The following is a 53,071-nucleotide window of genomic DNA, read 5'->3' as shown; positions in this document are numbered from 1 at the left end:
AGGGCCGCGGCGACATCAGGTTACGGCGCGACAGCACTCCGAGGGCGAGCACGGGCAGGCCCAGCAGCAGCCAGAGCGGCCGCCCCGCCCACCACGCCCAGGACTCGACCTCACCGACCCGCTCCACGCTGTAGCCCTCGTTGCCCAGCACGTACGCGTCGACGAGCCGACTCTGCGAGCGCGGCTCCAGCTCCTGGTAGAACAGGGTGAGCCGGCCGCGTTCGTCGCGCCCGGCGGCCCGCCAGGTCGCACCCTCGCAGTAGAAGTCGGCCCGTGGCCCGCGCCGCCAGATGGTCCCGTGGCGGCAGTCGGCGTCCATGACGGACACCTGGACGCGCTCGCCGTACCGGCCGATGTAGTCCGCGGGCGCGAACTGTCGCATCGCCACCCCGGACAGGCCCCAGCTCAGGCCGGTCGCACCGGCCGCGATGAGCACCGCGAGGGTGATCGCGGCGATTCGGCGCGGCCGCGCCGAGCCGCGGGGGGCGGCGCCGAGCAGCGCGTATCCGAACGCGATCGCCGGCACCGCGACGTTGACCATGGTCAGCCCGACTCCGGCCAGCGAGTTGGTGCACAGCACGAGCACCAGCCCGGCCGCGCCCAGCGCCCCGACCAGCAGGCCGAGCCCCGCGACCGAGCTGGCCGCGACGTCGAGCGCCGTGTTGTCCCCGGCTGCGTCCGTGGCCGACCGGCTGCTGTGCTGCACCATCGCGTTCCCTTCGACCGCAACACTTTAGAGCCGGCGCGGGCGCGGGTACAGGGCTCGCCGGCCGGCGGGCGCCGCTGTGCCGCCGCCCGGGTGTCACAGCCAGTCGACGCCCTGGCCGTGCGGCATGGTGAAGGCGACGGGGCGGCCGTCGACGGCGAGGACGAACCGGCCCGGTGGGGCCTCGCGGGGCAGCCGGGCGGCGACCTGCGGGACGACACGGGGCGCTTCGTTGCTCAGCCATATGGTGCCCGGCCTGCGTCGGGTCAGCTCGGCCACCTGTGCCGCGAACCGGTCCACGCCTGCCGCGTCGAGGTAGGCGAGCACCGCGGTGTGGAACACGACCAGCGTCGCCTCGGCGGGGGCCTGCTCGGCCAGCTCCGGCAGGCGCTCGTTGAGGTCGCCGCGTACCAGCAGCGGCGGGTCGGCGGCGGCGATCGCCGCGGCGGCGGTCAGGCGCTCGCGCCGGTCGTGGTGTTCGGGCCAGATCAGGCTCTCCAGCCAGCGCACGTCGGCGGGGTCGGTGACGTCGAGCGGGTTCAGGTCGATGCCCGCCCGCCAGACGACCTTCGGCAGCAGGTCCGGCACCGGTGCGGCACCGTCGACGGCGCAATCTAGCAGTGGCGCGTCCGCGGGGCCGATCGGGGCGCGGTTGCCGTAGCGGTACCGGTAGCGGTCCGGGTACAGGCACAGTCCCGCCGACGCGCCGACCTCCAGCAGCGCGAGGGGTTGGGGCAGCGCTGCGAGCACGGGCAGCAGCAGGGCGCACCGCGCGGCCTCGTTGGTCTGCGTGCTGCGGGCCAGCATCTGCTCGCTTACCGCGGGCCAGTGCGTGAGCACCCAGTCCCGGAAGGCCGGGTAGTCGCCGGCGGGGCCGCCGAGCAGCCGGACCGCGCCCAGCAGCAGGTTGGGCTGGCGTTTGGCCAGCGGCAGCGTGCCGAGCAGGGTGAGCAGTTCGGTGTCGGCGGCCACCGCCAGGCACAGCCGCTCGTACGCCGGGGAGCGGCCGGCGGCCTCGTTGACCGCGAAGTCGTGGTAGGTCCGGGCCAGGGCCTCGTCGCTGCGGGGGATGCCGTGCATGGCCGTACCGTAGGCCGCCGCCGGGCGGCGCGCACCGTGATCAGGACGACATGCGGTGGTACGCGAGCAGTTTCGTCAGCAGCGCGGCCAGTTGTGCGCGCTCCGCGCCGTCCAGCGGCGTGAGCAGCCGCTGCTGTACGGCGGCGAGCTGCTCGTCGAGCACGGCCAGTTGCCGGCGTCCGGCGTCGGTGACGGTGACGACGTTGCGGCGGCGGTCGTCGGGGTCGGGGGAGCGTCGCACGTACCCCCGCTCGGCCAGCTCGTTGATGGCGGCGACCAGATCGGACAGGTGGATGCCGCTGCGCCGGCCGAGGTCGGCCTGGCTGGCGGGTCCGTACTCGTCGAGGGTGGCCAGCACCCGGTAGTGGTAGCCGCGCGCCTCGACACCGGCCAGCCCTTCGGTGACAAGCCGTCCCGCGTGGGCGGCGGTCTGGGTCAGCAGCCAGCTGGGCAGCCCGGTCAGCCGGCTGGGTGCGGTGTCGTCCATGTGATCACCCTAACAAATCGTTGGTGCCCCTAACGAAAAACCGTTAGGTCACCTAACGTTAGAGGCACAAACGATTTGAGGAGCCATCCATGATCGATCCGTTCCGCATCGACATCCCCCAGGCCGACCTCGACGACCTGGCCGACCGGCTCGCCCGCACCCGCTGGCCCAACGAGGTCGCCGACGCCGGCTGGGACTACGGCTTCCCGCTGGCCCGGCTCAAGCAACTGGCCGAACACTGGCGCACCGGCCACGACTGGCGCGCGCACGAGGCCGAACTCAACAAGCTGCCGCACTTCACCACCGAGATCGACGGCCAGCGCATCCACTTCGTACACGTACGCTCAGCCAACCCGGACGCGCTCGCCCTGATCCTCACCCACGGCTGGCCCGGCTCGTTCCTGGAGTTCCTGGACGTGATCGAGCCGCTGTCACGCGACTTCCACCTGGTGATCCCGTCCATCCCCGGCTACGGCTTCTCCGGCCCGACCCACGAGCGCGGCTGGGACGTCCCGCGGATCGCACGGGCCTGGGCCGAACTCATGCACCGCCTCGGGTACGAGCGCTACGGGGCCCAGGGCGGCGACTTCGGCGCGGGCATCTCCCTGGCACTGGGCGCGGTGGCGCCCGAGCAAGTCGTCGGCGTGCACGTCAACTACCTGCCGACCCGCCCCGACCCGGACGCCGGACTCGACCTTTCCGACATGGACGAGGCCAGGCTGGACAAAGTCCGGCACCTGCTGGCGAACCGTCCGCCATACCAGGCCCTGCAGGCCCTCACCCCGCAGACCATCGGCTACGCCCTGACCGACTCGCCCGTCGGCCAGCTGGTCTGGATCGCCGAGCGCTTCGCGTCGTGGACAGATCCCCGCTCGCCGATCAGCGACGAGCGGATCCTCACCGACGTCTCGCTGTACTGGCTGACCGCCACCGCGGCGTCGGCGGCGCGGCTGCACCACGACGCCGCCCGCGGGCAGGCCTTACCCTGCCGCGCGCCGGTCGGTGTGGCGGTGTTCGCCCGCGACATCACCCAGTCCGTACGGCCCCTGGCCGAGCGGCTGTACGACATCAGGCACTGGTCGGAGTTCGACCGCGGCGGCCACTTCGCCGCGATGGAACAGCCGGAACTGCTCGCCGGTGACGTCCGCGACTTCTTCGGCGCGCTCCGGCAGTGACCGTCAGCCGGAGACCGCGGCGGTCGACGACGAGGCGATGCCACCGGTGATGGCGGCCATGACCGCCATGTTCATCGCGTAGATGACCTTGCCGACGGCCGGCGCCGCCCATTCGCCTTCGGCCAGCTCCATGACGCGGTGGCGCATGTCGTCGTGGTTGACCTCGGGGAAGTAGTGCCGGTCCAGCATCATGGTGTGACTCAGCGCGAGCAGGCTGACCGAGTCGCGATCGGGTTCGGCGATGCGGTTGACCACATTGCCGACCCGGTCCACCAGCTCCTTCTTGACCGCCTGGTCGGCCAGCGGATACCGGGGCCGGTGGAACACGCCCATCACCCGGTGGTCCTCGCGCCGCAGCACGCCCTTGTCCACAAGGTTGTCCAGCAGCCGCTGCCGGTGGTGCGGGGACGCCAAGTGGTAGATCCACCAGTCGGGCGCGTGACCCTTGACGTCCTCGCCGATCTCCACCAGCGCCGCGTCCTGCGACGCGTCGCCGGTGGGCGTGTGGTCGGCGACCTGCACGTGCCCGTGGTGGATCGCGATCCGGCCCGCGTTGGCCAGGCTGAGCAGCACTGCGCCCTCGATGCCGCAGTCGAGGTGGTTGATGGGCACCAGCGGCCTGCCGGTCGCGTCGTCATAACTGAGCAGGACCAGCTGTTCGGCCAGCGAGAGCTCCATACGCCGAGTTTAGGCGCTTTGACCTCATATGAGGGCCGCTACCGGGCGGCAGCTCATCCGAGCAGGCTGCCCTCGCGCAGCCGACGCAGCCACCGCCGGACCTGGGCCCGGCCGCGCAGCCGCACCACGGCGACGTGCTCGCCGCGCTGCTCCAGCACCGCCGCCACGCGCACGCCCGGCTTGCGGTGGGTGCGCCACGCCCACCGGATCACGTGCTCGGGGTCGGTGAACACCGTGCGCAGCGGTCCTTCGGTGTTGCCGTTCCACAGCTGCTCGCGCCGCCACCTGCGACGCACCGTACGCCGAATGACCTGCCACATGACCAGCCGGCGCGGGTGGTCCAGCCATACCACCGTGTCGACACTGCCGGACAGCAGGTCGCCGAGCTTCTCGCTGTACTGCCACTCGGTCACCCAGCGCGGCTGAGCCGTGAAGGCGGCCACCTCGTCGGCGAAAGTGGGCCGCGGCTCCCAGCCGGGCCCGTGATGCAGCGCGTCGAGCTCGACCCGAGGCAGCTCCAGCACCTCGGCGAGCGCCGCCGTCAGCGTGGTCTTGCCGGACCCGGACGTGCCCGCGACCAGCACCCGCCGCGGCACCCACGGCAGCGAATCAGCGACGCTCAGCAATGGCATCGCGAGAGTCTAACCCGCAAGATCTCCTGCCGTGGCCCCGCCACGATCCCGACGATCTTGCGCGAGACACGCCCGGAACGAGCGTGTCGTCCCCACCGTTCGCGCAAGATCGTCGGGGGAGTGGGTCAGCGGACCTCGAGGAGGTCGACGACGAAGACCAGGGTGTCGCCGGGCTTGATGACGCCGCCGGCGCCGCGGTTGCCGTAGGCGAGCTTGGCCGGGATGATCAGCTGGCGGCGGCCGCCGACCTTCATGCCGGCCACGCCCAGGTCCCAGCCCTGGATGACGCGGCCGCCGCCGAGCGGGAAGGTGAACGGGGAGCCGCGGTTCCAGGAGGCGTCGAACTCCTCGCCGCCGTCGAAGGTCACGCCCACATAGTGCACGACGACCTGGCGGCCGGGCACGGCCTCGTCGCCGGTGCCGACGATCAGGTCGGTGATCACCAGGTCGGTCGGGGCCTCGCCCCCGGGGAACTCCACAGTCGGTTTGCTCAAGGTCATGAGAGCCATCCTAGGCGGGGTACGGAGAACGTTGTCAGCGCAGCGCCGCTGTCGAGCCGCGGACCACCAGTTCCGGGCGGAACATGTACTCGCTGTGCGGGGCGGCGTACCCGCCGATCTCGTCGAGCAGGGCGCGCACCGCGGCCTGGGCCATCGCCCGCACCGGCTGGCGCAGCGTGGTCAGCGGCGGATCGGTGTACGCCATCAGCAGCGAGTCGTCGAATCCGACCACCGACACGTCGCCAGGCACCGACAGCCCGTTGGCCCGCGCCGCCCGGATCGCTCCGAGCGCCATCAGGTCCGACCCGCACAGCATCGCCGTCACGCCCCGCTCCAGCAGCCGCAGCGCGGCCCCGTGCCCGCCCTCGACCCCGAACGGCGCGATCTCGATCAGCTCCTCCAGGTCGCCGTCGTACAGCCCCGCCATCGCGGCCTGGTAGCCGGCGACCTTGCGCCGCGTCGGCGTGTACCGCCGCGGCCCGCACACCAGCCCGATGCGCCGGTGCCCGAGCGAGGCCAGGTGCGCCACCGCCAGCTCGGCCGCGCCGTGCTCGTCGCACGACACGAACGGCGCCGCCACCCCCGGCAGGAACCCGTTGACCAGCACGAACGGCACACCGTCGGCGGTCAGCCGGTGGTATCGGGCCGGGTCGCCGTCGGCGGCGGCGTGCATGCCCGACATGAACACGATCCCGGCGACATCGCGCTCGCGCATCATGTCGACGTACTCGTCCTCGCTGACCGTGCCCGGTGTCTGCGTGCACAGCATCGACGTGTAGCCCTGCTGGGCGAGCGTCGACTCGGCGATCTGCGCGAACGCCGGGAAGATCGGGTTGTCCAGCTCGGGCAGGATCAGCCCGACCAGTCCCGCGCCGGTGCGGTGCAGATGCCCCGGCCGCTCGTAGCCGAGCACGTCCAGCGCGGTCAGCACCGCCTGCCGGGTGCTCGCCGACGCGCCCGGCCGGTCGTTCAGCACCCGGGACACGGTCGCCTGGCTGACCTGCGCCTGCGCGGCGATGTCGGCCAGCCGAGCCCGCGTCTGCGTCCCCATCTCAGCCCTTCGTTCCACCGGCGGTCAGGCCGGACACCAGGTGGCGCTGGGCGTACAGGAAGACCAGCCCGGCGGGCACCGTGACCAGCACCGCGGCGGCGGTCAGGTACTCCCACTGGGCGTTGAACTGCGGCACGAACTGCTGCATGCCGTACGCGAGGGTGAACCTGTCGTCGGTCTGGATGAACGCCGACGCGTACGCCACCTCGCCCCACGCCGTCAGGAACGTGTAGAACGCGGTCACCGCGATGCCGGGCCTGGCCAGCGGCATGATGACCCGCCAGAACGTCTGGAACGGCCCGCACCCGTCGATCGAGGCGGCCTCGTCCAGCGACGTCGGGATCGAGTCGAAGTAACCCTTGAGCATCCACGAGCAGAACGGCACCGCGATCGTCAGGTACGCGATGACCAGTGACGCATGCGTGTTGATCAGCCCGAGCGTCGCCATGATCTGGTAGATCGGCACGATCAGGATGGCGACCGGGAACATCTGCGTCACCAGGAACACCATCATCAGCTTGCGCCGGCCCGGGAAGTTGAACCGCGACAGCGCGTACCCGGTGGTCGCCGACATCAGGATGCCGATCACCATCGTGCACACCGCGATGATCACCGAGTTGAGCATCCAGGTGCCGAAGTTCGTCTCGAACAGCACGTACTCGTAGTTGCCCAGGGTCGGTTCCTTGACCAGTGACAACTCGCTGCTCTGCACCCACTGCTTGGGCTTGAACGAACTCAGCACCACCCACGCGATCGGGAACACCGCAATCAGGGACGCCCCGATCAGGGTCGCGTGCAGGCCGAACGAGGCCAGCGGGCTGCGCTTGGCCCGGCTGTGCTTGTTGACCCGCGGGGTGGGTGCGGACTGCCCGGCCGTCGTGCCGGGGGCCATGGTCATGGTCATGTCACCACACCTCGCCTTGCTTGCGCAGCGCCCGCCGGTAGAACACGGAGAAGACGAGCAGGATGGACAGGATCAGCACGCCGTACGTCGAGGCCAGCGAGTAGTTGCGGATGCCCTCGAACGCCGCCCGGAACGCACCGGTCACCAGGATCTCGGTCTGCCCGGCCGGTTCGCCGCCGGTGACCAGGAAGATGATCGGGAACATGTTGAAGGTCCAGATGGTGCCCAGCAGCAGCACCGTCATGCTGACCGAGCGCAGGCCCGGCAGGGTGATGTTGACGAAACGCTGCCACGGGGTCGCGCCGTCGATCTCGGCGGCCTCGTACTGCTCGCCCGGGATGGTCTGCATACCGCCGAGCAGCGTCACCATCATGAACGGCACGCCCAGCCAGATGTTGGCGACGATCGCGGTCAGCAGCGCGGTCTTCCAGTCGGCGAACCACGCGACGCGGTCCAGGCCGACGGACTCGAACACCGAGTTGATCAGGCCGAACTGCTCGTTGAACATGAACCGCCACGCGAACGCGGACACGAACGCGGGCACCGCCCACGGCAGGATCAGCAGCACCCGGTAGATCCCCCGGCCGCGCAGCGGCCGGTTGAGCAGCACCGCCAGGCCGAGCCCGATGGCGTAGTGGAACACCACGCAGGTCATGGTCCAGATGAGGGTGACGCCGAACTGCTGCCAGAACTCCCCGACCTTGCCGGTGAGGATGTTGACGTAGTTGTCGACGCCGACGACCTCCCATCCGTTCGGGTTCGGCTTGCACACCTCGGTGCCGGTGATCGACTTGCTGCAGATCTCGGCGAGCTGGTTGGCCTCGGTCAGGTTCGTGAACGACAGCAGGATGCCGCGGCCGAGCGGGTAGAAGATCAGGACTCCGAGCACGAGCACGACCGGGGCGACCATCACCCAGGCGTACCAGTGCTTGTCCCAGCTGCGGCGCAGCCGGCCGGGTCGTCGAGTCTCACGCGGCGGGGGGCTGGTCCGGGCCGGCGTGGCGGTGTCTGTGCTCACGGGCGTGCTCCGAGTGGGGTGAAAGGGGCGCAGAGGAAGGCCCTGAGGCCGGTCCCCGCATTGGGGACCGGCCTCAGGTGAGGGTCAGGACGCCGTGTAGGCGGTGACGACCTCGGTCTTGTACTTGTTCGCGACCCCGTCGAGGGAGGTCTTGACGTCCTTGCCCTGGATCAGGACCTCGGTCGCCATCGTGTCGAGCGGGACGAAGAACTGGCCGCCCTCGGGGATCCACGGCCGGGCCACGGCCGAAGCCACGACCGGCTGGAACGCCGCGATGATCGCGTTGTTCTTCACCTTGTCGATGTCGTACGCCGACTTGCGGGTCGGCAGCAGGCCCAGCTTGTCGGCCAGGAACGCCTGCGACTGCGCCGACGACATGAACTTCACGAACGCGATGGCCGCGGCGGCCTTGTCCTGCGCCATGCCGGAGTACAGCACGTAGTTGTGGCCGCCGACCGGCGCGCCGGCCTTGGCCGAGCCCGCCGGAACCGCGGCGACGCCGAGGTTCTCGATGCCGCCGAAGGCGGGGGCGGTGCGGACGTTGTTGACCTCCCACGGGCCGTTGATGATCATGGCGACCTTCTGCTCCTTGAACAGGGTCATCATGGTGCCGTAGGAGTCGTTGGCCGGCGGCTTGACCGCGGCGCCGGACTTGATCAGGTCGGCGGCCACCGAGATGCCCGCGACGTTGGCCGCGGAGTTCACGGTGATCTTCTTGGCGGCGGTGTCGACCAGGTCGCCGCCCTCGCCGTAGATGAACGGCAGCAGGAAGTAGCCGCCGGCGTTGATGAACAGGCCGTCCTTGCCGGTCTTGGCCTTGATGGCGGCCGCGGCGGTCTTCACGTCGGCCCAGGTCTTCGGAGCCTCGGCGATGCCGGCCTCAGTGAAGATCTTCTTGTTGTACATCAGCGCGAGCGAGTCGGTGACCTGCGGCACACCGTAGGTCTTGCCCTCGAACTTGTTCGCCGACATCGGGGTGGTGAAGTAGTCCGACTCGTCGGCCAGCAGCTCACTGCCGTCGAGGTTGTACAGGTAGCCCAGGGAGGCGAACTCCGGCACCCACGCCACCTCGGCGCGCAGGATGTCCGGGGCGCCGGACTTGGCCGCGGCAGCCGTCTTGAACTTGTTCTGCGCGTCAGCGAACGGGACCGACTGGTAGTTGATCTTCACGTTCGGGTAGCTCTTGTTGAACTCGGTGATGAGCTCCTTGAACGCCGGGCCCTCGTTGGTGGGGTCCGACGTGTCCCACCACGTCAGTTCGGCCGAAAGGGCCGCGGGGTCGGTCTTGCTGGGTGCCTCGGTCGCGTCGTTGCCACAGGCCGTCACCGCGAGAGCGATGGCAGCGGAGGCAAGAACGGCGATCCCTCTGGCGGTGCGACGCATTATTCGCTCCTCGGGGTATGCCTGTCCTTCCAGCGCGCGACGTTAGCAAGAAGTTTCGGATTCAGAAAGTCCTTGCGGCTTTTCGCGCAAGGCCGTTACCAAATGGCGTTGACAAAACCGGCAAATAGGCACAATAAGCAGGCGTGACGCCGTTCACAGACTCGTGATCTACTGAAATCAATTGGCAGACCTTGCTAACAGTTTCAGCAGGTCGGCGAATCGGCTGTCGCCGCCCCCACCGGACGTGACACAGTGCACCGATGCGCGACCCCGGTCCCCAGGATCTCCGCCAGGCCCTGCAAAACCTGCAAGCCGCACTCCGCCCGCACCCGGCCGCCGACTGGTCCATGCCGGCCGGGCCGCTCGACTGGACCTGCCACGAGACCGCCGCCCACATCGCCCACGACCTCACCGCGTACGCGACCCAGCTCGCCGCCGTACCCGACGACGCCTACCTGCCCTGCGACCTCACCGTGCGACCCGCGGCCACCCCCACGCAGCTGCTGCAGATCATCACCGCCGCGGGCGGGCTGCTGACCGCACTGCTCGACGCCGCCGACCCCGCCCTGCGCGCCTGGCACTGGGGGTCGTGCGACCCGAGCGGCTTCGCCGCCATGGGCATGGCCGAGACCCTGCTGCACACCCACGACATCACCCGCGGCCTCGCCCCGACCTGGACCATTCCCGGCGAACTCGCCGCGCTGATCCTGCACCGGCTGTTCCCCGACGCCCCGACCGGCGACCCGGCGGCGGTGCTGCTGTGGTGCACCGGCCGCGGCGAACTTCCCGGCCACCCCCGCCGCACCACCTGGACCTGGCGCGCCGCCCGCTGACGACCCCCGGCGACCTTTCGCGCGCATCCGCACCCAGTGGCCGAACAGTCCCCGATGGACTTGTTCACAGCCCGCTGACCGCCGACCACCCCGGCCGTACGCTCGTCCCGTGACCGCCGCCGCAGTCCGCACGCTGCCGCGCCAACGCTCCGCCGACACCATCGTCCACCCCGGCGGCACCGCGCTCCGCCGAGCCCCTGCCCGCTCCGAGAACCGCCGGCTCGGCCGGAGACTGCCGGCCGCTCCGATGTTCGATCACGTACGTTCGTGTGCCCTTGTGTACCGAGTGTGGCGCGCGGATTCAGCAAAGTTAACCCTGTTGTCACCCAGCTGAAATCCGGCGCTCCCTCGGCCCTGCGCGGCCGAGGGAGCTGCCGTCGGCTTCGACAGAGGGAAGTTGATCAGCGTGAAGGAGAACCTCCGACCCCGTCCCCCCGTCCGTGGCCTCGTCCGGTCGATCCGGATGGTCGCCGCGGCAGTCCTGTTCGCCGGCGCCGCCGTCTGCTTCGCGGTGTCGCCGGCGAACGCGGCCCCCGTGGACATCACCAACGGCACCCAGTTCCGGGACACCAGCGGGAACGTGCTGCACGCCCACGGTGGCGGCGTGCTGCAGGTGAGCGGCTACTACTACTGGTTCGGCGAGAACCGCAACGCCGACAACACCTTCCGTGCCGTCTCGGTGTACCGGTCCACGGACCTCAAGAACTGGGAGTTCCGCAACAACGTCCTCACCCAGTCGTCGCACGCCGAACTCAACGTCTCGAACATCGAGCGGCCGAAAGTCATCTACAACAGCTCCACGGGCCGATTCGTCATGTGGATGCACAGGGAGAACGGGTCGAACTACAGCGAGGCGCGCGCCGCGGTCGCCTCGTCGGCGACCGTGGACGGCAACTACACCTACCACGGCAGCTTCCGCCCGCTCGGGCAGCACATGTCGCGAGACATCACGCTCTACAACGACAACGGCACCGCGTACATGATCTCCGCGGCGGACGAGAACTACGACCTGCACATCTACCGGCTGACCTCGGACTACCTGAACGTCAGCACCCTGGTCGGCAACTTCTGGAACGACGCGCACCGCGAGGCCCCGGCCATGTTCAAGCGGGGCAGTGTCTACTTCCTGCTCACCTCGGGCGCGACCGGCTGGAGCCCGAACCAGGCGAAATACGCGACGGCGAGCAGCATCTCCGGCCCGTGGACCGGATGGACCAACGTCGGCGACGGCACGACGTTCAGCTCCCAGCCGACGTACGTGCTGCCGATCCAGGGGACCTCGACGACCAGCTACCTGTACATGGGCGACCGCTGGGCCGGTGCCTGGGGCGGGCCGGTGGGCGACTCGCAGTACGTCTGGCTGCCCATCAGCTTCCCCAGCAGCACCAGCATGAGCCTGACCTGGCACCCGCAGATCACCATCGACGCCGCGACCGGCACCGTCACCGGCGGCGGATCGGCCCCGACGTACCGGATCACCGCCCGCCACAGCGGCAGGGTGATGGACGTGGTCTCGTCGTCGACGGCCAACAATGCCGAGGTCAAGCAGTACGCCTGGAACGGGGGAGCCAACCAGAAGTGGCAGTTCCAGGACGTCGGGGGCGGCTACTACCGGCTGATGAACGTCAACAGCGGCAAGTGTCTGGATGTGGCCGGCAACTCGACGGCCAACGGGGCCAACGTCATCCAGTACACCTGCGGCGGCGGCACGAACCAGCAGTGGCAGTGGGTGGCCACGGGCAGCTACTTCCAGCTGCGGGCCCGGAACAGCGCCAAGTGTCTGGACGTCGTGAGCTCGAACACGGCCGACGGCGCCGACATCCAGCAGTACACCTGCGGCAGCGGGACCAACCAGCAGTGGTCGCGCACCACGGCATGACACGTCACCAGTCAACCGGGGATCGTCCGCCTGCGGCGATCACCACCACCCTGTCCTGCCTGAGGAGGCAAGCGTGAAGTCACGCACTGCAACACCGGGAACAAGACTCAGCCGGTGGGTGGCCCGGCTGGCCGGCGTCATGCTCGTCGCCGTCACCGGCCTCGTCGCGGTCACGTCGCCCGCGGCGGCCGCCAGCGGGTACATCTACACCACGTTCAAGGGCGACGGCGCGGCCGACCAGGAGCTGTGGGTCTACCAGTCGACCGACGGCAACAACTTCAGCGTCCTGGCCGACACGAACTACCAGGGGCCGTCGGGCGTCCTGCGCGACCCCAGCATCATCAACCACAACGGTACGTACTACATCGCGTACACCGTCCAGTCGTGGACCACGAACTCCACCTACTTCAACATCGCCTCCAGCACGAACCTGACCACCTGGCAGCACGTGGCCAGCGTCAACTCGGGCATCGCGAACACGAGGTTCGTGTGGGCGCCGGAGTTCTACGTCGAGGGCAGCACCGTCCGGGTCATCGTGAGCATCGCGCAGACCACCTGCTCGAACTGCTTCCAGCCCTACGTCTTCACCGCCACGAACAGCTCGCTGACCTCCTGGAGCGGGCCGGTCGCGATGGGCGGGCTGGGCGCCAACCACATCGACACGTTCGTGGTGCGCTCGGGCGGCACCTACCACGCCTTCGTCAAGGACGAGACCTCGAAGTTCATCGAGCACTGGACCAGTGCGAGCCTGACCAGCGGATGGACCTCGGTGGGCAGCCTGTGGACGTCGGGGTACGAGGGGCCGGCGGTGTTCCAGCTGGCCAATGGGACCTGGCGGATCTACATCGACAGGTACACCAACGGCGGCATCTGGTCGGCGACCAGCTCCAACCTCAACAGCTGGTCCGGTCTGAGCAGCGTCGGGTGTCCGGGCTGCCGGCACGGCACGGTGCTGCCGGTGGCCGAGCTGCCGACGGCTGCCCCCCAGTACCGGATCACCGCCCGTCACAGCGGCAAGGTGATGGACGTGGTCGGGGCGTCGACGGCGAACAATGCCGAGATCAAGCAGTACACCTGGAACGGGGGAGCGAACCAGAAGTGGCAGTTCCAGGATGCGGGGGGCGGCTACTACCGGGTGGTGAGCCAGGTCAGCGGAAAGTGCCTCGACGTGGCCAGTGCGTCGACCGCCGACGGAGCCAATGTGATCCAGTACACCTGCGGCAGCGGCACCAACCTGCAGTGGTCGCGCACCCAGGTCTAGGTTGACCGACGACCTCCGACCGTCGTCGGTCCGACCCAGGGGCGTCGGCGCGGCAATGCGCCGACGCCCCCCTGGAGCCTGGGTCCACATCCACGCCGACCCGCCAGGACGACTCAGCCCGCCCATCCGCCGCGGCAGTGCCGGCGTCCACGCCTACCACCCCTGCGCGGTACCCGGGCGAACTGGTGGCGGCTAACTGAGCTGATCGGGTCCGTCGGCGCTCCGCATTGCCCGGTCAGATCGAGTTCCACAGCACAGATGGGGTCTCGGCATCGCACAGCCGAAGGTGGAAGTACCCGACACCCGCCAGGCCGAGCATCAGGGTCGGGCTGTCGATGTCGCCCGGTCCGCGAAACCGGGTGGTCGCGTCGGCCACCTGTCCAGCAAGGTGTAGGTCGCCTGTCCTTGCCGAGCCGAGCACCCGGTGACCGGAGATCAGCACGTCGGCGTTGCCCGGCAGGCCGTGACAGAGCGCATAGCTCCATCGACGAGACTCCAGCGCGGCGCTGATCGCCGCACGAGTCGTGTTCAGAGCGATCTCCGCTTCCTGCCGGTAGATGTCGTCGCCGGTGATCTGGTATGCGCGCAGCCGCGACAGCGCGATCCCCGGCGCCCCGTGGCACCAGGACGTCTTGTACGACTGCGGGCTCTGGCGATGACGCAGCGACTCCTCACGAAAATCGGGCCAGTTGCCGACGTCGCTGTTGAAGAAGTGTCGCTCATATCTGAAAGCGTCTTCTGCCGCCGACAGATAGTCGACCCGCGCCGTCTCGTGATAAAGCTCCAGGAGAGCGTAGGCCACTCCGGCCGTACCGTGGGAGAGACCGGTCAGATGGTGTCGGTAGCGGAAGCTTGGTGACCGCCAGGAGCATCCGGCACGAGAGTGCTCCGCGGTTTTCAGCAGCGAGTCCCCGAGCCGACACGCGAGATCGACCTGAGCCGTGTCCCCCAGCTCATGCCGAAGCCGCAGCAGCCCCACGATCGCCCCGGACTTCCCGGCGATCAGGTCGAACTGCCGACCTACACGGTTCGTGCGCGTGAGGTGGGCAAGCAGCTGGGCAACGTCGGCAAGCAGGCTCTGCTCGCCGCATGTCCTTGCGATGCGTGCGGCGACACAGGCGATTCCTACCAGGCCGGAATAGAGCCCGAGGCGCTTGTCGGCAGGCACGCTCCGGAAAGAGGCGAGAGCCTGCCGGACGGCGCCCAGCGCCGTCCGGCGTATCAGGGCATCACCGGTGAGCGCCGCCAGTTCGGCCATGAACAGGGCGACCCCGCTGCTCCCGGAGTACATGTCAGGCGCAAGCGTCCGGTACACCGTGTTGAAGCGCGAGCCCGTTGTGGCATCGACCTCGTCGGGCACGAGCTCCGCGCCGATCCAGTTGCATCGGCCGTCGTGCCATATCGCCTGTCGAGCCAGCGTGCGGCCGATGTCGGCAGCCACCTCCAGACACTCGGCACGGGTAGGCGCCTGGAGCACCGCAGCCGGCGTGGAACGTCTCCTCGGAAGCGGCCCGAACGCGAACTGGTCGAGTGACCCGAGGTTCACGTAGGGGGAGTCGATGTCGAAGCCGTCCTCGATGAAGCACTCCGCCACTGACCGCAGCCGATCATCTATCGAGATCCTGCCGGTTTCATGAGCCCTCAGCATGGCCTCGGCCAGGGCCCGGCAGCGGCTCATCCCGAAACTGAGGCCTGAGGGCGGGCTCTCCGCAACGCCGACCCCTGCTGCGATCCTCTTGGTCAGTGCCGGCGTCGCGGGCCGCATGCTCGTCTCGAGTGCTCGGTGAACCCGCTGCAGGATCGCCGAGGCCTGTCGGAAGTCGTCTTTGCGCAGGTAGAGGACGACGGCGTCGCAACGCCGATACTGCGTCGCGTCGTCGATGGCCTTCAGCGCGAACGGCAGCTCAGCCCTGTTGAGGGCTCTGGTCGTCCTTTCCATGAAGCCGACGGCCCCGGAAGCCGTGAGGTTCCAGTACAGGCGCAGTATCCCTGAGGGTTCGTCCTGCTTGAGCTCAGTGTCTCCCAGGGCCAGATAGAAGCCAGGGGACAGGTGGGGCAGGTCCTTCGGGAAGCGGACGGACACCGTCTCCTCCGGCGGCGGGAGGCCGGGTTCAGGGGCCGTGCAGTCCTTCGCGTCCACGTGCAAGGTCAGGCTGCCTCGCCTGACCGTGAACGTCATCGACGCCATGTCGTACGAGCGAACCCGCCAGCCTCGTCCCCAGTATCCGCGCCCCTGATTGGCGCGTTCCAACTCGGGTCGCAGCGGTATCGCCGGGTGGCGCTGGGACGACAGGCCGCTGGGTGTTGCCTCACCCCGACAGTAGAACAGGCGATAGAGCTGGGCCTGAAGGTTCAGGAGCAGGTGGTGCCGCGCCGTCGTGTCATCGATCCGGCGCCTGACCGAGCTGGGTAGTGCTCCGAACCGCCGGCCGAACCACCGGTAGGTGAACCCCTGTTGCACCTCGGTGGCTCGCAGCACGCCGACGATGCTGTGGCGATACACGTTCGTCATCGGCTGGAGACGGTCGGTCGGATGCCGAGCAGATGTGCGATCGTCTCCACCGGACGCTGCAACATGCTGAGGCTGAGCTGCAGACTCCCCACAATGCCGCTGGTGATCTCCGGCGAGATCTGTGTCGCCTCCACCGCGGTCTGCAGCAGCCGTACCGCGGTGAATCGCGCGGTGCGCACCAGCAGCTCGTTGGCGAGGGCGGGCTCGTGGCGCATGCACTTGACGTAGGTGTTCCAGAACGCTCTCATCGCGGGCTGTATCCGCTCCAGCTGACGTAGACCGTCGCCTGTGGCCTGCTCGGCTGCCTGATCATCGACAAGCAGGACGGATGCGCGCCAGAGGCTCAGGTAATCTGCCATGACGGAGCCGGTGTCCCAGCAGGCGTCGCCCAAGCCGGCGAGCTCCCAGTCGACGATGCGTAGCCCTGTCGTATACCGGGGGGCGGATGAATCGGGCACGATGCAGTTGTCCCACCGGGCATCGAAGTGAATGAGCGTATCGCTTCGCCACTCCTGCCCGAGGCCGTCGAGCAGGCGGCAGAACTCCGCGCTGCCCTGGATGATTTCGATCGCCTTCAGGCTGGCACCGCTGAGGCCGCGCCACTGCCGCAGGCCGGGCCGGTGCAGCCGAAAGATCCAGGGAGGGCCGGGCGAGCCCGTCGGGGCCAGGTCCGACGTTATCGGGAACCGGTGCACGGTGGCCAACGCGCGCGCGACGGCCATGCTCAAAGCGACAGGACAACGCCGTTGGCGGGCGTGGTGCTCCCGGAGGTCGTGGGATTTCGCCATGAGCTCCGTGACGAGGACGTGCGCGATCGGGTCATATCCGATCAGCCGGGGCACGCAGCGCCTGACCGAGTCTCGGCGAGCATCGGCCAGCAGGATTCGGTAGATCGAGGCTTCATGGGCCAGGTGTGCGGCTCCGTCGGAGTCTCGGGCCTGTTTCAGGAAGTAGCTCGTACCTCGCCGGCAAAGCACCTTGAGATTGGTGTTCCGGCGGGAGGCGTCCTCGATGGTGATGCCGTCCAACGCGGCACCCGAAGTCGTCAGATAGCCGCGATCCTGCAGGTACGGCACCACCTCGAGAGGCCCGAGCATGAGTGTCCCGAACCGTCTACAGCACGGTGTTCTGCGGGCAGCCAGGATTCGGGCCGGGGTCCTCGCAGAGTGGGCCCCGGCACGTGGAGTAGTACAGCGGGTCGGTAGGACCGCCGCGCAGCACGGGGACGTCGACGGGTCTGCGCCCGACGGGAAGTTCCATCCTGGACCGATGCAACGCCTTGGCGGTGATCTCGCCCTGGAGAAAGGCCGAGTGTTCTCGCGCGGTACAGACTGTCGCACGCAGAAGCGTCGCGGTCCGCCTGACCCACAGGACGGTGCCACCCAGCGGGTTCTGGTTTCCGGCGAGGGACCGGCTGGCGACCACATCATCGTCGGCGACCTCGACGAACTCACTGAAATTCAGATCTGCGTACAGCCTTGAGAAGCCAGCCCGATCACTCTTTCCCAGGAAACCCCGCATAACCACCACGTCTGGCGGATTCGTGGGATCCGAAACCAGTTCGGCGGCTATATCATCAGGCATCTGCTCAGACATCTGCAGCCCCCTACACCTGAACGAACGAGGTCGGCCGATGGGCGAAACCGGTACATGATCGCTCCACGCGCATCCACACCTGCGATGTAGGTTAGCAAGTTTCAGATGGACGAAAGCGCGCCTTCGAGAAACATCGGAACAGGAGATCCCGGAATGCCGTCCTGTTTCGCTCCCGCGTTGCGCGCGGCGCTCCCGAGTACGGTTCAGGCGAGCAGGGCGAGCCCGCGCATGGCCAGGGCGAGCATGAGCTGGTCGCGTCTGGTCGGCGGTTCGGCCGGGTCGGCGGCGACGCTGCCCAGGTAGGAGGCCGGGAATCCGAGCCCTGCATCGAGGTCGGTGACGTCGGTGACGGGTACGAGCACGCCCGTGCCGTACCGTTCGATGAACCGGGTGTGGAAGTCGCGCCACGCGGTGTCGCCTGCCGGGCGACGGGACAGGCGCAGCAGCACGCTCGCGGCGTGTTCCATCTCCTCGGCGACGTGTGCGGGGATCTGGGTGTCGCAGTCGAGGACCAGGTCGGCCGCTAGCGGGCACCGCCCGGCCGTGGACAGCATGGCCATCCGGCCCATGACCTGCTCACGCTGTCCTCGGTTGCCTGCGCCGGGCTGGTTGTGGGCGTGCAGGCCGTCGCGGATCTGCGCCAGCAGCTGCACGGACTCTTGGACTGCGGGGATCTGCTCGGCTCCGGCCGCGGCCAGCCGGTCCAGCAGGTACGACAGGGGGTCGGTGACTGTGAACGGTGCTCGCAGGTCGGTGATGAGCAGACCCTGCCGGATCAGCCCCGCCAGTAGGACGTGAAGCCCTTCGACGCTGCCGGTGGGAAATTCGGTGAGCAGCCGGTCGGTCAGGACTGAGACGGGCACCAGGGTCGGCGACATTTCGTGGATCGCCTGGACTGCTCTGCTGTAGCCGACGCTGGCCCGCTGCGGGCCGTGCGGTGTCTCGATCCGGCCGCCGCGCAGTACTGCTAGGTTGGTGAACTGCACCGCCAGACGTGTGAGCAGCTCGGGTTCGGTTTCGAGTCGGGTGGTGACGTCGGCGAGCCACTGCGTGTCCACGCGTGCCAGCGCGGTGTTCGGCACCCCAGCGGACGGCCGCCGAGCCGCCGAGCGTCACGGCGGCGGTCCCGGCGAACAGGCCGAAGGGCGTCGGCCGTCCGGTGGCGCGTAGCGCGTAGCGCATGACCGCCATGCACCGGCGGGGGACGTCCCGCCCAGCGCCGACTCGGCGGGGCCGCGTCAGCAGGGCTTCGACGCTGCGGGCGAGGGTCGGCGTGGACTGCCATACCTCGTCGGCGAAGCCGGGCTGGGACCAGACCTGGCTCAGTTAGGCCAGGGACGACTCGGTGTCGTCCAGGTCCGGCCACCACCGCGGCCCGGCGTCAAGCGGCGTTGCGGCGGCGCGGAGTAGGGCGGCTGCGTTGTGCCGGTAGAACAGCCACCGGTCGGGGTTCACTGCTCGTCGTCTCCTCGATGCGATGGTGAGCGGGGGCGGCCAGGGGCCGCCCCCGCTGGCGGTGATCAGTTGGGGCTGTGGGTGACGCACGACGACGCACAGGTGCCTGCGCAGCCGTCGTTGGTGCCGCAGCGTTTGTTGTCCAGGCCGGGCGGAACGTCGTCGGTGACCGTGACATCCAGAGCGAAGACGTCCGGTTCGTCGGTGCCTACCTGCATCTCATCTCCCTTGAGGCGGGGCTCGTGTGCGTTCGGCAGTTGGGCCGCAGGCTGCGGCTTCTTCGACCTGCGTGCTGGCGGCCGGCTCACCGGAGCCGCCCGTGGCCGCGGGCGATCGGCGTGATCGTGCTGTTGGTGACTTGCGTGGATGGGACGGTCTGCTTTGCCGGTGTCGCCGGTCCCATTGAGCGGCATGTGCCAGCCGGATTCGAGATCTGCCATGCAGACAGCGGCCTTGTCTGGATGGCAGGTTGCGCCGACCGATCACTGCTGAAGATCGGATCGAGCGACGGTGCGCTGCCGGTAGGGCTGCGACTTATGTAGAGGCGGGGCGGCGGTATGGTGCCGCGATGAGTGACCACGACGTCAGACCGGTGGCCGGCGCCGACCTTTCAGATCCCGAGGCGCTACTTCGTGGCGCAGGGTGGGAAGGCCATGAGCCCGCACATCGTGACGCCCGATGGCTGCCATATGTGCTACGTGCGCTCCTGCACCCAGATCCGGTCGTGCAGGCCGATGCCTTCTGGGACCTGGAACCGCTCCGGCACCAGAACACCATCTACACCGTGGTGGTGCCCGCCGCCCAGTACATCGCAGCGATCCTCGCAGACCCGCGTACCGCCACCGTGTGTCCGTTCGGCAGATTCCAGTGGAGCAGAGACGAGCCGATACAGCTTCGCGCGAAGCTGATCATGTGGCTGGCAGACCTTACATCCGACGCGGGCTGGCGAGCCGGGCAAGACGCAGAAGCCGACGCCGTGTTGTCGATGCGGCCAGCCTTCCTAGCGGCTATCGACCCGTACCTCCACGACGAAGACGACGACGTCTCCGGTGCCGCCGTCGATGCCGCCGTGATCATGGTCGAGGCCGTCGAGTTGATCCATCGGCGCGAGGAGATCACCGAGCTCGGTCTGAAGCTCGAGGTCAAGCGTCACGGCGTGCCACCGCCGCAGGTCGCTCCCGTCTACGTGGCCCCGCGCTACAGGTCCGAGGACATCCCGCTAACCCCGCCTTTGGACGACGTCGTCATGCAGGCCGCGCGTGTGTGGGCGCTCGGCGACCCTTGGGCCGAGCAGTGACGGCGTCGGACGCAAGCGACTGGTTCGCACGATGGCATCGCGGCGAGCAGCGCCGTTGATGGATGATTACCCCTCATCGGATCCGGCGGCAACGGTGAGGCCGCGCCGCCGGTTCCGTAAGCGTCACGTTGGCAGTTCGGCAAACGGTGTCCAACGTGCCGCTCGGTCCCCGCTCATGACAGAGTCCAGGCGAACACGGAACTCGCGTGCGACGCCTGGCGAGCTGGCCATCAACGGCACGGCCGCGACGATCATCTTCAGCTCGCGTGCGGCACGGAAGACGGGCCAGCGGGGATCGGCACGCACGTCACAGCCGTAACTGTCGGCCAACGTCCGATAGCCGCCGCGCCGCCCGAAGCGGTCCTCGCCGACAGCAACAGCCGCGAGATCGGCCTGCCACGGCCCGCGGCAGATGGGATCGAAGTCGCAGAAAACGGCCCGTCCGCCGTCGCGCAGGAGATTACCCACGTGGGCGTCGCCGTGGACCAATGTTGTCGAAAAGTGCTGCCGCAGCTCGGATACACGAGGCTCTAGCTGAGTGCACCAGGCGTAGATCCGGTTGCGGTCGGCGTCGTCAAGGTCCTCGGAGTCGGCAAGGCGGCGGCGAGCATCGCCGACCGGGTCCCAGACGGGTATGGGAAACGGCGGTTGGCCAAGGGAGTGAAACTGTCTCAGCGCAGTGCCTAAGTCCATTGCGGTCAGTGGTGCGCCAGGGGGCAGGTAGCGCCATATCGTCGCTTGGAACCCGTCGATGTGCAGGGGCTGGGCTTCGGGGCCGGCGAGCCTGATGGTGGGTGCGTCGATGGCCTCGAACCATCGGGCCAGTTTGACGCCTTTGCTGATCCGGTCTCCGGGAAGATGCGATCGGGCAATCCGGATCACCACTGCGCAAGCGGGCAGCGCGAAGACCGCGTTGTTGGTCAGTCGGAGTAGGCGAGCGCCGTTCGCATCGAGGTCGTGGGCGTCGGCGAGGTGGCGCATAGCGGCGGTCATGATCTCTTTGGTGAAGCGGCCGCCGCTCATGGCGCCACGATCCGGGTACTGATCATGTGCGCGAACGCGGACACGTCCGATCGGCGCTCGTACGCGACGAGGTCTCGGCGCAGATTGACGATGCGCTCGACGACACGTTGAGAGCAGACCGCCCTGGCAGAGGTCAGCAACTCGGTACCGACGGCCAGGGCCGCGTCCGGGTCGCCGGCGAGCATCAGCGAGCTGAACAACCCGGCCCGGTTGAGCGTTATCGACCGGATGTGGCCGGTGCCGAATCCTGCGAGTGCCTGGTTCACCCAGAACACCGCCTGGGCACCGTAGCCGGGATCTGCTGAAGGCACCACTGGGCGTCGTTGTGATCGGTGTTGCCGGGCAAGGTCACGGTAGACACGGCCGTACTGGGCATATAGCTCGCCTGCGTCGTAGAAGTGCATCCAGGCCGGCTCGTTTTCGGGCCTGATGTCGGCGAATGTGTCACTGGCCGCATGGAGACATTGACGTGCCTGGTCGCGGTACCCGAGTGCTGCCAAGGATGCAGCTTCGGCACCCAACAGCATGGCACGCATAGCTGGGGTACCTGCCGATCCGAGGTCCGCGCGGGCGAATTGCGCGGTGTCGAGCGCGTCGACGTTGTGATGGCGGTGCTGTAGCTGACGCACCAGGCAATATCGGACCTTCGCGGTCAGCATGGCGTCGCCGGCCCGTACCGCGGCCCGTTCAGCGAGGATGAAGTGGCGCTGGCTGTCTTCGTACATGCCCGCGTCGAAAGCGGTCCACCCGGCGAGCAGACGCACATCAGCGGTCGCACGCGCCAGGTGATGGCGGGCCTGCGGATCGCAGACGGTGTAACCGGGTGCGAGCCACATGGTCGCGGCTTCGGCTACCTGCGCCAGCTGCCGGTACAGCTCGCCTCCACCGCGCTCGCGGTCGACCGACCGGTACAGGTCGGTGATGGCGGTGAGGCGGGCCACGTCGGTCAACGCGATGCGGCGTCGCCCAGCTGGCCTCGCGCCGAGGCCACTCGATCGTGCGAGCGCGCGGATGTGGCTCAGGACGTCATCGGCACGGTCGGCCGGATCTGGGGCGGGGTTGCCGGACGTGGCCAGGTCGGTGGAACCATCCAGCGAAAGAGTGTGGGACTGCCAGAGGTAGCGCTCACGCCCGATGCCCGGCCAACTGTCTAGCGTTGAGGAGCCTGCGACGGCCTCCCAGAGAGTCACCAACACTCCGTCGGCCTTGAGAACGCGATCAATTGACTCGACGGTGCTACGCGCCGGCCACCGGACGGCTTTCTCATACTTCGCGATGGCGTCTGGGTGAAGGTGAACCTCGACTCCGAGCCGGGCGAGTGACAAGGCTGCAGCCTGACGGAGCTGGCGCAGCGTCGCGCCGAATCGTGCTTGCGGTGATGAGTCGGGATCGAGTGGCCGTGGCAGCTGCGCCATGCCTGAGATAATAAAGGCCGGTCCGTTGCGCATCGTTGTGCGCGTTGGAGCCGATGAAGACACCTTGAGGTGTCTTCATCGGCTCCAACACCGCCTGCGGTACTGCGGGCCCGGACTGCCCAGTGGCGTCGTAGTCCGGCGGCGGGGTCGCTGCGGTGACAGCCGGACAACCTGCGGGCCTGCATTGCGGCTTGCGGTGTGCGGGCCGGGTCGATCTCGGTGACCACGATCCGGGTGGCTCTCACCGTGCAGCGCCTCGACCGTGCGGAGGATGGGAGCGACTCGAGCGTAGTTCCGGCCGTGGAGGCGGATGAGTCGCTGCACCCTGCGGCAGACGGTGCCGAAGCGGCAGAACCGTTGGCGCAATTGGCATGGACGGCGCCGCGGTCGCGGTCTGTCTAAGCCAATTGTTACGATCATCGATGTTGTCGAGTGTTCGAGTTCTCGTGCAAACGCGTGCGCAAGGATAGCGGGACTCGCGCAGTGGCTAGGTGCGCGAGCGGGGGAGGGGACCACCATTGCGTGCTGGATCGATGCGCCGGTCTGCTGCTGCCCGGCTGGTGGTACACCGGTCAGTTGCCGTGTTGCTTCTCGTGGCCACAGTCGCAGTCGGGGGAGCGTGCGGGACCCTCGGCGAGCGGCGTCGCGAGACGGCGACGCCGTCGCCCCCGAGGCCTACCGGGCCGGAGCGGCCGGGAGATGTGATCGAGCGTCAGGGGCGGGCCATGATGGCCGGCGACGAGGCTGGCTGGCTCGCGGACGTCGATGCTTCGAACCCCTCACTGCTCGCGCGGTACACCAGCTTCTTTCGGGTTCTGCATGCCCTCGGTGTGAGTGAGTGGCAGCCCGAGATCAGCGACATCGGCTTCGGAGAGACCGCGAAGATCAAAGTCAAGGTCAACTACTGCATCGTCACGACGATCGAGTGCAAGTTCGACGACCGAGAAAAGGGTTCGTACACGGTGGGCTTCGCGAGCCGGGGCGACCGGGTTCTGATCACGTCATTCAGCGACGATCCGCCCGGCCCAGCCGAGGACGCGAAGCCCTGGGACACTGATGAGCTGGTGTTCAGGCAAGGCGAGCGCGTGACCGTCGCGGCTCCCAAAGATCTCGAGGCACACCTCGATCGGGTTCTCATAGAGGCTGATGCTGCCGCACGCGTTGCCGACCCATACGCCAGGTGGGACAAACCTTCCCGCTACCTGGTGTTCGTCGGCGGCAAGAAGCAGTGGAGCCGCTGGTACCGGTCCATCGACGAGGTCGCCGGCTTCGCAAAGCCGTCCACGTCGCCGTACGCCGCAGTCGAGTGGCCCTCCTACGATCTTGGATACGTGCTTCGCCACGAGCTGGGGCATCTGGCCACGCTGTACGGGGTGAGCAACATCGATACTCCCGGCTGCTGCGTGCTCCTTGTCAGGCCTAAGTGGCTCACCGAAGGTATAGCCGAACTCATCGGGTACCAGGGAGCTTCAACGACGACCAACGACCGTCTGTCCGGCTTGCGTCAGCACTTGAGGGCGGGACGCTGGGATGGCAAGTTCGACAGCGAGGTCAAGCCCCTCGGCAAGACGCCTGATGACAGATCCCGGGTCGAGAACGCCCAGTACGTGCTGAGCCATCTGGCCTTCTACTGCCTGCTCGACACCTACGGGGAAGACGCCGCCTACACGTTCTTCAGGCTGGTGGCGCGGGAGCGTCGGGCACCGGAAGACTACCTGGGTTTCGGCAAACCGTGGTCGCAGGTCGAGGCGGGCTGTGCACGATGGATCAGATCCGTTGCGCGGTGACGTTCAACCTGGTTGATGCTGCGCTCCGGCGCGTGGTGAACGAGTCTGGCCGATGAGCGAGCTCCCGACGGCGTGAGGATGTGGAAGCCGGGTGGTGCGTTTTGCGGCTGCGCTGCTACATATTCCTGGTGGGCATATTCATGGTGGGCGCAGTTGAGCCGTAGCCTGCACACCGACCTGTACCCGATGCGCGCCGGCTGTCGGGCCGGGCGCCCGAGATCGGCCGCTCACCTGGCGCGGCGGGCTCGTTGATCAGCTTGGTCGCGATGACGCCCGAGGATGGCCACCGCCGTCGGCGACATCGCGTGCGCATCGATACGCTGCGCTCGCGCAGCCAGGCCCGCTCACCGCTAGGATGCTGCGGCTCGCGTCGGCCTCGGCCGTCACACTCCGTGCTGCTCGGCCTGCTCGGGCTCGCCGTGGCCGCCGCCGCGGAGGCAGCGGCGCGGTGGCAGACCTCGACCCGGCTGAGGACCCTCGGCCTGCGGCTACGCGTCCGCCGGATCGCCGCAGGCGAGCTGCTGCCGCTGGTGACAGTCGCCGCGGTCCGGCGCTCGGCGCCCTGGTCGCGGGCGGCACCATCGGGCCGCTCGCGCTGCGGCTGCTGACCGGGCAGGCCACCGATCCGGTGGTGGTGCTGCCGTGGACCGGGCTCGGCCTGGTGGCGGTCGCGTTCCTGGCGGCGGTCGCGGTCGTCACACCGGTCGACTGGGCGCTGTGTCGCCATCGGACGATGGGCGAGGTGCTCCGCGTCGGTGACGCCTAGGTTCGGCTTCGCGGAACAGACCGCGAGGAAGCTCGCCGACCTTCCTCGTCGGCGAGCTTCCGATCGTGACTCGAACTGGCGTGTCCGGCCGACGTCAACAGTTACGGGCCGGCACGGCCGTTACGGGCTGACGGAGTAGGTGCCGCCGAGGGCCTGCCGCCCGCCGCTGCAGGTCGCGTAGGAGTAGCCGCCGACCTGGACCCAGTTTCCGTAGGCGGTCCCGCCGCCGAGGCAGCCGGTCCGCGCCTGGACCTTCCAGTTGCTCGGGTAGCCGGTGCAGGCGCCCGCCCGGTAGGTGGAGTAGCTGGTGTTGCCCGTGTTGCAACCGGCGGCGGCGGCCGGTGCGGAGGTGGCGGCGACGAAGCTCGCTGCCATGAGGCCGCTCGCGGCGGCGATGCGGGCAGCCGATTTGAGGGTGCGCAATGTTCCTCCTGCTGGGACGTGAACAGGGGTGTGATCACGCATCAATTTACCTCCACTCGTCGATCGCGACAAGAGAACATAAAGTTCTTGCAAGCATTTGGCGCATTAACTTGCATGAGTTTTACAAGATCTTGCACGCGGCCGCAGTGACCGCGCGCCGGCCATAGGATGCCGTGATGCGGCCAATCCCCCGTGTCACCGCCGTCGTCTTCCTGCTGACCGCGCTGCCGAGCCTGCTGCAGTTCGCGTGTCCGCCCCTGCTGACCGGCCTGCGGCGGGACCCCGCGCTCATCGCCGACGGCCAGCTCTGGCGGCTGGTCACGTCCTCGCTGGTCCAGGACAGCGGGGTGCCGGGCACGGTCAGCAATCTCGGTTTCCTGCTGGTGCTCGGCTGGCTGACCGAGCGCACCGTGGGCTCCGGCCGCTGGCTGCTGTTCTTCCTCTGCGGCGTCGCCCTCGGACAGGTCGGCGGGATGGTGTTCGACACTGTCGGCGCGGGCAGCTCGCTCGGGCTGTGCGGGCTGGCCGCCGGTGCCGCGGTCGCCGCGTGGCACGGCCGCGACCCGCTGGCCGCCGCGGTCGGCGCGCTGTACGCACTGGTCGTCGCCGCGGCGACGCCGGACACCCCGTGGTCCTACACGGCCGGGCCGGTGGTCGTCGCGGTGCTGGCCGGGTTGCTGATCAGCCGGCGCAACTGGGTGCCGCGGTGGACGTACACCCTGGTGGCCCTCGTCGTGGGCACGGGCCTGACGCTGGTCTCGGACCTGCACGGACCGGCGCTGCTCGGCGGCCTCGCCGCCGGCGCCCTCGCCTACCGGGCCCCGGCCGGGGACGTCGCCGCGCTTCCCGCCGCGCAGCAGTGATCACCACAGTACCGTCCGATCAGGACGCCCTCCGGGGACCGCGTCGCTCGTCGCCGCCGCTGAGGTGCGCCGTGTCCGGCGACACGGCGCACCTCATGCCTCAGCAGCCGATACGGCTGGACCCCCAGGCGATGTCGTCGAACCACAGGCGGTCGGCGCCCTCGCCGTAGCTCTCCCAGCCCAGCCGCAGGTCGGTCAGGGCGGGACGCCAGCCGGCGCGGCTAAGCCATTGCCGGTCCACGTCGGCCGTGGGCACACCGTCCGCCCGCAGACCCGCCACCTCGCTGCCGTCGGTCCAGGTCTGCACCTGACCGGCCGGGCCGTCCACCCGGATCTCCACGCACACCCAGCGGTCGACCGGCAGCGGGCGGCTGTGCGCCACCCCGGCCGGGCTCTGCTCGGGCAGGGTCGCATCGTCGGACTGGCGGTTCCACTGCAGTGCCGCGTTCTGCCCGCCCACTCGCAGGTCACGGTTGCCGTAGCCGTTTCCCGCGTTCCCGCCCAGCGCCCGCCTCGCCGTCATGGTGGGCAAGCCGGGCGAGGCCGCTCCCTACGTGGGTGCGGGTCAGGCTGCCCGCGGGCGAGCGGCTGATGCCGCACCGGCACCACGAGGACCGGGTCTATACGGTCATCTCCGGCGTTTTCCACATCGGCCGTGGCGAAGAGTTCGACGAGGACAGGCCGGAGGCGTACCCGCCGGGGGCGGTCATCGTGCTGCCAGGCGGGACGCCGCACTTCCACCGGGCGAAGTCCGGCGAATACGTGACGCAGGTGACCGCGATCGGCCCGATCTTCCTGGACTACGTGGACCCGCGAAACGACCCCGCAACGTCTGAGCCCGTTCCGTCCGCACCGGGCGGTCACGGACGCCTGCCGACACGGTCGCCCCGCAGCGGCGCCCCGACGCGGTGCAGGTGCGTCAGCGCCTGCCGGTACGACGCGACGAGGCTCGACTCCGCGTAGGGCACCCCGATCTCGTCGCAGTACGCGCGCACGATCGGTTTGGCCCGGCGCAGGTTCGGCGTGGGCATGTTCGGGAACAGGTGGTGCTCGATCTGGTGGTTGAGCCCGCCGAGCGCCAGGTCGACCAGACGCCCCCCGGACACGTCGCGCGACGTGATCACCTGCTTGCGCAGGTAGTCCATGTCATCGGTGGCCATCGGCATGCCCTTGTGGTTCGGCGCGAACGTGCAGCCGAGGTAGAGACCGAACAGCCCTTGGTGCACGGCGATGAAGGCCACGGCCTTGCCGGGCGGCAGCATCGCGAACACGACGCCGAGATAGCCGAGCACGTGCGCGGTGAACAGCGTGAGCTCCGCAGCGCGGTGCCGGATCCCGCGGCGGCGCAGGGCACGCGCGCCGGACACGTGCAGGTTCAACCCCTCCAGGAGCAGCAGCGGGAAGAACAGATAAGCCTGGTGACGGCCGATGAAGCGGGGCACGCCCTTGCTCGCCCGCGCCTGGTCGGTGGACCAGATCAGGATGTCCGGCGCGACGTCCGGATCATGGTCCTCGTGGTTCGGGTTGGCGTGGTGGCGGGTGTGCTTGTCCACCCACCAGCCGTAGCTCATGCCGATGCCGAGGTTGCCGGCGAGCAGCCCGGCGATCTCGCTCGGCTTGCGGGAGGCGAAGACCTGCCGGTGTGCCAGGTCGTGGGCGACGAGGGCCACCTGGGCGAAGATCACGGCGAGCGCGGCGGCGACGAGCAGTTGCCACCAGGAGTCGCCGAGCCGCGCGAAGGCCGCCCAGGCTCCGGCGTACGCCGCGACGACCAGGCCGATGCGCAGCGCGTAGTAGCCCGGTCGCCGGCCAAGCAGCCCGGCCTGCTTGATCCGCTCGGAGAGGTGTGCGAAGTCGCTGCCCCGGCTGGCCGGAGGGCGGTCCACGATCATGGTTTGACTCATGGCTACGAGCCTCGCGAACGTGACCTTGGGAAGGAATCCCGCACGCCCCCTGGCCTGAGGTGGGGACAACCTCACCTCGGCCCGCATACCGGTGTGAGGTCGTCGAGACGGCTGCCAGTCCGGGAGCAGCGCGGTCGGCAGCCGGGTAGCGTGCTGGCCTATGCAGCCGAACGCGATCATCTTCCACGGCACGGGCGGGTCGCCGGAGATCCTCTGGTTTCCGTGGCTGGGCGCGCGCCTGGGTGAACGGGGGTATGCCGTCGAGATCCCGCACTATCCCGGCATGAACGCCGAATCGGTCGCCACCCTGCTGCCGAAGGTGCTGGCCAACCACCGATTCGATGAGCGGACCGTGCTCGTCGGGCACTCGGGCGGTGCCGCGTTCCTGCTGGCTCTACTGGAACAGCTCGACGTCACGGTTGCGCAGGCGATACTCGTGGCGGGCTACTCGACCAAGCCCAACGCGTCCGACGAGCCGGTGCTGCAGGCCGAGTACGACTGGGCCGCGATCCGCGCCCACGTGCGCGACATCTACTTCATCAACGCCACCCGCGACCCGTACGGGTGCGACGCCGCGCAGGGCCGCGCCATGTTCGAGCGCCTCGGCGGCACGCAGATCATCCGCGACGACGGCCATTTCGGCGACTACGACCAGCCATACGACACCTTCGAGCTGCTCGACCGGATCATCGACTGAGCTGCCACAACACGGCCCACGATGCCACGTGCTATCGCTCCTGGCGTTCTGGACGCTCGCCCGTGCGCTGAGCTGCGACCGCGACGCTGACGATGTCGCGGTTCTCCAGCACGCGGCGGGAGTGGCCGCGGTTGGCCAGTTCCAGGGCGACCTGACCCAACTGCTTCGTACTCGTCATGAGCACCGGGGTCAGGCGCAGCAGGCGGGCGAGCACGGCGATCACGGGCAGGGCCCGGGTCGCCAGCCGGTGGGCCTTCGTCTTGGACTGCTTGCCGTGGAGCGGTTGGACGAAGCCGGGTCGTAGCGCGTACCCGTTGGGGAAGGTCTTGATGACCGCGTTCTCGGTGCGGCCCTTGACGCGGGCCCACCGGCTGCGGCCCTGTTCGCTGCTGTCGGTGCCGCCGCCGGAGACGTAGGTAGCCGAGTTGGCGCGCCACGGCGCGCCTGGGCATGGTGACGACGGCATCGGAGCGGCCCTGATGCGCGACACTCGGGGCCGATCATGATGTTCGGTAGATTTCGAGCCTTGTGATGATGCTGAGGAACATCGGGAACCGTTCGAGCAGGCCGCGGTAGCCCGTGGCCAGCAGTTTCCAGTGCTTGAGGTGCGCGATGATCCGCTCGATGCTGGCACGGCGGGAGGCGATCGCGCGGTTGTGTACTCGCGAGCGGACTCGGTCATGGTCTGGCCGTTCTGTCTGCGGTGGGGCACGCACAGTTCAGTGCCGGTGTCGGCGAAGCCGCCGGGGCCGCCGTCGGCGTGAAGTCGATCGGCGAAGACTGCGGCGAGCCAGGACTCGCGCCAGGCCTTCGCGTCGTGCATCGCTCCTGGCTGCGGCGCTCCGGTGAGCACGAACCGACCGTGGAACGAGCCGACGACCTGAATGTTGAACCCGCACCGGTGGCGTTTTCCGGAATACATGCCGGATGTGTACGTGTCCTTGCGCCGGTCACCGGTCGGTGCGAGGAACCCGTCGACACGCACGGTGCATCGCAAGTCCCGGGCAGCGACCCTCTCGGCGACCGGAGTCAGCACCAGGGCGACGACCGAAGCGACCCGGGCGATCAGCCGGACACGGTCGGCCGGGAGCAGCCAAACAGTTCCGCCAGCAGTGCTTGGGACAGGTTCTAGCGCAGGTAGAGCAGCACGACCAGCACCGCACGGTAGGGGCCGACGGCGCACGGCGGGCCGGGCCCAGGCCGCCGCACGCGTAGACGTCGAGGACGAGCCGGTCGACTTGATCACTGCTCAGGCCCGTCATGGTCTCCACCCGCGGCGGCCTGTCCGCGAAGCTCGCATGGGTTGCCACAACCAGGTGACTCCGGCAGCCGTGCGGCTTCGCGATGAGCACACCGTGTCGAAGGGGCTGGAGCAGTTTGACCATGTGCAGAGGCCGGCACCCGTTTCACGCTCACGTGGGGGTGCCGGCCTCGAGGACGACCTCAGTTGCCTGCACGCTCCCCGCGGGCCTTGCTCAGCGCTGCGGTCCACCACAGCAGGTCATCGGTGAGCACCTTGAGCCACGGCTCGGAAGGCGCGAACGCGCTCACGTCAGTCACATCCTTCTCGATGGCCTTCATGTAGATGTCCGGCAGAATGTGCACCGCGTGGCGCAATGGTGCCATCTCGAACTCGACGGCTACCTGGCGCAGCTGCTCGACAGAGCGTGTGCCGCCCATGTTTCCCCAGCTGACGAAACTGATCGGCTTGCGGTGCCACTCCTGGTAGGTCCAGTCCATGGCGTTCTTCAGTACACCGGGGTAGCCGTGGTTGTACTCGGCGGCGAGCATGATGTAACCGTCGGCCCGGTCCACGGTGGCGGCGAACCGTGCGACATCGTCGCGGCTGTGTTGGCCCGGAGTCCACATCGGGCTCGGTCCGTCGAAGTACGGCAGCGGGTGATCACGCAGGTCGACGACCTCGAAGTCGACGCCGTCGTACTGGCGGGTGTATTCCACGACCCAATTGGCGACCCGTTCGCTGAACCGCTCGTTGCGGGTGGTGCTGTTGATGATCTGGATGAGCATTGCGATCTCCTGTGCTGTGTTGCTTGTTACTCGGTCAGTTCGCGAACTCGCGGTACCACGTCGTGCGCGAATCGCTGGAGTTGGTCTCGTTCGGCCGCGACGGGCCAGAAGACGAAGGTGTCGAACCGCAGGTCGTGTGCCCATTGCGCGAGGGTATGCGCCCAGGTCTCGGCCGACCCGAACAGCCCGTTGCCGCGGCGGGGGCCGTCGATCATTCCGATGACGTTATAGAGACGGCGAACTTGCTTGGGCTGCCGCTCTGCGCGCTCGGCGGCCTCGTCGATGAGTTGATGCTTGGCCAGTACCTCGCTGGGCGGAACGTAGATGTTCAGCGGGCATATCCAGCCGTCGGCAAGTTCGCCGAGGAGGGAGAGCATGCGCGGACCCTGGGCGCCCAGCCACACCGGCATGCGATGAGCGGGGACCGGGCCGGGCTGGTAGCCCTCGATCTGGTGATGCTGGCCGTCGAGGGTGATCGGTCGTGTGGCGTCGAGGGCGGCGCGCAGTAGTTTCAGTGCTTCGGAGGTGAAGTTGACGGCTGCTGCACCGCGTACGGCATTGCCGCCCATGGCCGCGACGGCGTCGGGGAAGCCGCCGGAGCCGACGCCCAGTTCGAATCGTCCTGCGCTCAGCACGTCCAGCGACGCTGCGGCTTTGGCGAGCATCGGCACGGGGCGTAGGGCCATGTCGGCCACACCGGTGATCAGCCGCACCCGGGTGGTGATGCTGGCCAGATGGGTGAGCGCTGTCATGGTGTCCAGATGGCCGGGCTGGTACGGATGGTCTTGCATGGCGATGTAGTCGAGCCCCGCTTCGTCGGCGTCCTGAGCCAGGCCGGTCATGCCGGACAGGTTGCCCGCGGTGGGTGTCACGGACACCCCGAACTTCGGCTCAGCCACGGAACGGCCACCTCTTCCACGATTTGAGGACAGGGGCGAGTGCGTTCTCCTCGAACGCGAGGTGTTCGAGCAAGTGGTCGGACAGGGTTCGTAGCGCTTCGACGAGTTTGGTGCGCAGGGCGGTGTCGCCGGTCAGCTGTCGGGCAGCGGCTTCGACCTGGTCGAGCAGGTCCGAAACGATGCGGTGGTCGGACTCGAGGCGGTCGACGGTTTCTTTGAGGTGGGGTGCCGACTGCCGGACTGCCGGGAAGAGCATCGCGTCCTCGGAGTGGTGGTGATGGTGGACGAATTGGCAGTAGCTCAGGCAGTTGACCTTCAGCTGGAAGAGTGGACCGCTGCTCCTGAGCTCACTGATTCCCTGCTGCAGCGACTGTGCGCTGGCCCCGGCCACGGCGGAGTCGGCGAGCCGCCGGACGGCGGTCAGGTCTCGACGGAGCATGTCGTGGACCCACTGCAGCTCCGCGAGCAGTGGATTGTCGGTAGATCGTTTGTGGTTCATTGCCAGCCCTTAACGTCGGGTCGCGGTGAAAGCCGCGTTTCCCCAGCTTGCCTACGGTTTACGAGGTGGGCAAAACTAGGTTTAGCTACTTACAATCGGTTAGTGACATCGACTTCATCTGCTGAAACTGCGTTCCAGCGCGCCCATGCCAACGACAGTGCGTGCCGCTCCTTCCAGCCGGTCCTCGAACTCGTCGGCCGCCGCTGGGTCGGCATGGTCATGCTGGCGGGCCAGCGTGGCGCCCGACGATTCGGCCAGTACCGGGCCTATGTAGACGGGATCTCCGACCGGATGCTCGCGCAGCGGCTACGGGAACTTGAGCGCCACGGGCTACTGGCACGCGAGGTCATCCCTACGACACCGGTGCAGATTCTGTACGCGCCTACGCCGCGTGCGCTTGAGCTGATGGGGGCACTGCAGCCGCTGCTGGACTGGACCGTGCGCAATCCGGAGGCGTTCATGGACGCGGCTGACCTGCGATGACAGTCGGGACAAGCGCAGAGGGAAGTCCTCGACGCCGCGCCGGCCTGAATGCCCTCGGGTCGGCCGCACGTGTTGTCGGTCCGCCACCGAGATCACCGCGAAGCCGTGTTGTCGGCGCAGGCCGATCTGGAACCGGCTAGGCAAAGGACCATCTGGTTTTACGTCCCGACATCGTCGGCATCCATGCCATGCCTGAGCTCGCGGCGGTCATCGGCGGCGGCGGGGGCACTTCCGTCAGATGGCGCTCATACGGAGGACCAACGCCGCACCTGCGGCGATCGCCAGGATGGCGGCCGGGGTCACGGCCCAGTCCTTCTGGCGCAGGTGGGCGGCGATCGCGCCGACGAAGTACAGGATGACACCGATCGCCGCAGCCACCCCGACGGGCCACCAGAGCAATCCGGTGAGCAGGCCGATTGTCGTTTTCCGAAGTCGACTGCACAAATGACCGCACTCCTCTGCACTTCTACTTTCAGAGCCCAAAGAGTTAGAGAGTGCGGGCGACCTCGGCGATCGAATTGGTGGTCCCGCTGGGGCGGCTTGTGCACGGGCGAGTGCTCGGTAGATGCCACCTAACTCAAGATCAATCATGATCTACCGGCGACCGCCTGATAGTCCCGTTGTCAATCTTCTTGTGTGCGCGCAGAGTCCAGGTTAGGAAATTCAACGCGTGAGACCAGAGTCCGGTGGAGGACCACGTACTTTGGGGGCCGCCGGCCGCCGGCCGATGAGGTCTGCACATCGGGCTCCATGGGCCCGCAGACAGACCTGACGTCACGCTCGGCTTTGCCTACGAACCCTGGTTGCTGAATCGACGTAGCGTAGGCGACGATCCAATCCCAAGTCTCGAAGCCCCTATCCGTCAACCATCTTCGATCGACTTCCCAGTACAGCGTCTCCTGAGGCTTAATAACCACTGGAAGAAGCTGTCCATCTACCATTGAGTCCGGGCCGTTGTTAGCCATGCTCGCCGCCGTTCCTACCGCACCACCGCGCCGTCGGCGTCTTGCCTCGAAGCCCGCATCGATGAGGTTGACCGGCACCTGGCTGTAGTTAGTCACGTGAAATGCATATATAGTTCGTTCCTCCGTCTCGGTCGCATCTCGAATCATGGTCGCCGTGATCTGGATTCTGCGCCGGTCGATCATTCCCTGGCGAAACTGAATCAAAGCAGTGCCCACAGCCGCCACGAGCGCCGTGGTGCTGACTACGTCCGCGTAGGTTGCCATGGGTCGATCCTCAACCAAACTGTTGATCACAGCAAGTGTGACCATTCTCGTCCGCCACTAGCGCAGGATCTCGGCATCTTGTCGGTTCCGAGGTCGACTGCACGGATGGCCGCACTCTTGTGCACTACTACTTTGCGGGCACTGTGAGAGCGGCGAAGTCCTCATGCGCCTGGCGGACGGCATCGGGGTGGGCCTCGGCGCGGCGGTGTTCCGCGAGTGCCCGGTAGATGCTGGCTACGCTGGGCGACTGTCCGCGTCGGCTGCCGGAAGCGATGACCAGGTCAGGTGCGATCTGTTCGACGGTCTCGCCGTTGGCCCGGCGGCGCAGCACCGTGTGGATCATGTCGTCGGTGATGACCTTCGGTCGGCCCCCGAAGCGGCCCTTGCGCGCGGCGGTGTCCAGGCCGTCGAGCGTGCCTTCGCGGATGCCTTCGCGCTCGATCTCGGCCATGCCCGCGAAGAAGCCGAACAGCATTTTGCCTGCTGGTGACTCGGGGTCGTAGATGCCGGGCAGCGAGCCGCCCAGCATTTCCAGGATGAGGCCGTGCGCGGTGAGGTGGTCGGCCAGGGCGGTCAGCTCGGCCGCGTCGCGCCCGAGCCGCTTCATCTCGTAGACGGTGAAGATCACTCGGCAATGCGGGGCGTGGGCCTTGATGTCGCGGGCGGCGGTCAGCGCCGCCTCGAACTTGGGGCGCACCTTGATCCGGGTGCTGATCTTCTCCGAGAAGATCTTGTCGCGGGGGATGCCGTGTGCCTCCAGCGCGTCCAGCTGCGCCTCCAGTTCCTGCTTCAGGTGCGAGCACCGGGCGTAGCCTACGCGGATGTCAGCGCCCTTGCCGCTCTTGTCGGATGCCGGGCCGGGCGGCGGGGTGCCGGGCCGCCAGGGCTGGCCGGGGTTGCGGTCGGCGGGCACCCGGACGTCGAGCCGCTTGGCTAGGTCGTGTATCGAAGTGCGTGTAGTCACTCGTTGATCGCGGTGATGTGGACCGTGGCCAGGTAGTGGACGGCGAGCTTGTCATACCTGGTGGCCATGGCTCGGTGCCGTTTGAGCCGGTTGATGCCGCACTCGACAGCGTGACGCTGGCGGTAGACGACCGGGTCGAACGTCGGCGGTCGGCCGCCGGCCTGGCCCCGTCGATGGCGGTGGCCGGCCTGGTCGGCCGGGATCGGGATGGTGGCCTTGATCCCACGTCGGCGCAGCAGATCACGGTTGGCGCGGCTGCTGTAGGCCTTATCGGCAAGGACCCGGTCCGGCCTCGTGCGGGGCCGGCCGGGTCCCGACCGCGGAACGCGGATACCGGCCAGCACGGCCGCAAACTGGGGACTGTCGCCGGCCTGTCCGGCGGTGACCAGCATCGACAACGGCTTCTGGCCCTGTTCGCAGGCCAGATGCAGCTTGGTGGAATAGCCGCCACGAGACCGGCCCAACGCGTGATCGGCTGGTTCGCCGACAGGCGGCTCGATCTGCGCACCGCCGTCGCGGCGGGCACCGGCGGCATGCTGATGAGCCCGCGCGGTCGTGGAATCGACGCTGACGTCCCAGCCGATCAACCCGGCCGCATCGGCCCTGGCCTGCAACGCGGTCACTATCCCGAGCCACACTCCGGCCCGCTGCCACCGCCGGAACAGCCCGTACACCGCCGGCCAGGATCCGTAGCAGTCGGGTACGTCGCGCCACGGCGCACCTACCCGTACCCGCCACCGGATACCGTCGATGAGCTGCCGTTTCGTCCATGCCGACGGCCGACCTGCCCGCACGCTGATCGGTAGCAGCGGCTCCAGGGCCGCCCACTGCGCGTCGGTGAGATCGTGCCGCCTCGTCACCGCTAGGGTGGCCACGAGGTCTCCGGTATTTCAGGTTCTGCTTGGTCGCTGAACCCTTTACCGGAGACCTCGTTCCTTATCGATCATCGACACCTAACGACTTCGACACACGCGCTAACCCACGACCTCGACGAACCCCCAACACCACCGGCCACCGTCCTGCTACTGGACAGCAGCGAAGGCCACGACAAAGTCCTCGACGCGCTCCTACCGGTCGCCGCCGACAGCAACATCGGCGCAGTCCTGCTCGCCGCCCACCCAACCGCCGACACCATCACCGTCGACACCGACGGCACCACCAGCCGCGGCACCCGCCTGGCCACCCTCGACGCCGACAGCACGAGGCAACTGCTGGACATCACCAACCCGCCCACCAGCCACACACAACCCCCGGCCGCGCCGGCCGCCGACACCCAACCGCGCCCGCAGCCACCACAGCAGGCCTGCGACCGTACCCAGATAAAGATCATCGGGGTGCCGCGGATCCTCGACCGACACGGCCAACCCATCACCGGCCTACGCACCGCAGCCACCCAGACCATGGTCCTGCTCGCCATCGAGCGCACCCACATCGCCAAAACCGACCTGTGGGAACTGCTGTTCCCCGACGCGACCCTCCGACGCGCCGAAGAACGATTCGCCGTCACCATCGCCGACCTACGCAACGGAATCCGCCGAGCCAGCGCCGACCCCACCCGCAACGCCGTCCCCAACCCCGGCGGCCGCTACCGCCTCGACCCCGACCTCGTCGACGTCGACCTCTGGCAGTTCAACACCCACCTCGACGCCGCCGCCCAAACCACCGAACCCCAAACCAGGCAACACCACCTACGCCAAGCACTGGCTCTGCACACCGGGCTACTGGCCGAAGGCACCGATTACGACTGGATAGAACCTCACCAGAACGCCTTCACCAGCAAAGTGATGGACATCCTCGTAGCTCTCGCACAGATGAGCCCGACGCCCGCAGAGGCCGGCGAGTTGCTCGACCGGGCATGCGAACTGTCGCCAGCCAACACCGCCGTCTTCCGGCAGACGCTCCGAACCTGGCAAAAGGCTGGCCAACCAGACCGCACTCACGCAGCGATTGGCAGATACCAGGCCGCACTCGAGGAACTGGACGCTGTAACCGACCACGACACGGCCCGTCTCATCCAAGCCGCAGCCTCGGCTACCACAACGGCACCTGGATCGAAACGAGCCAGCCTGCCGACCTCGAGGACAGCAGCCGCCACGAATCCCCACCGGCGTCGGTGAGGCGCTCACGCGTCGGTACGGCAGCACTTCCGTTTCGGCCTCCCCAACGACCGCCATGCCCGTCCCGCCCCGGCGTGAACCTGCACCTCCCGGACGGCGCCTGGCGCCCGCCGGCCCTGACCGACAGCACCCTGCGCCGCCGCCCCAGGCCGACCGGGCCGCCTCCTGACCTCCCCGAACAAGCAGACCATTGCGGGCCGCATATCCGTTCCCCCCGGCCCGCGGCCCGTCGCTGGCATGATGAGCGCCCATGACCCCATCCGATGTGTACGAGGAACGCTACAGACCCGTTCCCAAGACGATCCTCGTCATCGCCGTCTGCTTCCTGTTCACCGCCGCCGCGCTGCTCGTGCCGCTCGAGGCGCTCACCCGCATCCTCACCCTGGCCCTGTTCGGCGTCGGCGGCGTCGTCATGCTCGTCGCCACGTTCAGCCGCAAGGTCGCCCTGCGCGTCGACGGCACCGGCATCACCCTGGGCGGCTCGCCGCTGCGCTACGCCGCCACCACAATCCACGTACCCTGGACCGAGGTCGAGGCGGTGGTGCTGTGGCGTCAGCAACTGGCCAAGAACCTGCCCTACGTCGGCGTGCTGCGACCGCGTGACGCGCCGCCTCTGCGCGGCACACCCACCAGCCCGGCGGCAAAACTGATGGCCGGTTTCGGCTACGCCGTCTCCGGCGCACCCGACCCGCGCCTGATCAGCACCGCCCGCGCTGTCAACGGCTGGCGGCTCGACCTCGACCGCCTCACGACCGCCGTGCACCACCACGCACCCGGCGTGGCCGTCCGCGACCTGCGCTGAGGAAAGTGGTTGGGGCCAAGCGCCGACAGGCCCTATCGTGCGCACCCATGGCCATCACCTTCACCTGGCGCGGCGGCTTCGACAACTCAGAGGTCGAGCACCTGCACGCCGCCGGGTTCGACCGCGAACCGTCCGCCCACGACTGGCGGGCCCAGGTCGACCGGCACAGCCTCGGCTGGGTCAACGCCCGCGACGGCGACCGCCTCGTCGGCTGGGTCAACGTCGCCCGGGACGGGTCAGGACACGCGTTCGTGCTCGACACCGTCGTCGCCGCGGACGCGCGCCGCCACGGCGTCGGCACCGGACTGATCGCCGAGGCGGCACGCCAAGCAGGCGCGGCCGGCTGCGAGTGGCTGCACGTCGACTTCGAGGAACACCTGCGCGGCTTCTACCTCGAAGCGTGCGGCTTCCGCCCCACCGCCGCCGGCCTGATCGCCCTACCGTCCACCTGAACAGCGGCCCTACTGGACATCGCCGCCGTACACGTCCTCGTCGGGGATCTCCGCCACGCTCTCGTCATAGATGGCGTCCATGAACTCGTCGTAGGCCGTCTCCGGCACCTCCGGCCCGGCCAGCACGTCCAGACCCTCCTCCGCGAACTCGTCCTCGCCCTCGGCGTGCCGAGGGCCGGGGACGAGCCCGGCTGCCGTAGCGGCCCCGGCCGACACGGCGCCGGTGCCCCCTGTGCGCTCCCACGCGGCCGTGTCCCGGTCGCTACGAGGGGGCGTGAGCCACCGGCGGTAGAAGCGGTCCTGTACACCCGCCAGGAACGCGGCGGCGGCCGCTTCGGCGTCGCCCGTGGCCACGTAGACGTCCGCGACCCGGGTCATCGTGCCGGGGGCGAGCTTGAGCTGCTTGGCGGTGATCGTGCGGACCGCGCGCGCCGTGTCGTTGCGGTCTTTCACGCTGAGCACCACGGCCCCGTCGGGCGGCGCGGTGGCGACCCACGCCCGGCGTACGCCGAAGTCCAGCTTGTCCAGCGAGTGCTTGCGCGGCTTCGGATCCTGCCCGGCGTTCCACTTCTCGAACCAGCGCTGGAACGTACGCCGGTCGACCCCCGCGATCTTGGCGCCCTTGGTGACACCGGCGGTACGCCGCAGTTCCTCCGCCTTCTCCCGGAACGTCATCGGAGGTTGCCGGACTTCGCGGCCCCGCATGATGTTGACCAGGCGGTCACCCAGCCCGCTCATTTCCCACTCTCATTTCCCGTGACGCGGCTCTTCCGGGTCGCCTTGTGCTTGTACGCCCCGAGCTTCATCCCGGTCGGGTCGAGATTCCAGCCGGCAGGAATCGCCGCGGTGCCGTCCTCGACATCGGAGGCATACCACACGTTGTCCACGTCGATCCACAGCGGCCAGCGGTTCTGTTCCCGGCCGGTCTTCCACATCTTGCGCCAGCGGTTGGCCCGGTCTGTGGCGATGATGGAGTACCACCAGTCCGGCCGGTGGATCCAGTTCGTTTCGCTGGCGAGCATGCCGAGCGTCTTGCGGCCGGCTTCCTTGAGCGCTTTGAGGACCCGGTCGGCGTCGCGCGGGTCGTCGCTGGCCCCGGCGGCGGCCGCGTAGGCGTCGCGCATCTTCCACGCCCAGGGCCGCAGCAGTTCCGACCCGGCGGAAACGCGGCTGTCCTTGATCCGCACCCCGCCGTAGACGCCTTCCTCCGTCAACTGCTGCAGCAGCGCGACCGTCGCGGTGGAGATCCAGCGCGGTCCTTTCTCCTGTGAATAGCCTGCCGGGTCCGGCATCCGCTTGTCGTTCCACGGCGACAGTTCGCACAGCCACCAGCCGCCCATCTTCGGGTCGAACTTGACCCCGCCCTGCTTCAGCTGCCACGGCGCGACGATGGCGTTGGCGGCGGCCGCGATGTAGGCGCGGTTCGCGTCGTAGGCGTGGGCGAACTTCATCCCGGACGCGGGAGCGCGGAAGTGCTCGGCGTGGAAGTCGTCCTCGAACCCGGGCACCAGTTCGATCTTGGGTTTCCATGTCGGCTGGAGTTTCTTCACGCCGACCGTCGTGACACTGCTGAGAACAGCCGTGCCGGCGATCCCGGTCGTGCCGTGGTACGCGCTGCCCGTCACCCGGTGCCACAGCGCCAGGGACGTCAAGGTGCCCATGCCGTCGGCGGGGTCGGGGTCGAGCAGCGGGAACGTCGCCGGTTCGATCGCGGGCAGGATCCCGACCCGCAACGTGAGCCCTTCGCGCCGGATCGTCGTCCAGTCCCCGAGCTTGCTCACCTGCCAGCCCTGCGACCGGATCTCGCGCAGCAGGTCGTGGTCGCCGGCGACGGCGGCCAGCTCGTCACGGGTCGTGGGCAGGCGCATCGCGCGGGCCGCGTCCAGGTCCACCATGACGACACCCTCGTCGTCGAACCGATCGGCCAGCCGGGCCGCCACCGACCCGAGACCCTGCTCGTAGACGCCCGGCGGGACCGGGTGGATGACCTCGCCATCCGTCATGAGCATGTCCGCCCCGAGTTGGACGGCTTTGTAGGCGGCTCCCATAGCCGGACACACTAGCCCCCGCGCGGGGCATGTTCACCAACCCGGCGACCGGCTGTCGCGGCCCTTGCGGGCGGCGGCAGAGTGCACGCATGCGTGATCCCGGTCCCCCGCAGGGCCGTCTGGCTCTGCGAAGCCCGCAGGATGTGCTCTGCCCGCACGCAGCCGCTGGCTGGTCCGTGCCGGCCGGGCCGCTCGACTGGACCTGCCACGACACCGCCGCGCACATCGCCCACGACCTCACCGCGTACGCGCCCCCGGCCCGCTGCCGCCCCCGCCGACGCCCACGCGCCCTGCGCCCTGACCGTGCCGCCCACGGCCGGCCCCGCGCAGCTGCTGCAGACCGTCACCGCAGCAGGCGGGCTGCCGGCCGCCGTGCTCGCCGCCGCCGACCCGGACGTGCGCGCCTGGCACTGGGCCCCGGCGACCCGAGCGGCTTCGCCGCGATGGGCACGGCCGAGACACCGCCGCACACCCACGACATCACCCGCAGTCTCGACCCGTCCTGGGCCATCGCGGGCGAGCTCGCCGCGCTGATCCTGCACCGGCTGTTGCCCGACGCTCCCGCCGGTGACCCTGCCGACGTGCTGCTGTGGTGCACCGGGCGTGGCGGCCTGCCCGGTCACCCCCGCCGCACCAGCTGGTCCTGGCGGGCCGCCCGCCCCTGACGCCGATGAGCTCGCCCACACGCCGCTGACGTCCGCCACGGCACGCCCGCAGGGGCTGCCCATGGGCGCCGAGAACGTGAAGACCCTGCTGCGCGCCGCCGTCGGCGGCCGAACAACTCGTGCATCGGTATGCCGCCTGCCTGCGCAAGGCGACCTGGCGGCCGTTGGCCGCAACCCGGCGACCGCATGACCGCTTCGACGGTGCGGTCCGCACCCTCACGGCAGACAGGCTGTGTCCGCTGGTCGATCTGAGCATCGTCAACGAATTCGACCGGTGCGAGCAGGCACCACCTCCGGCGCCACCCGCGCGACCGCAGACAACGGCGACCACCAACTGCCCATCGCGAACGCCTCGCCCAAAAGCCAACATGCTGCTGTCGGATCGAGGATCTCCGCCACTGCGCTGAGCGCCTGCGCCTGCAGGTTCGGGTTGGTGATGGATCGGGCGGCCTGCTCGGCGTCGGCGGCCAGCCGTCGTGCCCGGTCGGAGTCGCCGAGAGCGGCCGCTGCCTTGGCTGCCGCGGTCAGCGCCCGCGCCTGCTCGGTCGGGTGGGTGATGGACTGGGCGATCTGCGCGGCCCGGCCGGTGGTCACGGGTGGCGTACCTGCTCACCGGCGACCACCGCGCCGCCGAGGACCTGCCGCAGAATGCGTTGCTCACACTCGCGCTCGGCCGGCGCAAAGCCCGGATCGACACACCCGACGCTACTTGCACAAGATCCTCTACCGTGAGCACGTGTCCCGCCGGCGGCGCGGCGATCACCTGCGCAACGAGCATCTGAGCGAACCGATGCCGGAGCGCCCCGCCGGCCACGATCTCGCCGCCGGCGCCGGTCACGGCGACGGCCCAGCGTGCCCACCCCGGATAGGGACCTGACCAACCCGCGTTGGTGTCGACCGCGGTGCGCCCGCCGTCCCGACCGCTTCCATCTGGAATGTGACGCTCCTGCGCTCCACGGGTCCTGCGCCGTCGGGCGCAGCGGGTCATCGGCCCGCCGGTGCTCGCCGGCGGCGACCCCGGCCGCCACCGCGTCCGGGTCGCCGGCCGGCCGCGCCGCGGCGGCGGTGGTGCGCGGCGACACCCCGATGGCGGCGGCGGCCGTTTCGGCGAGCCGCGACGTGATCGCCGAACCGTTCGGCGACGGCAGCACCAGCCGCGCCGGTCCCGGCGCCGACCGGATCGCGGTCGGCGGCAGGCTGACCGGATGCCGTTCGTCGACTTCGCGACGGCCGACCTCCTGCAGCGCGTCGTGGCGCCGGGCGTACCGGGGAGGCGCTCGCGTCCCGCCGCGGGTGGGCCAGTTCCTGGACGCCGAGGCCGGTTGCGACGGTCGGCGCGGTGGTGAACGACAGGACGTCGACGACCGCGACCACGGCGGCGCCCGGGCTCACCGCGTCGGCGCCCTGCGGCCCCGGTCGGCGCGTACCCGGAATCCGCCCTGCTGGTACGGTCCCCCGGCGTGAACCCGTTCAGGGCTGCGGGTCCTGCAGGTCCACTGCGATGGCCGTCGGCTGCCCGGCGACGTTGCCGGCGGCGTCCAGTTCGACGGTGAACGCCGCGTTCAGCCGTTTGGCCCAGCGCGTCTCGGCCGGGGACAGCCACCCTTGGCGGCAAAGACGCGGACACGGGTTGCGTTACATATCCGGCCAGGGCGAACGCTAGTTGATCTCCGTGTCTCGCGGACGATCGTTACCGGACAAGATCACCGTGCCGCGCAGGGCCGTTGGCGCGTTTGGCCTATACCGACACGAAGGAGGAATCCGATGGACCAACAGGACAATGATCTTCTTGCCCGTGCGACGACGTTTGTGCTCGACCGCCTGGATGCCTGGGCGGTAGGCGATGAACGCCGGGTTGCCGAACTCGACGCAGCGTTGCCCGACGATCATCGGACGATCGTAGCCATCTGGTCCGCCGCGTTCGGGATCGCGCAGCAGACGCTCCATGTTCTCGACAGCGTCAACCCCGAGGTGGCCGAGCGGACGAGACAGAGCTTTCGTGACCAAACCGCTCAGGGGAACTACGGATTCTAGCGTTGACTCAGGAGCACGTCCGGATCGGTCAGGACGTAGGACCAGATGGCGAAGCTATGCGCCGCGGGCTGGGTCGACGGCTGCGGCCTGGCAGTCGCGAAGTTGAGCAGAGTCACCAGCCACTGAGCGCGCTTTACGTGGGCATGGAGAAGAGTGTGTAGAAGATCTTGAGTTGGTGCTTGAAGCCGAGTTCGTCTTCGCCCTCGCGCAGGTTCTCCAGGGTGATGCCGTCGATGTACAGACCGTCGTTGGCTGCTACCCAGGTCGCGGCCTCCGCGAAGATCTCGCGCAGGGTGTGGCCGTTGATGTAACAGGCTTTGGTCAAGCCGTCGTGGTCTTCGAGGACTTCGCTGCTCACCGGGGAACTGTAGCCGGATGAACGCGCGGATGGCCCGAAGTGCACGGGGGTACGGCGGGATGCGTCGCCCCGTCAAGGACCGTGCCGCCGCGCGGCGGTGAGGCCAGAGGAACCGTGCAGGGCATCGCGCTGGTGCAGGTCGGCGGGGTCGAGCTAGGGGAGGCGTTCGCAGAGGCATAGGGGAGCTGCTCCACGCGCGTGTTGCCGGGCGCGGTGTCGGCGTAGGAGGCTGGCGCGGTGACCGATGTGCTGCGCTGGGCCGATGTGTGCCTGCACGCTCTCCGCCCCACTGCTGACGACGTGCGGCGGATGGCCGACCACCCGGGCCGGTACGACTACGTTCCCGGGGTCCTGCGCTGCCACCTGCCCAACGACCACGACGGCCTGCACGAGGACCTGGCCGTGTTCGCCGAGCGGGAGATGGCGCAGCTGTGGATCCGCTGGGACCGGCGCGACGGTGTACGCGAGTGGGTGGTGGCGATGAACTGCCCGGACGGCGACGACCTGGACGACATCTGCGACCGTCCCGAGGCCCACGGCGGCGGCCGCCACGCCCGCCAGTACCGTCCGCAGGCGCCGTGGCCGTTCACCGACGAGCGCTGGCTGTGCACGCTCGTGCCCGGTGAGGACATCTCCGACGCGGTCGAGCAGGTCGTGTGGGCGCCGGTGTCCTGACCAGCCGGGCGAGTCAGTCCGGTTGGGCAACGCTGTCGGCGTAGGCCAAGCGATCGCGGCAAGGCCGCCGCCAGGAAGCTGCCCAGTCGCGGCCGCGGCCGGTGCCAGCGCAGAACGCGGCGACGTCGGCTGGCGCGGCGGTGACGGCGTCTACGTCGCGCGGCAGCGTCCAGGCGAGCCAGGCCGCTATGTCGCCGGCGTGCTCGGGCCGGGTACGCAGGTAGGTCGTGGCCATGTTCATCAGTTCCCCGTGGTCCACACTCATCCGCCGATCCTGCACCTCAATGGTCGTGCTTCGCACGCCTGTTCGCGTGTTCTGGCCGAGTGGCCGAGCTGCGGTGGGACGAGTGGCGGCGGTGCGTAGCATCGGCTGGTGCTTGCCGAGCGTTCGGAACTGCTGACCGTGGAGCGCGTGTTCGCGTGGGACCGCGGCGACGGCGCGGGGGCCTGGGCGGTCGTCGTGACGTGGACCGGCGAGCAGCGCGCCGGCGAGCTGGTGTGGTCACCGACGCGGGTCGCCGTCGACGGCGGCGGCGTGCCGCTGGCCGGGACGGAGATCTCGGCGGCACCGGTGGCCGAGGCGATCGAGGCGACCGCCCCGAGGGTGTGGCCGCTGGACTCCACGGCGGCCACGCCGCTGGGGGAGATCTGGGAGCAGCTGGGCGTGCGGGCGTACAACATCCTGATGCGCGCGGGCATCGACACGGTGGAGAAGTTGACGGCCACCAGCCAGGAGCGGATCGGCGAGCTGCCCCGGATGGGGCCGCAGACCCGCCAGCAGATCACCCGGGCGCTGGCTCACTACTGGCAGGCCACCGGCCGGTAGCGTTGCATCGGGGGTGCCCACCCCGCACAGTGGTGGCATGTTGAGTGAGCGGGATCTGGAGGCGGCCGAAGCGGCGGCGGCCGCCCGGGACTACGGCACCGTGCTGCGGATCCACCGGCAGGCCCACGGCTGGACCCTGGAGCAGGCCGCAGCCCGGCTCGGCTACTCCAAGTCGCAGCTCAGCCGCATGGAGACCGGCAACCGGAGGCTGGCCGACGTCGACGTGCTGCGGCGGCTGGCCGACGCGCTCGATGCGGCACCGCGGCTGTTCGGCCTCAACGGCCCCCGGGCCGACCGGCGGCAGGTGCTCGGCCAGTTCGCCGGGTGGGCCGGGCTGGCGCTGGTGCCGGTGCCCGCCCTGGCTGAGCAGGGCATCTCCGCCGGGCTCGACGACTTGTTGTTCGGGTTGCCCCGGTCGGCCGAGCCGGTCACCCTGCCCGAGCTGGGCAGGCGGATCACCGCCGCGCGCCGGGACCTGGACGTGTGCCGCTACCGGGAGCTTGCGGGGGTGCTGCCCGACCTGGTGCGCGCGGCTGCGGCGACCCGCGATGCCCGGCCGCTGGAGCAGCGCGGCCAGGCCAGCGTGCTACAGGCCACGTGACTGGTGACCGACTCTCGGCGCCCATGGGGCGTCCGTGGGTGCCGGTGGCGTCAGATGTACTTGGTCAATTTGTTGCGGGCCGCTTGGTCTGGGGCTTGCCGAAGGAGCGCCTGAGCCAGGGTCCTGCGTTCGTGGCGGTTGCCCATCTGGTCGAGGAGCCGAAAGACGCGGTCCATGCCCAACAGCAACAGCTTCGTGGGCTTCTTCTGCATCATGACGTTGGCCGCTGGGAAGATGACCTCGTCGGTACTGTGCGCGGCGACTTCGGTGAAGCTCTTGTCGCTGATCTCTCCCAGCATTACACCTGCCCGACTCGCGTCGAGGAGGGTCAGCCACCGGGCTGCGGTGGCCGCGTCGGTACGGTCCAGCCACGACGTTGCCGAACCGAAGAACTGGGGATTGTTGAGCAGGACGCTGACCTGCTCAAGGGGCATTAGCTCCACCATCCGGGTCTGCGTGGGCTGTGCGATGTCGCGCAGGAGAGGTTCACGCTCGACTGCGGGCAGCGTCCGCAGCAGCCGCAGCGCCTCGTGGGGCGGCATGTGCCCGAACAAGTCGTGGCGACCGGCACCCCACTTGTTCAGCAGCTTGCCAGCGACGTCGTCGGGCAGCAGTTCCAGCAGCGCCCCCTTGGCCGCCATCTTCGGCACGGCCTTGAGCAGGTTCACAGCCTTGCTCTCATCCATGCGCGCCAACACCTCGGCGGCGTGCGCCCGGCCCATCAGGGCGATGCGTTCGCCAGCCTCCTGCGGGCTCATCTTGGCCAGCGCGGTCCGGGCATGCTCGGCCGTCATTGCATCCAGTTCCTGCGCTGCCGCGGCAACGGGCATGACCGCCAGGTCGACGGCGTCGAACGTCGTCTGGGCGGGTGGCGCTGGTGGCGCTGTGCGTGGTGCGGGTATGGCCCGCGCCAGGCCGCGTTGGTCTTCCTTCAACCGCCGCCATGCCTTGATCCACGGCCTGAGGTCTTCGACGCCGCACGCCAGCAAGTACGTCTCCATGATCTCCTGCTTGGGCATGCGCTTGCCTTCAAGCAGGTCATGGGCCGTCGACGACGGCAGGTGCCTGCCCTTGGGCTGGACGCCAGCTGCGCGTTTCTTCAGATCCCGAAACGACGGCTCTCCGGCCCAGATCCGCACCCGCCGCAGCTCTCGGGTCAGATCGGCTAAACTCTGGATGGTTTCAGGCGAGGGTGTCTCATCGTCCACCTCCGACACCATGATCTTCCGCCTCCCATGCCTTCCGCGCCCGTCCGGGACTGTCCGCCGCTGTCCGGCGACGTCCGGCGTTGCCTTGCTGTCCGGCATCGTACGCGCACCTACCAGCTTCGCCGGGCATGTCCGTTGATCTTGTGCGCGCCGTGTCAGCCGCTCGATGCTTTCCAGCGTGGATCACCGATCCGCCGACACCGCTCCAGGTGTCGTGGACTCAAGGCCCCAAGGCTGGAGTGGAACAGAATGGAACAACCGGTTGGCGGCGGCCGCCCGCTGCTGAGCCTGCGGACTTTGATCATCGTTACGGCGGCGTGCATCGCCGCAGCGGTCGCCTACGACAAGGAGGGCTGGGTCGAGGCCGTCGGACTACTGTTCACCGTCGCGCTCGGCCTACACGCCCTACTTGAGGACGAACGTCGTTGATCTGGCTTCATCAGGTCCCACTCACCCGCCACACGTTCAGCCGCTGCCTCACGCTTAGGCTTTCAGAAGACGAAGGCCCCCCGGCGAGTGACTGGCGCGTGTCCGGCCGGCGCGGCGGTGCCCGATTCCTATGCTCAGCGCGTGACGTTTCTCGGCGGGCTCGCCACTGCGGTGGTGACATGGTTGGTGATCCATCTGCTGTTGAAGCCGTGGGTCGACGCGCGAAGCGAGGGCTTGACCGTTCGGCGCGAACTGGTCGGCCTGGTGGTGCAACTGTCGCTGTGCGCCTCGTGGATCGCCGAGGACCTGCCGCGCGACCTGGCCCCAACCATCCAGGAGCAGATCCGTGAGGACCGGCGGCGCAACTACGCCCGGATGCGAGAGCTGACCGAGCAGTTGTTCGACCAAGCGGGCGAGTACGCCGCGGTGTACCGCTGGCGCCACCGCGACATGGTGCTGCGGTACATCATGTGCGTGCGAGGGCTGATGATGTCGCGACGGACGCAGTCCGAGCAGGCCCGCGTGGTCAAGGAGCTCGGCATGCCGATGGCCACGCTGCTGGAGGCGCGACTGTTCAAGGTCGCTGCGATCGTGCCCGCCATGAACGAGGTCAAGAGAATCATCGAGCTCACAGGCGTCGACCGGTGGCAGGAGTCAGGACAGACGGCACCGCTGCCGACCGGCCGCGGATGACCAGCCCGATATGCCTGCTGTTACGGGTTAGCGAATCTACTACGCAGCACCCGGCGAAACGGACATCGGCCGGGTTGCGTTAGGGGTGTCGTGAAGGACTGCGACTGCTCGGAAGCCTCTGTGCCGGCGAGCGCCGCGAGGCCGACCTGATGCTGCGCCAGCTGGAGGACTGCCGGGCTCGCCCGCTTCGCGTAGCCGGGCGGCGGGCCCGGCGAATCCATCCGCCGCGAGCGGGGCTGTAGGGCTTGACCTGCGCCTATATGCTAGACGGTATCGAACACATGTTCGATACGGCATCCTTGGCTGCAGTCGCACGCACGCAGAAGTCCGTGATGGCCGCTGAAGCGCTTCGCACGCCAGCCGGGGTGCGTGTCGGTGCTGGCGACGTCGGGCGCGCGTTAGAGCTGGTCCGCGAGCGGGCCGCCGGGCGGCAGAACACGGCCGCGCTGCTGCAGCCGGTGTCGGACTGCGGCGGCCGCCGAGCAGACGCTGCGACCGGCCCCGGCGCTGCCGGTGGCTGACGAGTTCGCCGGGCTGCCGCCCTGGCGGGGACTGCGGCGCGGTGCGGTGGTGTCGGTGACCGACTCGGCGATGCTGCTGCTGGCGCTGATCGGCCAGGCTTCGGCGCAGGGGTCGTGGTGCGCGGCGGTGGGCTATCCGAGCCTGGGTATGGCGGCCGCGGCGGAGTCCGGCGTAGCCCTGGACCGCTTCGCGCTGGTGCCGCACCCGGGGGATCGCTGGGCCGACGTGGCTGCGGCGCTGATCGACGGCTTCGACGTAGTGATACTGGCCCCGCCCACACCTCCGGGCAATCGGCTGGCCGCCAGCCTGACCGCGCGAGCACGCCAACGGGGCACGGTCCTGCTGCCACCCTCGCGGACTGGCCGGGTGCCGACCTGACGGTGTCGGTGGACGGGCGGCGCTGGCACGGCCTGGGGACCGGCTACGGCCGGTTGCGCTACGTCGACCTGGACGTCAGCTCCCGTGGCCGTGGCGCTGCCGGGCGGCCGCGCCAGGCCACGGTCCGCCTGCCGCTGGGCGCCGGGCCGCGCTGCCCGAGCCCTCACCGAGCAGCCACGCCGTCGCTACGCGCCGTCTGACAAGCTGCCCCGGTCACTCCATGTCGCCGCAGGCCAGCGCGGAGCGGGTGGCGTTCCAGCACAGCTCGCCGTCGGCCAGCACGCTCACGGCTCCGCCGGGGGTGATCTGCACGGTGCGGGTCTGGGTGACGCCGCGGCGGGTGAAGGTCGCCTGAGTTTTGCCGGGGGTGAGCGTGACGACGTCGGCCAGGCCGCCTGCCTCGTACTGGTTGTCGGCCTGCTCCAGGATGATCTTCGGGTAGGTGATGATCTGCCAGGTGACGTCGGTCGCGCCGAGGGCGTCCAAGTCGGAGTAGCCGGTGGGGGACAGGTCGGTGCTGCCGGCGCAGGTGTCGAGGGTGGCGCGGATCTGGGCGCTGATCTGCTCGACGGCTTCGGGCCGGGCGGTCAGCTGCAGCGTGACGCTAGTCGTCGTGTCGAGGCTGTGCTGGCCGGCGTGCACGGCCAGGGTGGTCGGCGCGGCTGCGAACAGCGGGTCGTCGCTGGGCGCGGTGACGGTGTAGAGCCCGGGTGGTGCCTAGACCGCGCCGTCGGTGCCGGAGGTGCGGGGCGCGGCGATGGTGCGCACGTCGGCTCCGCCGAGGCGGGCCTGCTTGACGACGGGGCTGACGACGTCGACCGGGGCGGTGATCCCGGCTCCCAGCGACCAGGGCCGCACGGGGCCGGCGCGGTCGCGGTGTACCTCGATGGACGCCTCGACCAGGGTGGCACCGACGCGGTAGGTGACCGCGACAGAGGCGGTCGACCGGTTCGGGCGACGGGTGTCGTCGGTGGCCCGGCCGTAGATGACCTCGCCGATCGTCACGTCGTCCGGTGGGGTGTAGCCGGTGGCCAGCCCGTCATCGGCCAGCGCGCCGACGCCGCCGGCCAGGTCCCGGGCGGCGGCGGTGTCGTGGGCGGCCAGCGCCGCGAACCAGTCGTGCACGGGCTGTTCGGGCGGGTAGAACACGGTCTGCCCGCTCCACAGCGCCACACCGGTGCCGGCCACCACCGCGGCGAGGGCGGCGGCCAGGCGATGCGGGCGCGGCGGGTCCGTGGGCGCCACCGCAGCAGCGCGGCGGCGTGCCAGCGCGCTCGCCGGGCAGGCTGGGGGCGCGGAGGGCTGCGGGTCGTCGACGGGCAGGGGGTGGCCGCAGGCGCGGCAGAACTTCGACGCGGTGACGGTCGCGGCGGTGGAGCAGTTCGGGCAGACGCGGGTCATGCGCTCACCGGCGCCCGGGTCGGGGTCCAGCCGGTGATCTGCTGGTAGGCGGGCACGATCCGGCCGGGGGCGTCTGCACGAGCAGCGGCGGGTCCGAGCGGTACCACAACCATGCCTGCAGGCGGGGCAGCTGCTGCAGCGACTGGACGGGCAGCGCGGGCCGGTAGGCGTAGCCGATCGCGTGCTGGCGGCCCTCGTGGTCGCGGCCGACAAGGCGGCCGGGCTGCTGCGGCTCATGCGCGGGTCGAGGCCGTCGCCTGCGGCTCGCGGAACTCCCCGGCCGGGACAATGCTGCTGTGAGCAGGCCCGTTGACCTTCGACCCGCAGATGCTCACGCGCCGTACTTTACGATCGCGCCGGCCAACTTCGGTGGCGGCCCATTCAGGGCGGCGCTGGAACGCCGGTCCACCGGTCATCAGGATCATCAGCGGTACCTGGTCGCTGATCACGAACACCTGCACCGCTACCGCTGGAGCTGTGCCCCCTGCTCGGTCGTCCTAGCGGTGGTCGACGTCGACGCCGGCGGATATCGGCGGCCCAGATAGGACCGGATGAGCTGGTCGTCCGGCTCACCTGGGCCGATCGGGTGTGACCTCCCGATGCACTGGCGCAACCGTGCGCCGCTGCTTGGTCAGATACCGGCCCTGCAGCACCTCGCGGATGACCGCCTCCACCGGCTCGGGCAGCCGGTCACGCTGCTCGAAGCCGCTGATCAGCCGTTTGGTGGATCTCTGGGGGTGGCACGCCGTTCGTCCCTGGCCAGCTGGGTGACTGCATGTCGGGGTCGCGGTACCCTGGCCACATGGCGACCAGCGGCACCTCCGACACCCGCGACGACACCGCGGCGTTGCTCGCTGCCGTCGGTATCGAGGTAACCGATGCGGGTAAGGCCCGCGCTCGTCGCCGCCTGGCCGCTGCGGCCAGCCAGCGCACCCCGCAGCGGCGCCAAGAGTGGCGGGCGCAACTGGGCCTGTCGACCGCCGACGCCGCGTGAGCGACCGTCCGGTCCGGGTCATCCTGGACGCTGGGGCTATCAAGGCGTTTACTCTTGGCTCGATCGACGTCGGCGAGGTGATCGCCGAGGTAGCCGATGAGGGTGCCGCCGTGGGCCTGCCGATCCTTTGTCTTGTGGAAGCTGCGCGTAGTGTCGCTGACACCGACCGGCTTGACCTGCTCGCCGACCATAGCGCCGTCGTGGTTCTGTCCCCGTGGCCCACGGACTGGCGGGCTCTCGCGGTCACGTGCGACATTGTCGGCCGTCTGGACGCCGCGTCGGCCGTACTTGCGGCGTACGACCTGGACTGCTCGGTGCTGACCAACCAGCCCGGCCTTTATGCGGGCCTGGCCGATGGTGGCCCGATCATCCCGTTCTGACCTGAGAGTCAGCTACGCCCCGGTTGTGCCCGGCCGTCACTGGCTGATCGGTGTGACGATGGCGCGACCATATGGTCGTTGACCTGCAGCTGCTGCCGCATCAGCACCGTGCCGTCTTCGGCACGCAGGATGACCAGCTCGCCCGCCTGTGTGGTAGGCGACGAAGTCGGCGTGGACGTCGAGCGCAGTTGCTGGATGGTCGGCGTCGAAGACTCACCGCGGCGGTCGCAGCCGCTGGTGCCGTTCGCCAGCAGCGGCAGGGTGGGGTGGAAGGCGAGCGGTTGAACGGCCACCGCGTAGTCACCTGGACCAGGCAGGTGAGATTGCCTGAGTGGTAGCCCCGGTTGGATGCCAACCCCGATTCGACGGCGATGGGTCGGAGACATCGCGACTGTGCCATTGCGGCGGGCCAAGCGACCGCGATCAGCAGATACGCCATGACGCGCGGCCGCCGATCTCGCAGAACGGGCCTGCGCCCAACACCCGCTCCACCCGGACCTTGAACACGCTCACCGGATGCTGGCTGACTCAATCCATTTGATCGTGACGACATCCTGCCGTCACGCACTTCCGCACAGCAAGCACCATCGCTGCCGTTCCCGACCGATTCGAAGGCAAGGAAAACCGGTCGGCGAGAGCCTCCCCGGCAAGCCTCTACAGGCGTTCTCCGCAGTACCCGAACCTCAGCTCGACTATCAGATTAGGAATACCGGTAATCCAATAATAGCAACGGTTCTGACGACTCCGGACCGAAGGGCCGGCCAGCTCGGCCCCGAAGGGGCCGAAGTGTCAAAGCTAGGGATTGGACGGCCAGAAGGTAGGGTGACTCGCATGAGCTAACTAGGTGCCGAAGGCACCGTCCCGAAGGGACAGAGCAACTGAACAGACTTCGCTTCGCGAACAGATCCCACGAAGTGGGATCCCCGGCCCGAAGGGCCGGATCCTGAGCGGAGCGAAGGGGGGCGGCCGCCGCCTACGCGCAGCGCTCCGCAACGACGACCGGCCGGATCTCGACCCCGACAACGACGCGACGCGCGTCGGGCAGACGGCAACCGAGACGG

The 53,071-nt window shown here is 68.9% G+C and carries 65 protein-coding genes and 2 pseudogenes (1 of these 67 cut by a window edge); 26 read left to right on the top strand and 41 right to left on the bottom strand.

The features are described 5' to 3' along the window. The 3 genes from AB0B66_RS38630 to AB0B66_RS38620 all read right to left on the bottom strand — a co-directional run. Positions 1–709, bottom strand: partial view of a hypothetical protein gene (locus AB0B66_RS38630; protein ID WP_360539695.1) — the 5' portion only. Its footprint begins 2 nt before the window's first position; 709 of the gene's 711 nt are visible here — the first part of the coding sequence; its start codon is at positions 707–709; the stop codon is cut by the window's left edge — 1 of its three bases falls inside, at position 1. Between the two features lie 93 nt (positions 710–802). Next, entirely contained in the window at positions 803–1,786 is a 984-nt protein-coding gene (locus tag AB0B66_RS38625; RefSeq protein WP_360539693.1) for a DUF2332 domain-containing protein, read from the bottom strand. A gap of 40 nt (positions 1,787–1,826) precedes the next feature. Beyond that, positions 1,827–2,273 carry a MarR family transcriptional regulator gene (locus AB0B66_RS38620; protein ID WP_360539691.1) on the bottom strand — a complete coding sequence of 149 codons (447 nt, stop codon included), beginning with the start codon at positions 2,271–2,273 and terminating at the stop codon, positions 1,827–1,829. An 89-nt stretch (positions 2,274–2,362) separates the two neighbouring features. Between AB0B66_RS38620 and AB0B66_RS38615 the strand changes: the two genes are divergently transcribed. Beyond that, the gene (locus AB0B66_RS38615) at positions 2,363–3,448 is read left to right on the top strand and encodes an epoxide hydrolase family protein (protein WP_360539689.1); all 1,086 of its coding nucleotides are present in this window, start codon (positions 2,363–2,365) and stop codon (positions 3,446–3,448) included. 3 nt (positions 3,449–3,451) lie between these two features. On the opposite strand, the gene AB0B66_RS38610 is transcribed toward AB0B66_RS38615, so the two are convergent. The 7 genes from AB0B66_RS38610 to AB0B66_RS38580 form a co-directional block, all read right to left on the bottom strand. Continuing rightward, entirely contained in the window at positions 3,452–4,126 is a 675-nt protein-coding gene (locus tag AB0B66_RS38610) for a GPP34 family phosphoprotein (protein WP_360539687.1), read from the bottom strand. 53 nt (positions 4,127–4,179) lie between these two features. After that, entirely contained in the window at positions 4,180–4,758 is a 579-nt protein-coding gene (locus tag AB0B66_RS38605; RefSeq protein WP_360539685.1) for a hypothetical protein, read from the bottom strand. A 125-nt stretch (positions 4,759–4,883) separates the two neighbouring features. Beyond that, entirely contained in the window at positions 4,884–5,258 is a 375-nt protein-coding gene (locus AB0B66_RS38600) for an FKBP-type peptidyl-prolyl cis-trans isomerase (RefSeq protein ID WP_275412049.1), read from the bottom strand. A gap of 34 nt (positions 5,259–5,292) precedes the next feature. Next, a complete protein-coding gene (locus tag AB0B66_RS38595; RefSeq protein ID WP_360539683.1) occupies positions 5,293–6,309 on the bottom strand; it encodes a LacI family DNA-binding transcriptional regulator in 1,017 nt (338 codons plus the stop codon). Position 6,310: 1 nt separating this feature from the next. Beyond that, complete coding sequence (locus AB0B66_RS38590; protein WP_360539729.1) at positions 6,311–7,201, bottom strand: sugar ABC transporter permease; 891 nt, start codon at positions 7,199–7,201, stop codon at positions 6,311–6,313. A gap of 13 nt (positions 7,202–7,214) precedes the next feature. Further along, positions 7,215–8,231, bottom strand: a complete 1,017-nt coding sequence (locus tag AB0B66_RS38585; protein WP_360539682.1) for a sugar ABC transporter permease — start codon at positions 8,229–8,231, stop codon at positions 7,215–7,217. Between the two features lie 84 nt (positions 8,232–8,315). Next, on the bottom strand, positions 8,316–9,614 hold the full coding sequence (locus tag AB0B66_RS38580; protein WP_360539680.1) for an extracellular solute-binding protein: 1,299 nt from the start codon (positions 9,612–9,614) through the stop codon (positions 8,316–8,318). Between the two features lie 260 nt (positions 9,615–9,874). Here AB0B66_RS38580 and AB0B66_RS38575 point away from each other — a divergent pair, with 260 nt between their 5' ends. From AB0B66_RS38575 to AB0B66_RS38565, 3 genes are all read left to right on the top strand, one after another. After that, a complete protein-coding gene (locus AB0B66_RS38575) occupies positions 9,875–10,447 on the top strand; it encodes a maleylpyruvate isomerase N-terminal domain-containing protein (RefSeq protein WP_360539678.1) in 573 nt (190 codons plus the stop codon). Positions 10,448–10,910: 463 nt separating this feature from the next. After that, positions 10,911–12,326 (top strand): RICIN domain-containing protein, encoded by a 1,416-nt coding sequence (locus AB0B66_RS38570; RefSeq protein ID WP_360539676.1) that lies wholly within the window; start codon positions 10,911–10,913, stop codon positions 12,324–12,326. 73 nt (positions 12,327–12,399) lie between these two features. Further along, positions 12,400–13,587, top strand: coding sequence for an RICIN domain-containing protein (locus AB0B66_RS38565; RefSeq protein WP_360539674.1), 1,188 nt, complete (start codon positions 12,400–12,402; stop codon positions 13,585–13,587). A 235-nt stretch (positions 13,588–13,822) separates the two neighbouring features. Here the strand turns inward: AB0B66_RS38565 and AB0B66_RS38560 are convergent, their stop codons facing one another. The 6 genes and pseudogenes from AB0B66_RS38560 to fxlA all read right to left on the bottom strand — a co-directional run bounded on the left by AB0B66_RS38560 (position 13,823) and on the right by fxlA (position 19,368). Next, positions 13,823–16,099 (bottom strand): lanthionine synthetase LanC family protein, encoded by a 2,277-nt coding sequence (locus tag AB0B66_RS38560; RefSeq protein WP_360539672.1) that lies wholly within the window; start codon positions 16,097–16,099, stop codon positions 13,823–13,825. Next, positions 16,096–17,178, bottom strand: a complete 1,083-nt coding sequence (locus AB0B66_RS38555) for a phosphotransferase (RefSeq protein WP_360539670.1) — start codon at positions 17,176–17,178, stop codon at positions 16,096–16,098. Before AB0B66_RS38555 ends, AB0B66_RS38560 begins: the two co-directional genes overlap by 4 nt. A 34-nt stretch (positions 17,179–17,212) precedes the next feature. Then, on the bottom strand, positions 17,213–17,695 hold the full coding sequence (locus tag AB0B66_RS38550; protein WP_360539668.1) for a hypothetical protein: 483 nt from the start codon (positions 17,693–17,695) through the stop codon (positions 17,213–17,215). A gap of 203 nt (positions 17,696–17,898) precedes the next feature. Beyond that, positions 17,899–19,021, bottom strand: a pseudogene (locus AB0B66_RS38545) (lantibiotic dehydratase family protein). After that, on the bottom strand, positions 19,022–19,150 hold the full coding sequence (locus AB0B66_RS38540) for a hypothetical protein (protein ID WP_360539666.1): 129 nt from the start codon (positions 19,148–19,150) through the stop codon (positions 19,022–19,024). Positions 19,151–19,215: 65 nt separating this feature from the next. After that, entirely contained in the window at positions 19,216–19,368 is a 153-nt protein-coding gene (gene fxlA / locus AB0B66_RS38535) for an FxLD family lanthipeptide (protein WP_360539664.1), read from the bottom strand. A gap of 350 nt (positions 19,369–19,718) precedes the next feature. Here fxlA and AB0B66_RS38530 point away from each other — a divergent pair, with 350 nt between their 5' ends. After that, entirely contained in the window at positions 19,719–20,447 is a 729-nt protein-coding gene (locus AB0B66_RS38530; protein WP_360539662.1) for a hypothetical protein, read from the top strand. Positions 20,448–20,570: 123 nt separating this feature from the next. Here AB0B66_RS38530 and AB0B66_RS38525 read toward each other — a convergent pair whose 3' ends face one another. Beyond that, the gene (locus tag AB0B66_RS38525) at positions 20,571–21,470 is read right to left on the bottom strand and encodes an aminoglycoside phosphotransferase family protein (protein ID WP_360539660.1); all 900 of its coding nucleotides are present in this window, start codon (positions 21,468–21,470) and stop codon (positions 20,571–20,573) included. Beyond that, positions 21,467–22,885, bottom strand: a complete 1,419-nt coding sequence (locus AB0B66_RS38520; RefSeq protein ID WP_360539658.1) for a helix-turn-helix transcriptional regulator — start codon at positions 22,883–22,885, stop codon at positions 21,467–21,469. Before AB0B66_RS38520 ends, AB0B66_RS38525 begins: the two co-directional genes overlap by 4 nt. A gap of 581 nt (positions 22,886–23,466) precedes the next feature. On the opposite strand from AB0B66_RS38520, the gene AB0B66_RS38515 reads away from it, so the two are divergent. Both AB0B66_RS38515 and AB0B66_RS38510 read left to right on the top strand, forming a co-directional pair. After that, complete coding sequence (locus tag AB0B66_RS38515; protein ID WP_360539656.1) at positions 23,467–24,672, top strand: hypothetical protein; 1,206 nt, start codon at positions 23,467–23,469, stop codon at positions 24,670–24,672. Positions 24,673–25,120: 448 nt separating this feature from the next. Further along, on the top strand, positions 25,121–25,438 hold the full coding sequence (locus AB0B66_RS38510) for a hypothetical protein (RefSeq protein WP_360539654.1): 318 nt from the start codon (positions 25,121–25,123) through the stop codon (positions 25,436–25,438). A 120-nt stretch (positions 25,439–25,558) separates the two neighbouring features. Here the strand turns inward: AB0B66_RS38510 and AB0B66_RS38505 are convergent, their stop codons facing one another. Beyond that, positions 25,559–25,861 carry a hypothetical protein gene (locus AB0B66_RS38505; protein WP_360539652.1) on the bottom strand — a complete coding sequence of 101 codons (303 nt, stop codon included), beginning with the start codon at positions 25,859–25,861 and terminating at the stop codon, positions 25,559–25,561. A gap of 176 nt (positions 25,862–26,037) precedes the next feature. Here AB0B66_RS38505 and AB0B66_RS38500 point away from each other — a divergent pair, with 176 nt between their 5' ends. Beyond that, a complete protein-coding gene (locus tag AB0B66_RS38500; RefSeq protein ID WP_360539650.1) occupies positions 26,038–26,724 on the top strand; it encodes a rhomboid family intramembrane serine protease in 687 nt (228 codons plus the stop codon). Between the two features lie 100 nt (positions 26,725–26,824). Here the strand turns inward: AB0B66_RS38500 and AB0B66_RS38495 are convergent, their stop codons facing one another. After that, the gene (locus AB0B66_RS38495) at positions 26,825–27,247 is read right to left on the bottom strand and encodes a hypothetical protein (protein ID WP_360539648.1); all 423 of its coding nucleotides are present in this window, start codon (positions 27,245–27,247) and stop codon (positions 26,825–26,827) included. A 337-nt stretch (positions 27,248–27,584) separates the two neighbouring features. Beyond that, positions 27,585–28,628 (bottom strand): acyl-CoA desaturase, encoded by a 1,044-nt coding sequence (locus AB0B66_RS38490; RefSeq protein ID WP_360539646.1) that lies wholly within the window; start codon positions 28,626–28,628, stop codon positions 27,585–27,587. Positions 28,629–28,788: 160 nt separating this feature from the next. On the opposite strand from AB0B66_RS38490, the gene AB0B66_RS38485 reads away from it, so the two are divergent. Next, positions 28,789–29,325, top strand: a complete 537-nt coding sequence (locus tag AB0B66_RS38485; protein WP_360539644.1) for an alpha/beta hydrolase — start codon at positions 28,789–28,791, stop codon at positions 29,323–29,325. 31 nt (positions 29,326–29,356) lie between these two features. Here the strand turns inward: AB0B66_RS38485 and AB0B66_RS38480 are convergent, their stop codons facing one another. The 5 genes and pseudogenes from AB0B66_RS38480 to AB0B66_RS38460 all read right to left on the bottom strand — a co-directional run bounded on the left by AB0B66_RS38480 (position 29,357) and on the right by AB0B66_RS38460 (position 32,751). After that, positions 29,357–29,791, bottom strand: coding sequence for a hypothetical protein (locus AB0B66_RS38480; protein WP_360539731.1), 435 nt, complete (start codon positions 29,789–29,791; stop codon positions 29,357–29,359). 195 nt (positions 29,792–29,986) lie between these two features. Next, positions 29,987–30,310 (bottom strand): annotated as a pseudogene (locus AB0B66_RS38475) (transposase family protein); the annotation flags it as partial. A gap of 458 nt (positions 30,311–30,768) precedes the next feature. Next, positions 30,769–31,353 carry an NAD(P)H-dependent oxidoreductase gene (locus AB0B66_RS38470; RefSeq protein ID WP_360539642.1) on the bottom strand — a complete coding sequence of 195 codons (585 nt, stop codon included), beginning with the start codon at positions 31,351–31,353 and terminating at the stop codon, positions 30,769–30,771. Positions 31,354–31,379: 26 nt separating this feature from the next. Beyond that, positions 31,380–32,252 carry an LLM class flavin-dependent oxidoreductase gene (locus AB0B66_RS38465; RefSeq protein WP_360539640.1) on the bottom strand — a complete coding sequence of 291 codons (873 nt, stop codon included), beginning with the start codon at positions 32,250–32,252 and terminating at the stop codon, positions 31,380–31,382. After that, positions 32,245–32,751 carry a hemerythrin domain-containing protein gene (locus AB0B66_RS38460; protein WP_360539638.1) on the bottom strand — a complete coding sequence of 169 codons (507 nt, stop codon included), beginning with the start codon at positions 32,749–32,751 and terminating at the stop codon, positions 32,245–32,247. The genes AB0B66_RS38465 and AB0B66_RS38460 overlap by 8 nt, the downstream gene beginning before the upstream one ends. 102 nt (positions 32,752–32,853) lie before the next feature. Between AB0B66_RS38460 and AB0B66_RS38455 the strand changes: the two genes are divergently transcribed. Continuing rightward, positions 32,854–33,234 carry a helix-turn-helix domain-containing protein gene (locus AB0B66_RS38455; protein ID WP_360539636.1) on the top strand — a complete coding sequence of 127 codons (381 nt, stop codon included), beginning with the start codon at positions 32,854–32,856 and terminating at the stop codon, positions 33,232–33,234. A 234-nt stretch (positions 33,235–33,468) separates the two neighbouring features. Here the strand turns inward: AB0B66_RS38455 and AB0B66_RS38450 are convergent, their stop codons facing one another. The 5 genes from AB0B66_RS38450 to AB0B66_RS38430 form a co-directional block, all read right to left on the bottom strand. Continuing rightward, on the bottom strand, positions 33,469–33,825 hold the full coding sequence (locus AB0B66_RS38450) for a DoxX family protein (RefSeq protein WP_360539634.1): 357 nt from the start codon (positions 33,823–33,825) through the stop codon (positions 33,469–33,471). 32 nt (positions 33,826–33,857) lie between these two features. Continuing rightward, positions 33,858–34,463, bottom strand: coding sequence for a hypothetical protein (locus AB0B66_RS38445; RefSeq protein ID WP_360539632.1), 606 nt, complete (start codon positions 34,461–34,463; stop codon positions 33,858–33,860). Between the two features lie 127 nt (positions 34,464–34,590). After that, on the bottom strand, positions 34,591–35,427 hold the full coding sequence (locus tag AB0B66_RS38440) for a recombinase family protein (RefSeq protein ID WP_360539630.1): 837 nt from the start codon (positions 35,425–35,427) through the stop codon (positions 34,591–34,593). Beyond that, positions 35,424–36,287, bottom strand: coding sequence for an IS5 family transposase (locus AB0B66_RS38435; RefSeq protein ID WP_360539727.1), 864 nt, complete (start codon positions 36,285–36,287; stop codon positions 35,424–35,426). The genes AB0B66_RS38440 and AB0B66_RS38435 overlap by 4 nt, the downstream gene beginning before the upstream one ends. A 207-nt stretch (positions 36,288–36,494) precedes the next feature. Next, positions 36,495–36,785, bottom strand: a complete 291-nt coding sequence (locus AB0B66_RS38430) for a hypothetical protein (RefSeq protein WP_360539628.1) — start codon at positions 36,783–36,785, stop codon at positions 36,495–36,497. A gap of 42 nt (positions 36,786–36,827) precedes the next feature. Here AB0B66_RS38430 and AB0B66_RS38425 point away from each other — a divergent pair, with 42 nt between their 5' ends. The 3 genes from AB0B66_RS38425 (at position 36,828) to AB0B66_RS38415 (ending at position 38,798) form a co-directional block, all read left to right on the top strand. Next, positions 36,828–37,544 carry a bacterial transcriptional activator domain-containing protein gene (locus tag AB0B66_RS38425; RefSeq protein ID WP_360539626.1) on the top strand — a complete coding sequence of 239 codons (717 nt, stop codon included), beginning with the start codon at positions 36,828–36,830 and terminating at the stop codon, positions 37,542–37,544. Between the two features lie 250 nt (positions 37,545–37,794). Next, complete coding sequence (locus AB0B66_RS38420; protein ID WP_360539624.1) at positions 37,795–38,346, top strand: hypothetical protein; 552 nt, start codon at positions 37,795–37,797, stop codon at positions 38,344–38,346. A 47-nt stretch (positions 38,347–38,393) separates the two neighbouring features. Beyond that, positions 38,394–38,798: a GNAT family N-acetyltransferase gene (locus tag AB0B66_RS38415; protein ID WP_360539622.1), complete on the top strand. Its 405-nt coding sequence runs from the start codon at positions 38,394–38,396 to the stop codon at positions 38,796–38,798. A 9-nt stretch (positions 38,799–38,807) separates the two neighbouring features. Here AB0B66_RS38415 and AB0B66_RS38410 read toward each other — a convergent pair whose 3' ends face one another. Then, positions 38,808–39,536 (bottom strand): hypothetical protein, encoded by a 729-nt coding sequence (locus AB0B66_RS38410; RefSeq protein ID WP_360539620.1) that lies wholly within the window; start codon positions 39,534–39,536, stop codon positions 38,808–38,810. Then, positions 39,533–40,846, bottom strand: coding sequence for a hypothetical protein (locus AB0B66_RS38405; RefSeq protein WP_360539618.1), 1,314 nt, complete (start codon positions 40,844–40,846; stop codon positions 39,533–39,535). Before AB0B66_RS38405 ends, AB0B66_RS38410 begins: the two co-directional genes overlap by 4 nt. 89 nt (positions 40,847–40,935) lie before the next feature. On the opposite strand from AB0B66_RS38405, the gene AB0B66_RS38400 reads away from it, so the two are divergent. Both AB0B66_RS38400 and AB0B66_RS38395 read left to right on the top strand, forming a co-directional pair. Further along, on the top strand, positions 40,936–41,511 hold the full coding sequence (locus tag AB0B66_RS38400; protein ID WP_360539616.1) for a hypothetical protein: 576 nt from the start codon (positions 40,936–40,938) through the stop codon (positions 41,509–41,511). A gap of 61 nt (positions 41,512–41,572) precedes the next feature. Next, a complete protein-coding gene (locus AB0B66_RS38395; protein ID WP_360539614.1) occupies positions 41,573–41,701 on the top strand; it encodes a hypothetical protein in 129 nt (42 codons plus the stop codon). A gap of 68 nt (positions 41,702–41,769) precedes the next feature. On the opposite strand, the gene AB0B66_RS38390 is transcribed toward AB0B66_RS38395, so the two are convergent. Next, positions 41,770–42,105, bottom strand: coding sequence for a hypothetical protein (locus AB0B66_RS38390; protein ID WP_360539612.1), 336 nt, complete (start codon positions 42,103–42,105; stop codon positions 41,770–41,772). A 2-nt stretch (positions 42,106–42,107) separates the two neighbouring features. On the opposite strand from AB0B66_RS38390, the gene AB0B66_RS38385 reads away from it, so the two are divergent. After that, positions 42,108–42,293 (top strand): hypothetical protein, encoded by a 186-nt coding sequence (locus tag AB0B66_RS38385; RefSeq protein ID WP_360539611.1) that lies wholly within the window; start codon positions 42,108–42,110, stop codon positions 42,291–42,293. 982 nt (positions 42,294–43,275) lie between these two features. Beyond that, the gene (locus AB0B66_RS38380; RefSeq protein ID WP_360539609.1) at positions 43,276–43,545 is read left to right on the top strand and encodes a hypothetical protein; all 270 of its coding nucleotides are present in this window, start codon (positions 43,276–43,278) and stop codon (positions 43,543–43,545) included. Between the two features lie 133 nt (positions 43,546–43,678). On the opposite strand, the gene AB0B66_RS38375 is transcribed toward AB0B66_RS38380, so the two are convergent. Then, positions 43,679–43,903, bottom strand: coding sequence for a hypothetical protein (locus AB0B66_RS38375; RefSeq protein ID WP_360539607.1), 225 nt, complete (start codon positions 43,901–43,903; stop codon positions 43,679–43,681). Between the two features lie 237 nt (positions 43,904–44,140). Between AB0B66_RS38375 and AB0B66_RS38370 the strand changes: the two genes are divergently transcribed. Next, on the top strand, positions 44,141–44,578 hold the full coding sequence (locus AB0B66_RS38370) for a hypothetical protein (protein ID WP_360539605.1): 438 nt from the start codon (positions 44,141–44,143) through the stop codon (positions 44,576–44,578). 13 nt (positions 44,579–44,591) lie between these two features. On the opposite strand, the gene AB0B66_RS38365 is transcribed toward AB0B66_RS38370, so the two are convergent. After that, positions 44,592–44,843 (bottom strand): hypothetical protein, encoded by a 252-nt coding sequence (locus AB0B66_RS38365; protein ID WP_360539603.1) that lies wholly within the window; start codon positions 44,841–44,843, stop codon positions 44,592–44,594. Between the two features lie 108 nt (positions 44,844–44,951). Here AB0B66_RS38365 and AB0B66_RS38360 point away from each other — a divergent pair, with 108 nt between their 5' ends. Together AB0B66_RS38360 and AB0B66_RS38355 are read left to right on the top strand one after the other, a co-directional pair. After that, the gene (locus AB0B66_RS38360; RefSeq protein WP_360539601.1) at positions 44,952–45,404 is read left to right on the top strand and encodes a DNA-directed RNA polymerase subunit alpha C-terminal domain-containing protein; all 453 of its coding nucleotides are present in this window, start codon (positions 44,952–44,954) and stop codon (positions 45,402–45,404) included. 37 nt (positions 45,405–45,441) lie between these two features. Then, complete coding sequence (locus tag AB0B66_RS38355; protein WP_360539599.1) at positions 45,442–46,005, top strand: helix-turn-helix transcriptional regulator; 564 nt, start codon at positions 45,442–45,444, stop codon at positions 46,003–46,005. A 50-nt stretch (positions 46,006–46,055) separates the two neighbouring features. Here AB0B66_RS38355 and AB0B66_RS38350 read toward each other — a convergent pair whose 3' ends face one another. After that, positions 46,056–47,213, bottom strand: a complete 1,158-nt coding sequence (locus AB0B66_RS38350) for a hypothetical protein (protein ID WP_360539597.1) — start codon at positions 47,211–47,213, stop codon at positions 46,056–46,058. A 249-nt stretch (positions 47,214–47,462) separates the two neighbouring features. Here AB0B66_RS38350 and AB0B66_RS38345 point away from each other — a divergent pair, with 249 nt between their 5' ends. The 4 genes from AB0B66_RS38345 to AB0B66_RS38330 all read left to right on the top strand — a co-directional run bounded on the left by AB0B66_RS38345 (position 47,463) and on the right by AB0B66_RS38330 (position 49,435). Continuing rightward, on the top strand, positions 47,463–47,642 hold the full coding sequence (locus tag AB0B66_RS38345) for a hypothetical protein (RefSeq protein WP_360539595.1): 180 nt from the start codon (positions 47,463–47,465) through the stop codon (positions 47,640–47,642). Between the two features lie 141 nt (positions 47,643–47,783). Further along, a complete protein-coding gene (locus AB0B66_RS38340) occupies positions 47,784–48,335 on the top strand; it encodes a hypothetical protein (RefSeq protein ID WP_360539593.1) in 552 nt (183 codons plus the stop codon). A 513-nt stretch (positions 48,336–48,848) separates the two neighbouring features. After that, a complete protein-coding gene (locus tag AB0B66_RS38335; protein ID WP_360539591.1) occupies positions 48,849–49,235 on the top strand; it encodes a hypothetical protein in 387 nt (128 codons plus the stop codon). Between the two features lie 2 nt (positions 49,236–49,237). Continuing rightward, the gene (locus AB0B66_RS38330) at positions 49,238–49,435 is read left to right on the top strand and encodes a hypothetical protein (protein ID WP_360539589.1); all 198 of its coding nucleotides are present in this window, start codon (positions 49,238–49,240) and stop codon (positions 49,433–49,435) included. 13 nt (positions 49,436–49,448) lie between these two features. Here the strand turns inward: AB0B66_RS38330 and AB0B66_RS38325 are convergent, their stop codons facing one another. The 3 genes from AB0B66_RS38325 to AB0B66_RS38315 form a co-directional block, all read right to left on the bottom strand. Continuing rightward, positions 49,449–49,877 carry a hypothetical protein gene (locus AB0B66_RS38325; protein ID WP_360539587.1) on the bottom strand — a complete coding sequence of 143 codons (429 nt, stop codon included), beginning with the start codon at positions 49,875–49,877 and terminating at the stop codon, positions 49,449–49,451. A 75-nt stretch (positions 49,878–49,952) separates the two neighbouring features. After that, positions 49,953–50,636, bottom strand: a complete 684-nt coding sequence (locus AB0B66_RS38320) for a hypothetical protein (protein WP_360539585.1) — start codon at positions 50,634–50,636, stop codon at positions 49,953–49,955. Positions 50,637–50,869: 233 nt separating this feature from the next. After that, the gene (locus AB0B66_RS38315; RefSeq protein WP_360539583.1) at positions 50,870–51,097 is read right to left on the bottom strand and encodes a hypothetical protein; all 228 of its coding nucleotides are present in this window, start codon (positions 51,095–51,097) and stop codon (positions 50,870–50,872) included. A 341-nt stretch (positions 51,098–51,438) separates the two neighbouring features. Between AB0B66_RS38315 and AB0B66_RS38310 the strand changes: the two genes are divergently transcribed. Together AB0B66_RS38310 and AB0B66_RS38305 are read left to right on the top strand one after the other, a co-directional pair. Beyond that, entirely contained in the window at positions 51,439–51,630 is a 192-nt protein-coding gene (locus AB0B66_RS38310; protein ID WP_360539581.1) for a hypothetical protein, read from the top strand. Further along, positions 51,627–52,010: a hypothetical protein gene (locus tag AB0B66_RS38305; RefSeq protein WP_360539579.1), complete on the top strand. Its 384-nt coding sequence runs from the start codon at positions 51,627–51,629 to the stop codon at positions 52,008–52,010. Before AB0B66_RS38310 ends, AB0B66_RS38305 begins: the two co-directional genes overlap by 4 nt. Before the next feature lie 8 nt (positions 52,011–52,018). Here the strand turns inward: AB0B66_RS38305 and AB0B66_RS38300 are convergent, their stop codons facing one another. Beyond that, on the bottom strand, positions 52,019–52,303 hold the full coding sequence (locus AB0B66_RS38300; RefSeq protein WP_360539577.1) for a hypothetical protein: 285 nt from the start codon (positions 52,301–52,303) through the stop codon (positions 52,019–52,021). Positions 52,304–53,071: the final 768 nt, after the last annotated feature.

It is taken from the genome of Catellatospora sp. NPDC049111 (genome assembly GCF_040648615.1).
Lineage (GTDB): Bacteria > Actinomycetota > Actinomycetes > Mycobacteriales > Micromonosporaceae > Catellatospora > Catellatospora aurea.
This window is presented reverse-complemented; position numbering and strand designations above follow the sequence as displayed.

What these genes read in the sequence shown, in the direction of transcription:
- AB0B66_RS38610 (WP_360539687.1), bottom strand. Translation starts at nt 4,126, where the DNA reads ATGGAGCTCTCGCTGGCCGAACAGCTGGTCCTGCTCAGTTATGACGAC.
- AB0B66_RS38575 (WP_360539678.1), top strand. Translation starts at nt 9,875, where the DNA reads ATGCGCGACCCCGGTCCCCAGGATCTCCGCCAGGCCCTGCAAAACCTG.
- AB0B66_RS38525 (WP_360539660.1), bottom strand. Translation starts at nt 21,470, where the DNA reads ATGAGCGGCGGCCGCTTCACCAAAGAGATCATGACCGCCGCTATGCGC.
- AB0B66_RS38495 (WP_360539648.1), bottom strand. Translation starts at nt 27,247, where the DNA reads ATGACGGCGAGGCGGGCGCTGGGCGGGAACGCGGGAAACGGCTACGGC.
- AB0B66_RS38615 (WP_360539689.1), top strand. Translation starts at nt 2,363, where the DNA reads ATGATCGATCCGTTCCGCATCGACATCCCCCAGGCCGACCTCGACGAC.
- AB0B66_RS38405 (WP_360539618.1), bottom strand. Translation starts at nt 40,846, where the DNA reads ATGGGAGCCGCCTACAAAGCCGTCCAACTCGGGGCGGACATGCTCATG.
- AB0B66_RS38590 (WP_360539729.1), bottom strand. Translation starts at nt 7,201, where the DNA reads ATGGCCCCCGGCACGACGGCCGGGCAGTCCGCACCCACCCCGCGGGTC.
- AB0B66_RS38460 (WP_360539638.1), bottom strand. Translation starts at nt 32,751, where the DNA reads ATGAACCACAAACGATCTACCGACAATCCACTGCTCGCGGAGCTGCAG.
- AB0B66_RS38605 (WP_360539685.1), bottom strand. Translation starts at nt 4,758, where the DNA reads ATGCCATTGCTGAGCGTCGCTGATTCGCTGCCGTGGGTGCCGCGGCGG.
- AB0B66_RS38415 (WP_360539622.1), top strand. Translation starts at nt 38,394, where the DNA reads ATGGCCATCACCTTCACCTGGCGCGGCGGCTTCGACAACTCAGAGGTC.
- AB0B66_RS38345 (WP_360539595.1), top strand. Translation starts at nt 47,463, where the DNA reads ATGGAACAACCGGTTGGCGGCGGCCGCCCGCTGCTGAGCCTGCGGACT.
- AB0B66_RS38485 (WP_360539644.1), top strand. Translation starts at nt 28,789, where the DNA reads ATGCAGCCGAACGCGATCATCTTCCACGGCACGGGCGGGTCGCCGGAG.
- AB0B66_RS38400 (WP_360539616.1), top strand. Translation starts at nt 40,936, where the DNA reads ATGCGTGATCCCGGTCCCCCGCAGGGCCGTCTGGCTCTGCGAAGCCCG.
- AB0B66_RS38620 (WP_360539691.1), bottom strand. Translation starts at nt 2,273, where the DNA reads ATGGACGACACCGCACCCAGCCGGCTGACCGGGCTGCCCAGCTGGCTG.
- AB0B66_RS38380 (WP_360539609.1), top strand. Translation starts at nt 43,276, where the DNA reads ATGGACCAACAGGACAATGATCTTCTTGCCCGTGCGACGACGTTTGTG.
- AB0B66_RS38490 (WP_360539646.1), bottom strand. Translation starts at nt 28,628, where the DNA reads ATGAGTCAAACCATGATCGTGGACCGCCCTCCGGCCAGCCGGGGCAGC.
- AB0B66_RS38365 (WP_360539603.1), bottom strand. Translation starts at nt 44,843, where the DNA reads ATGAGTGTGGACCACGGGGAACTGATGAACATGGCCACGACCTACCTG.
- AB0B66_RS38410 (WP_360539620.1), bottom strand. Translation starts at nt 39,536, where the DNA reads ATGAGCGGGCTGGGTGACCGCCTGGTCAACATCATGCGGGGCCGCGAA.
- AB0B66_RS38395 (WP_360539614.1), top strand. Translation starts at nt 41,573, where the DNA reads ATGGGCGCCGAGAACGTGAAGACCCTGCTGCGCGCCGCCGTCGGCGGC.
- AB0B66_RS38520 (WP_360539658.1), bottom strand. Translation starts at nt 22,885, where the DNA reads ATGGCGCAGCTGCCACGGCCACTCGATCCCGACTCATCACCGCAAGCA.
- AB0B66_RS38450 (WP_360539634.1), bottom strand. Translation starts at nt 33,825, where the DNA reads ATGATTGATCTTGAGTTAGGTGGCATCTACCGAGCACTCGCCCGTGCA.
- fxlA (WP_360539664.1), bottom strand. Translation starts at nt 19,368, where the DNA reads ATGCAGGTAGGCACCGACGAACCGGACGTCTTCGCTCTGGATGTCACG.
- AB0B66_RS38445 (WP_360539632.1), bottom strand. Translation starts at nt 34,463, where the DNA reads ATGGCAACCTACGCGGACGTAGTCAGCACCACGGCGCTCGTGGCGGCT.
- AB0B66_RS38320 (WP_360539585.1), bottom strand. Translation starts at nt 50,636, where the DNA reads ATGACCCGCGTCTGCCCGAACTGCTCCACCGCCGCGACCGTCACCGCG.
- AB0B66_RS38580 (WP_360539680.1), bottom strand. Translation starts at nt 9,614, where the DNA reads ATGCGTCGCACCGCCAGAGGGATCGCCGTTCTTGCCTCCGCTGCCATC.
- AB0B66_RS38470 (WP_360539642.1), bottom strand. Translation starts at nt 31,353, where the DNA reads ATGCTCATCCAGATCATCAACAGCACCACCCGCAACGAGCGGTTCAGC.
- AB0B66_RS38550 (WP_360539668.1), bottom strand. Translation starts at nt 17,695, where the DNA reads ATGTCTGAGCAGATGCCTGATGATATAGCCGCCGAACTGGTTTCGGAT.
- AB0B66_RS38625 (WP_360539693.1), bottom strand. Translation starts at nt 1,786, where the DNA reads ATGCACGGCATCCCCCGCAGCGACGAGGCCCTGGCCCGGACCTACCAC.
- AB0B66_RS38570 (WP_360539676.1), top strand. Translation starts at nt 10,911, where the DNA reads ATGGTCGCCGCGGCAGTCCTGTTCGCCGGCGCCGCCGTCTGCTTCGCG.
- AB0B66_RS38310 (WP_360539581.1), top strand. Translation starts at nt 51,439, where the DNA reads ATGGCGACCAGCGGCACCTCCGACACCCGCGACGACACCGCGGCGTTG.
- AB0B66_RS38560 (WP_360539672.1), bottom strand. Translation starts at nt 16,099, where the DNA reads ATGACGAACGTGTATCGCCACAGCATCGTCGGCGTGCTGCGAGCCACC.
- AB0B66_RS38355 (WP_360539599.1), top strand. Translation starts at nt 45,442, where the DNA reads ATGTTGAGTGAGCGGGATCTGGAGGCGGCCGAAGCGGCGGCGGCCGCC.
- AB0B66_RS38425 (WP_360539626.1), top strand. Translation starts at nt 36,828, where the DNA reads ATGGTCCTGCTCGCCATCGAGCGCACCCACATCGCCAAAACCGACCTG.
- AB0B66_RS38530 (WP_360539662.1), top strand. Translation starts at nt 19,719, where the DNA reads ATGAGTGACCACGACGTCAGACCGGTGGCCGGCGCCGACCTTTCAGAT.
- AB0B66_RS38480 (WP_360539731.1), bottom strand. Translation starts at nt 29,791, where the DNA reads ATGCCGTCGTCACCATGCCCAGGCGCGCCGTGGCGCGCCAACTCGGCT.
- AB0B66_RS38500 (WP_360539650.1), top strand. Translation starts at nt 26,038, where the DNA reads ATGCGGCCAATCCCCCGTGTCACCGCCGTCGTCTTCCTGCTGACCGCG.
- AB0B66_RS38600 (WP_275412049.1), bottom strand. Translation starts at nt 5,258, where the DNA reads ATGACCTTGAGCAAACCGACTGTGGAGTTCCCCGGGGGCGAGGCCCCG.
- AB0B66_RS38420 (WP_360539624.1), top strand. Translation starts at nt 37,795, where the DNA reads ATGACCCCATCCGATGTGTACGAGGAACGCTACAGACCCGTTCCCAAG.
- AB0B66_RS38595 (WP_360539683.1), bottom strand. Translation starts at nt 6,309, where the DNA reads ATGGGGACGCAGACGCGGGCTCGGCTGGCCGACATCGCCGCGCAGGCG.